This window comes from Methylophilus sp. (assembly GCF_035460085.1).
GTDB lineage: Bacteria > Pseudomonadota > Gammaproteobacteria > Burkholderiales > Methylophilaceae > Methylophilus.
The window spans coordinates 1-57,671 of the sequence record NZ_DATHWZ010000048.1; the positions used below are offsets into that span (position 1 = coordinate 1).

General features: G+C 48.4%; 54 protein-coding genes and 2 tRNA genes (1 of these 56 running past the window's edge). 34 read left to right on the forward strand and 22 right to left on the reverse strand.

Translation table 11 applies throughout. The features are described 5' to 3' along the window. A partial coding sequence (locus VK958_RS07235; RefSeq protein WP_325240237.1) for a type IV pilus twitching motility protein PilT occupies positions 1 to 414 on the forward strand: 414 nt, incomplete at its 5' end. Positions 415 to 422: 8 nt separating this feature from the next. Next, positions 423 to 1,583 carry a PilT/PilU family type 4a pilus ATPase gene (locus VK958_RS07240; RefSeq protein WP_325240239.1) on the forward strand — a complete coding sequence of 387 codons (1,161 nt, stop codon included), beginning with the start codon at positions 423 to 425 and terminating at the stop codon, positions 1,581 to 1,583. 99 nt (positions 1,584 to 1,682) lie between these two features. Here VK958_RS07240 and VK958_RS07245 read toward each other — a convergent pair whose 3' ends face one another. Genes VK958_RS07245 through VK958_RS07275 form a run of 7 tightly spaced genes read right to left on the reverse strand, consistent with a single transcriptional unit; the run spans position 1,683 to position 7,300 of the window. Next, positions 1,683 to 2,978 carry a dihydroorotase gene (locus VK958_RS07245; RefSeq protein WP_325240241.1) on the reverse strand — a complete coding sequence of 432 codons (1,296 nt, stop codon included), beginning with the start codon at positions 2,976 to 2,978 and terminating at the stop codon, positions 1,683 to 1,685. After that, the gene (locus VK958_RS07250; protein WP_325240243.1) at positions 2,975 to 3,931 is read right to left on the reverse strand and encodes an aspartate carbamoyltransferase catalytic subunit; all 957 of its coding nucleotides are present in this window, start codon (positions 3,929 to 3,931) and stop codon (positions 2,975 to 2,977) included. Before VK958_RS07250 ends, VK958_RS07245 begins: the two co-directional genes overlap by 4 nt. After that, positions 3,924 to 4,469: a bifunctional pyr operon transcriptional regulator/uracil phosphoribosyltransferase PyrR gene (pyrR, locus tag VK958_RS07255; protein WP_325240245.1), complete on the reverse strand. Its 546-nt coding sequence runs from the start codon at positions 4,467 to 4,469 to the stop codon at positions 3,924 to 3,926. Before pyrR ends, VK958_RS07250 begins: the two co-directional genes overlap by 8 nt. Before the next feature lie 12 nt (positions 4,470 to 4,481). After that, complete coding sequence (gene ruvX, locus VK958_RS07260) at positions 4,482 to 4,985, reverse strand: Holliday junction resolvase RuvX (protein ID WP_325240247.1); 504 nt, start codon at positions 4,983 to 4,985, stop codon at positions 4,482 to 4,484. Beyond that, positions 4,978 to 5,601, reverse strand: a complete 624-nt coding sequence (locus VK958_RS07265) for a YqgE/AlgH family protein (protein WP_325240249.1) — start codon at positions 5,599 to 5,601, stop codon at positions 4,978 to 4,980. The genes ruvX and VK958_RS07265 overlap by 8 nt, the downstream gene beginning before the upstream one ends. After that, the gene (gene ribBA / locus VK958_RS07270) at positions 5,598 to 6,707 is read right to left on the reverse strand and encodes a bifunctional 3,4-dihydroxy-2-butanone-4-phosphate synthase/GTP cyclohydrolase II (protein WP_325240251.1); all 1,110 of its coding nucleotides are present in this window, start codon (positions 6,705 to 6,707) and stop codon (positions 5,598 to 5,600) included. The genes VK958_RS07265 and ribBA overlap by 4 nt, the downstream gene beginning before the upstream one ends. Further along, complete coding sequence (locus VK958_RS07275) at positions 6,707 to 7,300, reverse strand: riboflavin synthase (RefSeq protein ID WP_325240252.1); 594 nt, start codon at positions 7,298 to 7,300, stop codon at positions 6,707 to 6,709. Before VK958_RS07275 ends, ribBA begins: the two co-directional genes overlap by 1 nt. 91 nt (positions 7,301 to 7,391) lie before the next feature. On the opposite strand from VK958_RS07275, the gene ypfJ reads away from it, so the two are divergent. The 16 genes from ypfJ to VK958_RS07355 all read left to right on the forward strand — a co-directional run bounded on the left by ypfJ (position 7,392) and on the right by VK958_RS07355 (position 20,291). Next, the gene (gene ypfJ, locus VK958_RS07280) at positions 7,392 to 8,237 is read left to right on the forward strand and encodes a KPN_02809 family neutral zinc metallopeptidase (RefSeq protein WP_325240254.1); all 846 of its coding nucleotides are present in this window, start codon (positions 7,392 to 7,394) and stop codon (positions 8,235 to 8,237) included. Positions 8,238 to 8,275: 38 nt separating this feature from the next. After that, on the forward strand, positions 8,276 to 8,893 hold the full coding sequence (locus tag VK958_RS07285; protein WP_325240256.1) for an NUDIX hydrolase: 618 nt from the start codon (positions 8,276 to 8,278) through the stop codon (positions 8,891 to 8,893). 11 nt (positions 8,894 to 8,904) lie between these two features. Next, positions 8,905 to 9,741: an NAD-dependent epimerase/dehydratase family protein gene (locus tag VK958_RS07290; RefSeq protein ID WP_325240259.1), complete on the forward strand. Its 837-nt coding sequence runs from the start codon at positions 8,905 to 8,907 to the stop codon at positions 9,739 to 9,741. Further along, positions 9,734 to 10,960, forward strand: coding sequence for a lytic murein transglycosylase (locus tag VK958_RS07295; RefSeq protein ID WP_325240261.1), 1,227 nt, complete (start codon positions 9,734 to 9,736; stop codon positions 10,958 to 10,960). The genes VK958_RS07290 and VK958_RS07295 overlap by 8 nt, the downstream gene beginning before the upstream one ends. A gap of 260 nt (positions 10,961 to 11,220) precedes the next feature. Then, a tRNA-Val gene (locus VK958_RS07300) sits at positions 11,221 to 11,297 on the forward strand. A gap of 227 nt (positions 11,298 to 11,524) precedes the next feature. Continuing rightward, positions 11,525 to 13,447, forward strand: coding sequence for a threonine--tRNA ligase (gene thrS, locus VK958_RS07305; protein WP_325240263.1), 1,923 nt, complete (start codon positions 11,525 to 11,527; stop codon positions 13,445 to 13,447). Between the two features lie 46 nt (positions 13,448 to 13,493). Then, positions 13,494 to 14,072: a translation initiation factor IF-3 gene (gene infC, locus VK958_RS07310; protein WP_325240399.1), complete on the forward strand. Its 579-nt coding sequence runs from the start codon at positions 13,494 to 13,496 to the stop codon at positions 14,070 to 14,072. Positions 14,073 to 14,173: 101 nt separating this feature from the next. Then, positions 14,174 to 14,371: a 50S ribosomal protein L35 gene (gene rpmI, locus VK958_RS07315; RefSeq protein ID WP_019881750.1), complete on the forward strand. Its 198-nt coding sequence runs from the start codon at positions 14,174 to 14,176 to the stop codon at positions 14,369 to 14,371. Positions 14,372 to 14,381: 10 nt separating this feature from the next. Beyond that, complete coding sequence (gene rplT / locus VK958_RS07320; protein ID WP_055826068.1) at positions 14,382 to 14,741, forward strand: 50S ribosomal protein L20; 360 nt, start codon at positions 14,382 to 14,384, stop codon at positions 14,739 to 14,741. Positions 14,742 to 14,825: 84 nt separating this feature from the next. Further along, positions 14,826 to 15,827, forward strand: coding sequence for a phenylalanine--tRNA ligase subunit alpha (gene pheS, locus VK958_RS07325; protein WP_325240268.1), 1,002 nt, complete (start codon positions 14,826 to 14,828; stop codon positions 15,825 to 15,827). A 207-nt stretch (positions 15,828 to 16,034) separates the two neighbouring features. Beyond that, the gene (gene pheT / locus VK958_RS07330; protein WP_325240270.1) at positions 16,035 to 18,383 is read left to right on the forward strand and encodes a phenylalanine--tRNA ligase subunit beta; all 2,349 of its coding nucleotides are present in this window, start codon (positions 16,035 to 16,037) and stop codon (positions 18,381 to 18,383) included. 103 nt (positions 18,384 to 18,486) lie between these two features. Beyond that, positions 18,487 to 18,801 (forward strand): integration host factor subunit alpha, encoded by a 315-nt coding sequence (locus VK958_RS07335; protein ID WP_325240271.1) that lies wholly within the window; start codon positions 18,487 to 18,489, stop codon positions 18,799 to 18,801. A 13-nt stretch (positions 18,802 to 18,814) separates the two neighbouring features. After that, the gene (locus tag VK958_RS07340) at positions 18,815 to 19,243 is read left to right on the forward strand and encodes a MerR family transcriptional regulator (protein ID WP_325240273.1); all 429 of its coding nucleotides are present in this window, start codon (positions 18,815 to 18,817) and stop codon (positions 19,241 to 19,243) included. 106 nt (positions 19,244 to 19,349) lie between these two features. Continuing rightward, positions 19,350 to 19,426: transfer RNA gene (locus VK958_RS07345), tRNA-Pro, on the forward strand. A 365-nt stretch (positions 19,427 to 19,791) separates the two neighbouring features. Next, entirely contained in the window at positions 19,792 to 19,917 is a 126-nt protein-coding gene (locus tag VK958_RS07350; RefSeq protein ID WP_325240275.1) for a YHYH domain-containing protein, read from the forward strand. A 65-nt stretch (positions 19,918 to 19,982) separates the two neighbouring features. Continuing rightward, positions 19,983 to 20,291, forward strand: a complete 309-nt coding sequence (locus tag VK958_RS07355; RefSeq protein ID WP_325240277.1) for a hypothetical protein — start codon at positions 19,983 to 19,985, stop codon at positions 20,289 to 20,291. 140 nt (positions 20,292 to 20,431) lie between these two features. Here VK958_RS07355 and VK958_RS07360 read toward each other — a convergent pair whose 3' ends face one another. After that, positions 20,432 to 21,184: a PEP-CTERM sorting domain-containing protein gene (locus VK958_RS07360; RefSeq protein ID WP_325240279.1), complete on the reverse strand. Its 753-nt coding sequence runs from the start codon at positions 21,182 to 21,184 to the stop codon at positions 20,432 to 20,434. Between the two features lie 446 nt (positions 21,185 to 21,630). Beyond that, a complete protein-coding gene (locus VK958_RS07365; RefSeq protein ID WP_325240281.1) occupies positions 21,631 to 22,035 on the reverse strand; it encodes a hypothetical protein in 405 nt (134 codons plus the stop codon). A gap of 329 nt (positions 22,036 to 22,364) precedes the next feature. Here VK958_RS07365 and VK958_RS07370 point away from each other — a divergent pair, with 329 nt between their 5' ends. Both VK958_RS07370 and VK958_RS07375 read left to right on the forward strand, forming a co-directional pair. Next, a complete protein-coding gene (locus VK958_RS07370) occupies positions 22,365 to 23,525 on the forward strand; it encodes a mechanosensitive ion channel protein MscS (RefSeq protein WP_325240283.1) in 1,161 nt (386 codons plus the stop codon). A 263-nt stretch (positions 23,526 to 23,788) separates the two neighbouring features. After that, entirely contained in the window at positions 23,789 to 24,406 is a 618-nt protein-coding gene (locus VK958_RS07375) for a DUF4230 domain-containing protein (protein WP_325240285.1), read from the forward strand. 2 nt (positions 24,407 to 24,408) lie between these two features. Here VK958_RS07375 and VK958_RS07380 read toward each other — a convergent pair whose 3' ends face one another. Further along, a complete protein-coding gene (locus VK958_RS07380) occupies positions 24,409 to 24,588 on the reverse strand; it encodes a hypothetical protein (RefSeq protein ID WP_325240287.1) in 180 nt (59 codons plus the stop codon). Between the two features lie 175 nt (positions 24,589 to 24,763). Here VK958_RS07380 and VK958_RS07385 point away from each other — a divergent pair, with 175 nt between their 5' ends. Beyond that, a complete protein-coding gene (locus tag VK958_RS07385; protein WP_325240289.1) occupies positions 24,764 to 25,234 on the forward strand; it encodes a hypothetical protein in 471 nt (156 codons plus the stop codon). Positions 25,235 to 25,409: 175 nt separating this feature from the next. Next, entirely contained in the window at positions 25,410 to 27,818 is a 2,409-nt protein-coding gene (locus VK958_RS07390; RefSeq protein WP_325240291.1) for a catalase, read from the forward strand. A 214-nt stretch (positions 27,819 to 28,032) separates the two neighbouring features. Here the strand turns inward: VK958_RS07390 and VK958_RS07395 are convergent, their stop codons facing one another. Continuing rightward, positions 28,033 to 29,232: an EAL domain-containing response regulator gene (locus tag VK958_RS07395; protein ID WP_325240293.1), complete on the reverse strand. Its 1,200-nt coding sequence runs from the start codon at positions 29,230 to 29,232 to the stop codon at positions 28,033 to 28,035. Positions 29,233 to 30,159: 927 nt separating this feature from the next. Here VK958_RS07395 and VK958_RS07400 point away from each other — a divergent pair. The 5 genes from VK958_RS07400 (at position 30,160) to VK958_RS07420 (ending at position 34,245) form a co-directional block, all read left to right on the forward strand. Further along, positions 30,160 to 30,813, forward strand: coding sequence for a PEP-CTERM sorting domain-containing protein (locus VK958_RS07400; protein ID WP_325240295.1), 654 nt, complete (start codon positions 30,160 to 30,162; stop codon positions 30,811 to 30,813). A 369-nt stretch (positions 30,814 to 31,182) separates the two neighbouring features. Further along, the gene (locus VK958_RS07405) at positions 31,183 to 31,917 is read left to right on the forward strand and encodes a Crp/Fnr family transcriptional regulator (protein WP_325240297.1); all 735 of its coding nucleotides are present in this window, start codon (positions 31,183 to 31,185) and stop codon (positions 31,915 to 31,917) included. A gap of 590 nt (positions 31,918 to 32,507) precedes the next feature. Beyond that, positions 32,508 to 33,212: a Crp/Fnr family transcriptional regulator gene (locus VK958_RS07410; RefSeq protein WP_325240299.1), complete on the forward strand. Its 705-nt coding sequence runs from the start codon at positions 32,508 to 32,510 to the stop codon at positions 33,210 to 33,212. Between the two features lie 346 nt (positions 33,213 to 33,558). After that, positions 33,559 to 33,747, forward strand: coding sequence for a hypothetical protein (locus VK958_RS07415; RefSeq protein ID WP_325240301.1), 189 nt, complete (start codon positions 33,559 to 33,561; stop codon positions 33,745 to 33,747). 3 nt (positions 33,748 to 33,750) lie between these two features. After that, on the forward strand, positions 33,751 to 34,245 hold the full coding sequence (locus VK958_RS07420) for a hypothetical protein (RefSeq protein ID WP_325240303.1): 495 nt from the start codon (positions 33,751 to 33,753) through the stop codon (positions 34,243 to 34,245). Positions 34,246 to 34,385: 140 nt separating this feature from the next. On the opposite strand, the gene VK958_RS07425 is transcribed toward VK958_RS07420, so the two are convergent. Beyond that, a complete protein-coding gene (locus VK958_RS07425) occupies positions 34,386 to 36,491 on the reverse strand; it encodes a putative bifunctional diguanylate cyclase/phosphodiesterase (protein ID WP_325240305.1) in 2,106 nt (701 codons plus the stop codon). Positions 36,492 to 36,782: 291 nt separating this feature from the next. Here VK958_RS07425 and VK958_RS07430 point away from each other — a divergent pair, with 291 nt between their 5' ends. From VK958_RS07430 to rluB, 3 genes are all read left to right on the forward strand, one after another. Next, on the forward strand, positions 36,783 to 37,700 hold the full coding sequence (locus VK958_RS07430; RefSeq protein ID WP_325240307.1) for a hypothetical protein: 918 nt from the start codon (positions 36,783 to 36,785) through the stop codon (positions 37,698 to 37,700). A 23-nt stretch (positions 37,701 to 37,723) separates the two neighbouring features. Beyond that, a complete protein-coding gene (recJ, locus tag VK958_RS07435; RefSeq protein WP_325240309.1) occupies positions 37,724 to 39,412 on the forward strand; it encodes a single-stranded-DNA-specific exonuclease RecJ in 1,689 nt (562 codons plus the stop codon). Positions 39,413 to 39,567: 155 nt separating this feature from the next. Then, positions 39,568 to 40,668, forward strand: coding sequence for a 23S rRNA pseudouridine(2605) synthase RluB (rluB, locus tag VK958_RS07440; protein WP_325240311.1), 1,101 nt, complete (start codon positions 39,568 to 39,570; stop codon positions 40,666 to 40,668). Between the two features lie 133 nt (positions 40,669 to 40,801). On the opposite strand, the gene prmB is transcribed toward rluB, so the two are convergent. The 8 genes from prmB to xseA all read right to left on the reverse strand — a co-directional run bounded on the left by prmB (position 40,802) and on the right by xseA (position 50,715). Continuing rightward, positions 40,802 to 41,704, reverse strand: coding sequence for a 50S ribosomal protein L3 N(5)-glutamine methyltransferase (gene prmB, locus VK958_RS07445; RefSeq protein WP_325240313.1), 903 nt, complete (start codon positions 41,702 to 41,704; stop codon positions 40,802 to 40,804). Between the two features lie 12 nt (positions 41,705 to 41,716). Further along, complete coding sequence (gene dapE / locus VK958_RS07450) at positions 41,717 to 42,856, reverse strand: succinyl-diaminopimelate desuccinylase (protein WP_325240315.1); 1,140 nt, start codon at positions 42,854 to 42,856, stop codon at positions 41,717 to 41,719. A gap of 5 nt (positions 42,857 to 42,861) precedes the next feature. Beyond that, positions 42,862 to 43,215, reverse strand: coding sequence for an ArsC family reductase (locus VK958_RS07455; RefSeq protein ID WP_325240317.1), 354 nt, complete (start codon positions 43,213 to 43,215; stop codon positions 42,862 to 42,864). Positions 43,216 to 43,306: 91 nt separating this feature from the next. Beyond that, the gene (locus VK958_RS07460; RefSeq protein WP_325240319.1) at positions 43,307 to 45,379 is read right to left on the reverse strand and encodes a bifunctional diguanylate cyclase/phosphodiesterase; all 2,073 of its coding nucleotides are present in this window, start codon (positions 45,377 to 45,379) and stop codon (positions 43,307 to 43,309) included. Between the two features lie 246 nt (positions 45,380 to 45,625). Further along, on the reverse strand, positions 45,626 to 46,453 hold the full coding sequence (gene dapD / locus VK958_RS07465) for a 2,3,4,5-tetrahydropyridine-2,6-dicarboxylate N-succinyltransferase (protein ID WP_325240321.1): 828 nt from the start codon (positions 46,451 to 46,453) through the stop codon (positions 45,626 to 45,628). A 104-nt stretch (positions 46,454 to 46,557) separates the two neighbouring features. After that, positions 46,558 to 47,385 (reverse strand): M48 family metallopeptidase, encoded by an 828-nt coding sequence (locus VK958_RS07470; protein WP_325240323.1) that lies wholly within the window; start codon positions 47,383 to 47,385, stop codon positions 46,558 to 46,560. 117 nt (positions 47,386 to 47,502) lie between these two features. Further along, positions 47,503 to 49,386: a potassium transporter Kup gene (locus tag VK958_RS07475; protein WP_325240324.1), complete on the reverse strand. Its 1,884-nt coding sequence runs from the start codon at positions 49,384 to 49,386 to the stop codon at positions 47,503 to 47,505. 108 nt (positions 49,387 to 49,494) lie between these two features. Beyond that, entirely contained in the window at positions 49,495 to 50,715 is a 1,221-nt protein-coding gene (xseA, locus tag VK958_RS07480) for an exodeoxyribonuclease VII large subunit (RefSeq protein WP_325240326.1), read from the reverse strand. Between the two features lie 205 nt (positions 50,716 to 50,920). On the opposite strand from xseA, the gene VK958_RS07485 reads away from it, so the two are divergent. Beyond that, positions 50,921 to 51,964 carry a lytic transglycosylase domain-containing protein gene (locus VK958_RS07485; RefSeq protein ID WP_325240328.1) on the forward strand — a complete coding sequence of 348 codons (1,044 nt, stop codon included), beginning with the start codon at positions 50,921 to 50,923 and terminating at the stop codon, positions 51,962 to 51,964. A gap of 107 nt (positions 51,965 to 52,071) precedes the next feature. Further along, positions 52,072 to 52,575, forward strand: a complete 504-nt coding sequence (locus VK958_RS07490; protein WP_325240330.1) for a disulfide bond formation protein B — start codon at positions 52,072 to 52,074, stop codon at positions 52,573 to 52,575. A 50-nt stretch (positions 52,576 to 52,625) separates the two neighbouring features. Here VK958_RS07490 and VK958_RS07495 read toward each other — a convergent pair whose 3' ends face one another. Together VK958_RS07495 and VK958_RS07500 are read right to left on the reverse strand one after the other, a co-directional pair. Continuing rightward, on the reverse strand, positions 52,626 to 53,594 hold the full coding sequence (locus tag VK958_RS07495) for a hypothetical protein (RefSeq protein WP_325240332.1): 969 nt from the start codon (positions 53,592 to 53,594) through the stop codon (positions 52,626 to 52,628). 82 nt (positions 53,595 to 53,676) lie between these two features. Continuing rightward, positions 53,677 to 54,837 (reverse strand): GGDEF domain-containing protein, encoded by a 1,161-nt coding sequence (locus VK958_RS07500; RefSeq protein WP_325240334.1) that lies wholly within the window; start codon positions 54,835 to 54,837, stop codon positions 53,677 to 53,679. A gap of 194 nt (positions 54,838 to 55,031) precedes the next feature. Between VK958_RS07500 and cysM the strand changes: the two genes are divergently transcribed. After that, complete coding sequence (cysM, locus tag VK958_RS07505; RefSeq protein ID WP_325240336.1) at positions 55,032 to 55,925, forward strand: cysteine synthase CysM; 894 nt, start codon at positions 55,032 to 55,034, stop codon at positions 55,923 to 55,925. Further along, on the forward strand, positions 55,925 to 57,671 hold the 5' portion of the coding sequence (locus VK958_RS07510; RefSeq protein WP_325240338.1) for a translocation/assembly module TamB domain-containing protein. Its footprint extends 242 nt past the window's final position; the window shows 1,747 of its 1,989 coding nt (coding positions 1–1,747); it begins with the start codon at positions 55,925 to 55,927; its stop codon lies beyond the right edge, outside the window. Before cysM ends, VK958_RS07510 begins: the two co-directional genes overlap by 1 nt.

Here is a 57,671-nt window from a genome sequence, read left to right on the forward strand (position 1 = left end):
ATACGCCTGGCATTGACTGCCGCTGAAACCGGCCACCTGGTATTCGGTACGCTACATACCAGTTCTGCTGCTAAAACCATAGACCGGGTGGTCGATGTATTCCCTGCGGCTGAAAAAGAAATGGTGCGCTCCATGCTGTCAGAATCTTTGCGCGCGGTGATTTCACAAACCCTCTGTAAAACCAAGGATGAACAGGGCCGCGTGGCCGCCCATGAAATCATGATAGGCACACCGGCGATCCGAAATCTGATCCGTGAAAACAAGATTGCACAGATGTATTCCGCAATCCAGACCGGGCAAAACGTCGGTATGCAGACCCTGGACCAGAACTTACAAGATCTGGTGAAGCGCAATATCATTAGTGCCGGTGAAGCGCGTACTAAAGCCGCTAACCGCGATTCGATTATTGGGTAACACACACGATGGATAGCATACAAACTGGTGCCGACCTGGCCCAGACAGAGAAGTTTGTAAATGACTTGCTGAAGCTGATGGTGACCAAAAAAGCGTCAGACCTGTTTATCACCGCCGGTTTCCCGCCCGCGATGAAGATAGACGGCAAACTGACGCCAGTGTCATCGCAAACGCTCAACCCCCAGCAAACGGCCGAAATTGCACGTGCCGTGATGAATGAAAAACAGGCGCATGAGTTTCAAGCCACGCGTGAATGCAATTTTGCTATCAGCATGTCTACGGTGGGCCGCTTCCGCGTCAACGCCTTTATTCAACGCAGCGCGACTGGGCTGGTGTTCCGGGTCATCAACACGAATATCCCCAACTTTGACGATTTAAAACTGCCGCAAGCCCTCAAAGAGGTCGTGATGGCCAAACGCGGACTGGTGATTTTTGTAGGCGGTACCGGCTCAGGCAAGTCCACTTCGATGGCGGCAATGCTCGGTCATCGCAATGAAAACAGCTACGGCCATATTATTACCATTGAAGATCCGGTCGAGTTTATCCACGGCCACAAGAATTGTATTGTCACTCAGCGCGAAGTCGGGGTAGATACCGAAAACTGGCATACGGCATTGAAAAACACCCTGCGTCAGGCGCCGGACGTGATCATGATAGGTGAGATCCGTGATCGTGAAACCATGGATTACGCGATTGCCTTCTCGGAAACCGGGCACCTGTGCCTGGCGACTTTGCATGCAAACAGTACCAACCAGGCGCTCGACCGGATCATTAACTTTTTTCCTGAAGAGCGCCGTCAGCAATTGTTGATGGATTTATCACTCAACTTACGCTGTGTTGCTTCACAACGCTTAATTCCGAAAGTGGATGGCACCGGTCGTGTGGCAGCGGTTGAAGTCTTGCTACATTCGCCCTTGATCTCAGACCTGATTTATAAAGGCGATGTACACGCGATTAAAGAGATCATGGCTAAATCGCGCGAACTGGGCATGCAGACGTTTGACCAGGCTTTGTTTGAGCTTTATGAATCCGGCAAAATCACTTACGACGATGCCTTGCGAAATGCCGATTCGGTGAATGATTTAAGGCTGAAGATTAAACTGAATAGCAAGCTGGCAAATCCGGAAAACCAGGATCAAAGCAAGATTTCTAACCTGGATATTTTATAAATTGATTCTTTGCTACTATTGAAAGCGTAACAGTTAACAACAAAAGGCCCCACCCGCGTTAGTGAGTGGGGCCTGTTTATTGACGCCAGCTGAAAGCGCTCAAGAGGTTAGCTGCAATGTTTCCTGCTGGAACACCAGTGCACCACTGGTGAATGTTGCTGATACTTTACCTGCCAGTGACTGGTTCAAAAACGGCGTATTTTTGCCCTGGCTGATCAAAATGCGGCTATCCACACGCCACTCTATTTCAGGGTCGTAAATTACCACGTCGGCGATTGCCCCGACTTTCAGGTTGCCAGCCGGTACGCCTAGAATACTGGAGGGGGTTTGCGTGATCTTCAACAGTGCTTGTGCGGGTGCAAGTTTGGCTTGCGCAGCCCATTTCAAGGTCAAGGGCAGTAATAATTCCAATGCTGAGGCGCCGGGACGGGATTCGGCGAACGGTAAGGCTTTATCGTCATCATCAACCGGTGTGTGATCCGAGCAGATCGCATCCAGCGTGCCATCGAGCAATCCCGCGCGTAAGGCATCGCGGTCACGCTGGGTGCGCACGGGCGGTCTCAAGTGCACCATGCTGTCAAAGAACCCGATATCCATTTCCGTCAGGTGCAGGTGCTGGATGCTGACATCAGCGGTCAGGCGTACACCAGACTGTTTTGCCTGGCGGATCAGTTCCACAGATTCGGCAGTGGAGACACGGGCAATATGCAAGGAGGCGCCAGTATCCTGGGCAATGCGTAACATGGTTTGCAAAGCGATACTCTCTGCCGCTACCGAAATGCCTTTCAGACCAAGTCTGGATGCCACTTCACCATCATGGGCAACCCCATTTTTCGCCAGGTAAGGGTCTTCGGCACGCATAAATAATGTGTAACCGAAAGTCGCTGCATATTCAAAAGCACGCCACAGCACTTGCGTATCGACAATGGCAATATCAGCCTGTGAAAAGCCGACGCAACCTGCCGAAGTCAATGCAAACATTTCTGTGAGGAAGTGGCCTTCCAGCTTACGGGTGACTGCGCCTAGTGGATATACATGCGCCAGTGCATGAGACTTGGCACGATGCTTTAACATTTCAACCAGCCCGGGTTCATCCAGGACCGGGTCTGTATCCGGCGGGCATGCCAGGCTGGTGACGCCACCCGCCATGGCCGCACGTAATTCGCTCAACAGGGTAGCTTTATATTCGCTGCCGGGTTCACGCAAGCGTGCGCACAAATCCACCAGGCCGGGTAGCACCCATTTGCCATCGGCATCCACGGTTTGGTCTGTCTTGAAGTTTGCAGGTGCATCGCCAATGGCGACAATTTTGTCGTCGCTGATATAGACATCGCTGACTTGATCCAGCTGCTGGCTGGCATCGATCACGCGACCTTGCCTGATTACGATATTCATGCGGCGTTGCCTCCCCCGAGAATCGCCATTACCGCCATGCGCACCGCGATGCCATAAGTGACTTGCGGCAGGATCACCGATTGTTTTCCGTCTGCCACGCTGGAATCGATTTCGACACCACGGTTCATCGGTCCGGGGTGCATGACGATGGCATCAGGCCTCGCCAGGGTGAGTCGTTCCGGCGTCAGGCCAAAGGTCTGGAAGAATTCCTGGGTACTTGGCAACAAGGCGCCAGACATACGCTCGTTTTGCAGGCGCAGCATCATGATCACATCGACATCTTTCAGACCTGCTTCCATATTGTGGAACACCTGAACACCCAGTTTTTCTACTTCGGCTGGCAATAAGGTACGTGGCGCAATCACGCGGATTTCAGGGACCCCCAGTGTGGCAAGCGCGTGAATTTCACTACGTGCTACCCGGGAATGCAACACATCGCCTACTATCGCGACGCGCAGGTTATGCATCTCAGGTTTGTATTTGCGGATGGTGAATACATCCAGCAGGCCCTGGGTGGGATGCGCGTGGCGACCATCGCCGGCGTTGATTACACTGATATGCGGTGGCACATGCTGTGCAATGAAGTGCGCGGCGCCGCTTTGCTGGTGACGCACCACAAACATATCAGCATGCATCGCAATCAGGTTGTTGACGGTGTCCAGTATGCTTTCACCTTTGGATTGCGATGAGGTGCTGACATTGAGGTTTAACACGTCGGCAGACAGCCGTTTGGCTGCAATTTCAAAGGTAGTACGTGTGCGCGTACTGTTTTCAAAAAACAGGTTACAAACGGTTTTGCCACGCAACAGCGGCACTTTCTTGATCTCGCGTTCGGCCACGCCGACAAAGTTTTCAGCAGCATCCAGAATATCGGTCAGGATGCGTTTGGGCAGGCCCTCGATACTGAGCAGGTGTTGTAGTTGCCCCTGCGCGTTCAGTTGCGGGTTATACATGTGAATTGGCTCCACTCTCAGGTGTCGGCTTGTTGGATTCGGTCACGCTAAGATTCAGGCGGCCCTGTGTATTGATGGAAAGCTCAAATGACTGGTGCGGCTGAAGCGGAATATCGGCACCCACGATGTCCGGAGTGATAGGTAATTGTGCGCCGCCGCGGTTGATCAGTGCGGCCAGTTCAATCAAGCCTGGGCGACCATAATCAAATAGTTCGTTGATCACGGCGCGCACTGTACGGCCTGTGTAAAAAATATCGTCGATCAGAATGATATGCCTGTCATTGACGTCGAAAGGGATATGCCCGGGCTGGACGGTAGTTTTCATGCCGCGTCTGGCATAGTCATCGCGGTACATGGAAGCATTCAGTTTGCCGTGTGCAATATCTCTGCCAAGATCGGATTGCAGTCGTTGCAGCAGTTTTTCCATCAGCCACACGCCACCGGTGTAGATGCCGACTAAAGCGGTATTGTCATGAACGCGGGGTTTTAATTGGTCGTAAAGCTGATCCAGCAACTGTTCGGGGTCAGGCAGTATCATGAGAGTCCTGTGCTATGAACGTGAGTGATAGGCGTCAAAGTAAGATTGTAATATAGTTTGTGCGGCAACCTGGTCCAAATGTTGTTTTTGCGCGAGGCCTGTAATGCCTGCCTCGCGCAGCGACTGTGCTGCTTCGGCCGAGGTCAGCCGCTCATCGATCATCATCACCGGCAGGTTAAAGCGGCCTTCCAGCCGCTGGGCAAATTTTTCTGCCAGGGCAGTCATGGCATGCGCGTCGCCATCCATGGTCATGGGCAGGCCTACGATCAGTAATACAGGTTGCCATTCCTGCAACAGCGACGTTATCTGCTCAAATTTTGCGGCATTGTCTTCCGCGTCTATGGTCAGTAAAGGATGTGCCAGGCTAAGCAAGGTTTCGCCGACTGCCACGCCTATGCGCTTTTCACCAAAGTCAAACGCGAGCACGGTGCCGTCAATGTCAGGGTAACGGCGTTCTCTGATCGGCAGGTGGCTTTGATTCAGGGGTTGCTTGCCGTGCTTGAGCGCTTCAGGCATGCCCGGCCACCTCGGACAGGTTGGCATAATCCACCCCGAGTTGCTGCATGGCCCATAGCACCTTGTCATCATTCGGCAGGGTGAAGATAAGTTTATGCAGATGTTCGCGGTCTTCCAGAGGCAATGTGAGCCAGGCATTGGCCTGGATTTCATCTTCCAGCTGGCCGGAAGACCAGCCGGTATAACCTAGGGCAATAAACATATCCTGCGGGGCTTCATCGCGTGCTGCGGCTTCCAGGATATCCTTGGAGGAAGTCATCGCCAAGCCTTCCGATAAACCCAGTGTAGTGTTGAATTCAGTGGCAGGTGTGTGCAACACAAATCCCCGTTCAACTTGTACCGGCCCGCCAAAATGTACTAGCCTGTCCTGCTGATGCGGGGCGTCACACGCCATATCCAGTTGTTCAAACAGGTCGCCGACATTGAGTTGCAACGGGTGGTTGAGAATCATGCCCATGGCGCCGTCATCATCGTGACTGCAAATCAGGATGACACTCTTGCTGAAATAGGGGTCCTGCATGGCTGGCATGGCGATCAGGATCTGGCCAGTCAGGTTCAATCGTTCGCTATGTCCGCTCAAAGTGCCGTCTTCGCTTAAAGGTAATTGTTCACTCATATAGGTGGGGCTTCTTCCTCGCTGAGGTAGCCGGTGATTTCCAGGCCGAAACCATCCATGCTTGGCATTTTGCGCGGGGCTGCCATCAGGCGCATTTTTTTCACGCCCAGGTTCAGCAATATCTGTGAACCTATGCCGTAGTTGCGTAATTCCTGATTGAGTGTGATTTTCTGGTCGGCGCGTAAAATCCTGTCCGTCAGACCCAGGCCATCTTCATCATGGTTAATCAGCACAATCACACCACAAGGCGCATTGCTGATGGTGCGCATGGCCTGTAACAGATTCCAGCTGTGTGATTGATGGCTGCTATCCAGCAAATCAATCATCGATAAAGGCTCATGCACACGCACCAGGGTTTCTTCGGCTGTTTGCGGGTCGCCTTTTATCAGCACCAGGTGGGTTTCCTGCGCGATATTGTCACGGTATGCGATCAACTGCATGGGCCCGAAAGCCGTTTCAATTTTGCGCTCGGCACTGCGTTCGATCAGCGTTTCATGCGCTGCGCGGTAATGGATCAGGTCAGCAATCGTGCCTATGCGGATGTCATGCTCGGCAGCCACTTGCATAAGGTCCGGCAGGCGCGCCATTTCGCCATCGTCTTTCAGAATCTCGCAGATGACGCTGGCAGGTTCACAACCAGCCAGTTGTGCAAGATCGCAACCCGCTTCGGTATGCCCGGCACGTACCAGCACGCCACCATTCATCGCGCCGATCGGGAAAATATGACCCGGGCTGACGATGTCACTGGCTTTGGCATTCTTGGCAATGGCCGCGCGAATTGTGGTGGCGCGGTCTGCCGCCGAAATCCCCGTCGTCACACCTTCTGCCGCTTCAATTGATACCGTGAAGTTTGTGCCAAGACGCGTGCCGTTTTTGCGTGTCATGGGTGGCAGGTTCAGCTGGCGGCAACGTTGCTCGGTCAGGGTCAGGCAGATCAGGCCACGGCCATACTTGGCCATAAAGTTGATATGTTCTGCGGTGATGAATTCGGCTGCAATGACGAAGTCACCCTCGTTTTCCCTGTGTTCGTCATCCACCAGGATGACCATTTTTCCGGCGCGGATATCGGTGATGATCGCTTCGATAGTACTGATATGGGCCGACATTATTCCCGCTCCCAGGCTTGCATGCGCTCTACGTAGCGCGCAATCAAATCAATTTCCAGATTCACTGCATCTCCGGGTTTGGCAAACTGCATAATAGTGTGTTGCATGGTGTGGGGAATCAGGTTGATGCTGACCTCATCCTGCGAGATAGCGTTGACTGTCAGGCTGATGCCATTCACGCACAACGAACCTTTTTGTGCGATGTATTTACTCAAGGCATGCGGCGCACGTACTTTCAGCAGCCAGCATTCGCCAACCTCTTCCAAAACGCTAATGGTGCCCACGCCATCGACGTGACCGGTCACCAGGTGCCCGCCAAGCCGGTCAGCCAGCCTCAAGGCTTTCTCAAGATTCACCGGGCCAGGCTTACCCAGGCCGGTGGTGACATCAAGAGTGGCTTTGGAAACCATGACTTCGAAAGTAGTAGATTCCAGTCGGGTCACGGTGAGGCATACCCCATTGACAGCGATGCTGTCACCCAGCTGTACATCTTGCAGGCCTAAATCGGAGGCTTCGATACGTAATGCGCAGTCGTCGCCGTGTTTGACTACGTCGGCAATGTGGCCGACGGTTTGAATGATCCCAGTGAACATGGTGTGATTTTATCAGTGCTGCATGCTAAAGTAATCACATTCACGCAACATTTTTCATAATCCAACATTTTCAATCATACACGGTGACCATATGCGTTTAGATGATCTGGAAGAAAGCCAGCATGTAGAAGATAGCCGCGGCAGCGGCATGATCGGTGGTCGCAGCATAGGTATAGGTACGATTGCCATTGCACTGGTCGCCATGTATTTCGGCGTCGATCCAAACCTGGTGTTGAACTTGGCGCAACAAGGCCAGCCAGCTACGCAAACTTCGGCGGCGCCTGCTGACAGCAATGACCCGAATGTGAAATTTGTCTCCCGAGTGTTATGGAGTACCGAACAGGTCTGGCAGACATTATTCTCAAACGCCGGACAGCAATACAGTGCACCTAACCTTGAAATATTCGGCGGTGCCACACAAACAGCGTGTGGCCAGGGCCAGGCAGCGATGGGGCCGTTTTATTGCCCTGCAGACCAGAAAGTCTATATAGACCTGAGTTTTTACCAGGAGCTGCAAGAGCGTTTTAAAGCGCCTGGCGATTTTGCCCAGGCTTATGTGATTGCACACGAAGTCGGCCACCATGTGCAGAATTTATTGGGCACTTCAGAAAAAGTGCAACAGGCCAGGCAACAGGCAGGTTCAGAAGCTGATGCGAATGCCTATTCGGTGAAGCTGGAATTGCAGGCAGATTGCTATGCCGGGGTGTGGGCACATCATGCAGATGAGAAATTCCGTATCCTGGAAACTGGCGACATTGAAGAAGCCTTGCGCGCAGCGACTGCGATTGGCGATGACACCTTGCAAAAGCAGACGCGCGGTTATGCAGTGCCCGACAGTTTTACCCATGGCAGTGCCGAGCAGCGTGTACACTGGTTTAAAACGGGTCTGCAATCAGGTAGTGTCAACGACTGTAATACATTCAAAAATGCAGGGTAAGTTGTTTGGAAATATTTAAATCGCAGGAAAGATAAGGCATGACCGAACAAAGTAATTCTTCAACGGCAGCATCTGCAAGCGATCATCCGGTCGACCAGCATTTAATCGAAACCACCGTTTCCAGCGAAATTCTGGCGCAAGGCAAAATGCTGACCGTGCGCTACGATCAGGCACGCCTGCCGAATGGCACAATCAGTGGACGCGAGTATGTGATCCATCCAGGGGCTGTGGTGGTAGTGGCGTTGACGCAAGATGGTGGTGTGGTGCTTGAAAGACAGTTCCGCTATCCGCTCAAGCAGGTATTTGTAGAGTTGCCCGCCGGTAAAATTGACCCGGGCGAGCCGGTATTGCAAACCGGGCAGCGTGAGTTGCTGGAAGAAACCGGCTACAGCGGCAACGAATGGGTGAAGCTGGGTATTCAGCATCCTTGTATTGGCTATTCGAATGAGGTGATTCATATTTACCTGGCGACCGGCCTGACGCTGGGAGCGCATGCCAGGGATATTGATGAAGCGATGGATGTGTTTGTCTGGCCGTTTGCGCGCGTGATACAAGCGATTGAAAGTGGCGAGATCACCGACAGTAAAACGATGGGGGCCATGTTGCTGGCAGAACGTTATTTGCTCAAACATCCGGTGCCAGGATTAAGTCTTTAAGGAAGTAGTTGATGAAAGTATTACAAATAGGCTGTGGCGGCTTAGGGACATTAATCGCGCAGGAAACGCTAGCACACGGGCATGAACTGACCATCGTCAGGCGTTCCAATCAAGCTGTACCTGAATCTGCGCAAGTATTGCATCTGGATGTGGTCAATGGCGAGGCATTAGCGGCGCTTGCTGAGTTACAGCCGGAGATTTTGCTGTATTGCCTGGCACCCGTGGAAGGGCAGTCTTACCACCAAACATATGTGCAAGGCTTGAAAAATGTGCTGGCACATGTATCGAAATCGGCATTACGCCATGTCTTTTTTATCTCCAGCACAGGCATTTACGGCGAACATCAAGGTGAATTTATTGATGACAGTACCGCCGTCGTGCCTTTGGACGCTGATGGGCAGGTGATGCTCGATGCTGAACGATTGCTCTATGCGTTGCCTTGCGGGCATTCTGCATTACGTGTTTCAGGTATTTATGGTCCGCAGCGTTTGTATTTATTGCGGGCTGTACAGGATAAAGCCCGCTGGCCAAAGGTTGCCCATTGGACCAACCGTATTCATGAACGGGATGTCGCGAGAGCTGTGGTGCATTTGTATGAACAGGTGGCGAACCAGGCTGTATTGCCTGCGCATTGTATTGTGACTGATGGCGTACCGGCCTTGCAGCACGAAGTATTGCAATGGATGGCGGCCAGGCTGCAAGTACCGTTGCCAGATACGCCTCCTTTGCAACCGCAGACGGGCAAGCGCATCACTAACCAGTTTTTGCCACAAAGTGGTTTTAAATTACTGTTTGCCGACTATAAAGCTGGCTATGAATCCATACTGGCGGCTAAGCATAATGATTAGGTCCTATCCATACTCGCAGGCAAAATCACCGGGCCTGCTGAAAGCATTATTGTTTGCGGCGTTGCTATTGGCGAGTGTGGTCACCAGCGCTGATGATGGAGAAGGCTTCCCGGCCTGGGTCTCTGCAGTGCGGCAGGAAGCACTGGCTTTGCATATTTCTCCGCAAGCAGTTGAAGCCACCTTCAACCAGGTCAGCTATCTGCCAAAACTGATTGAACTGGACCGCAAGCAGCCCGAATTTGTGACCAGCTTTTCCGCCTATGTGAATCGCCGTATCAACCAGCGCGTGGTCAATAAAGGCAAGCAAATGCTTCAAGACTACCAGGGCATTTTGTATGTGGTGGAGGAGTTATATCAGGTACCTAAAGAAGTGCTGGTGGCCTTTTGGGGAATGGAAACCAACTTTGGGGGCTATATGGGAGATATTCCACTAGCCTCTGCGCTGGCTACCTTGTCCTACGAAGGTCGGCGCGCCGAGTTTTTTAAACGTGAGTTGTTTGACCTGATGCGGGTGGTCGAGCGTGAGCACTATTACGAAAGCCCTATCACAGGCTCTTGGGCAGGTGCCACCGGGCATATGCAATTTATGCCGAGCACATTGCTGAAGTACGGGGTCGATGCGGATGCAGATGGCAAAATTGATATCTGGGAGTCGTACCCTGATATTTTCAGCTCTGCTGCCAACTATCTATCCCAGGCAGGCTGGCAGCCAGGTAAGCCTATTAGCATGATGGTGGCTCTCCCGCCAGGATTTGACTACAGCCTGGCGCAATTACAGGCGAATAAACCGGTCAGTGAGTGGGTGGCGCTGGGTGTCGTCGGCATTCCGGACAGTATATTGAGTTTGCCGCGTGCGGCCATTATCCTGCCGCAGGGCTTTGATGGGCCTGCTTATATGGTGTTCCCGAATTTTGATGTGATCATGCAATGGAACCGCTCAGTGAATTATGCACTCAGCGTGAGTCTGTTAAGCCAGCAGTTGCGGCAAGATATGTACACACTGGCGATGCCCCCGGAACCACCAGCACTCAGTTACCAGCAAATGTGGGCATTACAGGAGGCGCTGAACGCGCAGGGGTTTGATAGCGGCACGCCGGATGGCTTTCCTGGTGGCAAAACGCAAGCTGCGATTCGGCGCTATCAGGCAACACAGAAGTTGCCACAGGATGGTTACCCAGGTATTGAGATATTTAACCGGCTGACTGCGCCACTACCTTGAAAAGAGGTTAATGGATTTTAAGTTGACTTGACGCAGAGGGTATTGTCAAATCGGCGGGAATGAAACGGCAATAACGTAATAGCATTGCTCAGTCAGCGTTTTAGGTAATTGATTGATAATTTGTTGAGCCAGTACTGGCTAATCGAACTCGGTATTTATAAACTGATAATAAAGTTTATGCCATTGCCTCGCCGCCTGCTTTCGGATAGAATGCGCAACCTTATTGATTTGCACAATTTAAGCAGTACTGCAAATTATTTAGTCGCGTAGCTCAGCTGGTTAGAGCACCACCTTGACATGGTGGGGGTCGATGGTTCGAGTCCATTCGCGACTACCAGATATTAAAAGCCACCTCAAGCGAGGTGGCTTTTTTGTTTTTCGATAAGTTTCGCAGTTTTTGATACTCAGTTAATTAAGAGTGCTCTGCTCTAAATGCACTGCTTAAACTTTGATGAGTAGTTCCGTTGCAGACTTTTCACGCGCTGTGCGATAATGTTTGTTTGATCGCAGAATGGCGCCATGCGCTTGTTTTATTAGTGATTTTAACCTTTCGAGAGAGAATACATGCCTGTAATACGCTTGCCTGATGGGTCCACCCGAAGCTTTGAGAATTCGGTGACCGTGGCTGATGTTGCGATGAATATTGGTGCCGGGTTGGCGAAAGCCGCGTTGGCAGGCAAAGTCACGCAGCCAGGGCAGGAGGCGAAACTGGTCGATACCAGTTACCTGATTGAGCAGGACGTCGATCTCGCGATTATCACCGACAAAAATGAAGAGGGCCTGGAGGTGATTCGCCATTCCACCGCTCACTTGTTGGCCTATGCCGTCAAAGAGTTATTTCCTGATGCGCAGGTCACTATTGGCCCTGTGATTGATAACGGCTTTTATTATGACTTTAGCTATAAGCGCCCGTTTACACCGGACGATTTGGTAGCCATTGAAAAGAAAATGGTTGAGCTGGCAAAAAAGGATGAAAAAGTCGAGCGCACCGTATTGCCGCGTGACGAAGCGGTCGCTTATTTCAAGAGTATTAACGAACATTACAAAGCAGAAATCATTGCCAGCATTCCTAGTAATGAGGATGTTTCTCTATATGGCGAAGGTAACTTCACTGACCTATGTCGCGGCCCTCATGTGCCGAATACAGGTAAATTAAAAGCATTTAAATTGATGAAGCTTGCTGGTGCTTATTGGCGCGGTGATAGCAATAACGAGATGCTGCAACGTGTTTACGGCACAGCCTGGCGTAATAAGGATGAGCTGGAAGCTTATCTGCATATGCTGGAAGAAGCTGAAAAGCGTGATCACCGCAAGCTGGGTAAGCAACTGGACTTTTACCATATGCAGGAAGATGCGCCGGGCATGGTGTTCTGGCATCCGCGTGGCTGGGTCATTTGGCAAGAAGTCGAGCAATATATGCGTGCCAAATTCAAAGAGTACGATTACCAGGAAGTGCGTACGCCAACTGTGCTGGATAAAACGCTGTGGGAAAAATCCGGCCATTGGCAAAATTATCGGGACAATATGTTTATCACCCAGTCGGAAAGCCGCGATTACGCAGTAAAACCGATGAACTGTCCCGGCCATATCCAGATTTTCAATAGCAGCCTGCACAGCTACCGCGACCTGCCATTGCGACTGGCTGAATTCGGCTCGTGTCACCGTAACGAACCTTCGGGTTCCTTGCATGGTTTGATGCGCGTGCGTGGGTTTACCCAGGATGATGCGCACATCTTTTGTATGGAATCGCAAGTCGAAGCGGAAGTGGCTGACTTTATCAAGATGCTGTACGAAGTCTATAAAGACTTCGGGTTTGATGACGTGATCGTCAAATTGTCTACCCGTCCTGAAAAGCGAGTAGGTACTGAAGAAGCCTGGGATATGGCGGAAACCGCATTGGCTAATGCGATTAAAGCCAATGGGCTGGAGTTTGAATATCAACCAGGCGAAGGCGCATTTTATGGCCCTAAAATCGAATTTACACTTAAAGACTCACTGGGGCGTATGTGGCAATGTGGCACCATACAGCTGGACCCTAACTTGCCGGAACGCCTGGGTGCGGAGTATGTGGCAGAAGATAATTCCCGCCAGCGCCCGATTATGCTGCACCGCGCCATTGTCGGCTCCATGGAGCGTTTCCTCGGTATTTTGATTGAAAACTTTGCTGGTGCCATGCCAACCTGGTTGGCACCAGTGCAGGTAATGGTGTTGAATATTTCTGATGGCCAGGCTGATTATGTGCGCCAAGTAATTGAAAGTTTGAAGAAAAATGGCATTCGATGCGATTTTGACTTGAGAAATGAGAAGATTACCTATAAAATACGCGAACATAGTTTGCAGAAGTTGCCATACCTGATTGTGGTAGGCGACAAGGAAATGCAAAATGGTCAAGTGGCCGTACGTACCAGAAAAGGTGAAGATCTGGGTGTAATGACGGTAGACGCGTTTGTAGCGCGTGTACAGCAAGACATTCAAACCAGAGTCTGATTTTCCACGGTGCTGTGCGGCTTTGTTTATTGTTTAGGGGATTGATATAGCTCAAGATAAAGATACGCGTATTAATGGCGATATTACTGCGCCACAAGTACGTCTGGTAGGTGTAGATGGTGAACCGTTAGGTGTAATGACTCTGAAAGAGGCCTTTGCCAAAGCGGAAGAAGCCGATATTGATATTGTTGAAATTGCGCCAAATGCAGCACCGCCAGTGTGCCGTTTGATGGATTACGGCAAATTCAAATACGCTGAGAGCAAGCGTATGCATGAGCAGAAACTCAAGCAAAAACAGGTGCAAATTAAAGAGGTCAAATTCAGGCCCGGTACCGATGATGGCGATTACAACATCAAGTTACGTAATATCATCCGCTTTTTGGGCGATGGTGATAAAGCAAAGATTACTTTGCGCTTCCGTGGTCGTGAGATTACGCACCAGGAGTTTGGTTTGGCGTTGTTAAAACGCCTCGAAGCAGATTTAACAGAACATGCCCTGGTTGAGCAATATCCTAAAATGGAAGGCCGCCAAATGGTAATGGTGCTGGCACCGGCTAAAAAAGTTATTCCGGTAGCAAAAAAAGCAGATAAACCAGCTGATAAAGAAACACCAGCCGCTGAATAATTTCTGCGCGAAAAGTTAAAGTAATAGATAAAGTTTTTTTGGAGTAATACGGCTAAATTGGCTGCCTAGTTACTCTCTATTCAACCTCTAAGGAGACCAAAATGCCAAAGATGAAAACAAAGAGCAGCGCCAAAAAGCGCTTTAAGTTCTTGGGTAATGGTAAAGTGAAACGTACGCACTCTCACTTGCGCCATATCCTGACCAAGAAAACCACCAAGCAAAAACGTAAGCTGCGCGGCACTTCCATTATTTCTGCTACTGATGTCAAACGCGTTCGCGCAATGATGCCAACACAATAAGGAGACCGATATGCCTAGAGTAAAACGTGGCGTCATAGCACGCGCAAGACATAAAAAAGTTTTAAAAGCCGCTAAAGGGTACCGTGGTCGTCGTAAGAACGTTTACCGCGTTGCCAAACAGGCAGTGATGAAAGCCGGTCAATATGCATACCGTGACCGTCGCCAGAAAAAACGTCAATTCCGTACATTATGGATTGCGCGTATTAACGCTGCAGCCCGTGAAGCTGGTTTGACATACAGCCGTTTCATGAATGGCTTGAAAAAAGCTGCGGTTGAAGTAGACCGTAAAGTATTGGCTGACCTGGCTGTGTTTGATAAAGCTGCTTTCGCTAAATTCGTAGAATTGGCAAAAACAGGTTTAAGCGCCTAGTCTGACCTAACGAAAAAAGAGGCTGCGGCCTCTTTTTTTATTTCAATTGCTGCAATAAAAAAATAATCGCAAGAAAATATAATTATGGCCGATCTCACCCCCCTAATCGCAGATGCAGCGCAAGATTTTGCTCACTGTCATGATGTGCCTGCCCTGGAAAATGCCAAAGCCAAATATCTGGGTAAATCTGGCGTATTGACTGAAGCCCTCAAAGGCCTGGGTAAACTCTCTGCGGAAGAGCGTCCGGCTGCAGGTGCCGCGATTAATGTGGTTAAACAAGCGGTTGAGCAGGCACTCAATGCACGCCGCGACAGCATTCTGGCGGCAGAGCAAGCCAAACAATTGGCCAATGAGAGCATTGATGTGACATTGCCTGCCAGAGCACAGTCTGCCGGCGGTTTGCATCCTGTTACGCTGACATTGCGCCGGGTAGAAGAACTGTTCCATTCCATCGGTTTCAGCGTCGCCAATGGACCTGAAATCGAGACAGATTTCTACAATTTTACCGCGCTGAATATTCCGGATAATCATCCGGCACGAGCCATGCACGATACGTTTTACGTAGATAACGGCACAGACACCATGGAGCATGTATTGCGTACGCATACATCGCCAGTGCAAGTGCACTACATGGAAAACAATACGCCGCCACTTAAGATTATCGCCCCTGGCCGCGTGTATCGTGTCGATTCAGATGCCACTCATTCCCCGATGTTCCACCAGGTAGAAGGTTTATGGGTAGATGAGCAGATCAGTTTTGCCAACCTGAAAGGCGTGGTGCAGGATTTCCTGCAGAAGTTCTTTGAACGCGATGACCTGACAGTGCGCTTTCGTCCGTCATTCTTCCCCTTTACCGAGCCCTCCGCTGAAATGGATATGAGCTGGAATGGTGGCTGGCTTGAAATCGGTGGTTGCGGCATGGTGCATCCTGAAGTACTGAAACATGTGAATATCGATAGCGAAAAATACCGTGGCTTCGCGTTCGGCCTGGGAGTGGAGCGCCTGGCGATGTTGCGTTACGGAGTAAATGATTTGCGTCATTTCTTTAATAATGACCTGCGCTTTTTGCAGCAGTTTATTAAATAAGCGCCCATCACTTTTAAACCTGAGAAAATGTGAAATAAATGAGCGAGCGGGATGAAGTGCAAGGCGCACGGAACGCACGAATCAAGACAGTACATGAAGTACGGCTTGGTTGCGAAGCTGTATTTAGAAAAGTTTGCGCAACGCAGCAATTTAACCGCGTAGCCACTTATTCCATATTTCCTTCATCAGATAGGTAAAGATAAGAATATGCAGTTTTCAGAACAATGGTTACGTTCCATGGTCAACCCGGCGCTGGATACGGCGCAGCTTGGTCATGCGCTAACGATGGCTGGCCTGGAAGTGGAAGAGTTAACCGCAGTTGCGCCAGTTTTTCAGCGCATAGTGGTGGCGGAAATCCTTGAAACAGCTAAGCATCCGGATGCTGACCGCTTGCAGGTCTGTAAAGTCAATGTCGGCTGGGAAGTGCTACAGATCGTGTGCGGCGCATCTAATGCGCGTGCTGGACTGAAAGCGCCTTGTGCATTAGTCGGTGCAGAATTACCTGGTATCAGCATCAAGCAGGCTAAAGTTCGGGGTGTGGAGTCATTCGGCATGATGTGTTCAGCCAAAGAGCTGGGCATTGCTGCCGAAGCCAACGGCCTGCTCGAATTACCAGCTGATGCGCCGGTCGGACAGGATATCCGTGAATATCTCGACCTCAATGATCATACTTACACGCTGAAATTAACACCTAACCGTGCTGATTGCCTGAGCATTATCGGCATCGCGCGAGATGTCGTTGCCATGACAGGCGCACCGATTCAAGCACCTGCAATCCAGGCTGCTGTCGTGAACAGTCATCAAAGCAAGGCTGTCAGTATCACGGCCAGCGAAGCTTGTCCAGCCTATTACGGCAGGGTGGTTGAAGGCGTGAATGCACAGGCTCAAACGCCGGACTGGATGATCCGCAGGCTGGAGCGTAGCGGCATCCGCAGTATCAGCGCCTTGGTGGATATCACCAATTACGTATTACTTGAGCTGGGTCAGCCAATGCATGCGTTTGACCTGAATCTGCTGCAAGGCGATATCCAGGTACGTTTTGCACAAGTAGGCGAGAAGTTATCGCTACTCAACGATACTGAAGTTACTCTCAAAGCAGATGATCTAGTCATCGCCGATAGTACCGGTGCTGTGGCGCTGGCGGGAATTATGGGTGGCAAACCTACTTCAGTGACAGATAAGACACAGTCTATATTTCTTGAGAGCGCATTTTTTACGCCAGATACGATGGCTGGTAAAGCGCGCCGCCTGGGCTTGAGCACAGACTCATCTTACCGTTTTGAGCGTGGTGTGGATTTCGGTAATACTTCGCAAGCGCTAGAGCGCGCGACCAAGTTGGTACTAGACATCTGTGGCGGGAACGCCGGTCCAATTACTTCAACGATTGCTCAATTGCCAGAACGTAAACAAGTCACTTTGCGCTACGATAGATTGATTTCAGTGCTTGGCATTGAGATCAGTGCGGCACAAGTCGGCCAATTGCTCACCCAGCTTGGTTTTGTGTTCAGCGAAAATAATGGTGTATTCAGCGTGAGCGCACCTAGCTTCCGCTTTGATATTGCCCGTGAAGAAGACCTGATTGAAGAAGTCGCCCGCTTGCATGGTTATGAACACATCCCGGCCTTAACACCAGTGGCGTCACAAGGCATGCTGGCAGCGCCTGAAGCAATACGCAGCCATGATCGCTTGCGTGATGTGATGGTGCAGCAAGGCTACCAGGAAGTCATCACTTACAGCTTTGTGGATGCCGCCTGGGAGCGCGATTTATACGCTAACCAGCAACCGATCGCCCTTAAAAACCCCATCGCCAGCAACCTGAGCGTCATGCGCTCTGGCCTGTGGGGTGGCTTGCTCGATACCTTGAGCTATAACCTCAACCGCCAGCAATCACGTGCCATGTTGTTTGAGCTGGGCAGCCGTTACCTGCGTCAAGCACAAAGCTATACCGAAACATTGACTTTGTCCGGCTTATGTTATGGAAATGCCTTGCCAGAGCAATGGGGCAGTGCAGCGCGCCAGTTCGATTTTTACGATGCCAAAGCACATGTTGAATCATTATTCACGCAAATGGTACGGTTCGTTTCCGAGTCACACCCGGCATTGCATCCTGGACAGTCAGCACGTATTTACATTGGTGACAAAGCCGTTGGCTGGTTGGGCAAATTGCATCCGCAATGGCAACAGCAATGTCAACTTAACCAGGCCTGCTTCCTGTTTGAGATAGATGCCGCTGTCATCCAAACAAAGCAAGTTCCAGCATATCAAGAGGTAAGTAAGTTCTTGCCGGTGCGTCGCGATTTAGCCATGGTGGTTGATCAAAATATCTCCGCGCAAGCGATGATAGACGCCATAATTGCAGAGCAAATTCCACAGTTACAAACGGTCAAATTGTTTGATGTTTATCAGGGTAAAGGCGTGCCTGAAAACAAAAAAAGCCTTGCATTTCTTGTACTTATGCAAGATACTGCCAAGACTATGGTCGATGGGGAAGTGGACACAATCGTGGCACAAATCCTCAAAAATTGGTCATCGAAATTTTCTGCAGTACTAAGATGATGATTCGGATAATTGTTCTGATATTTCCTGGTTTAACCAAGAAATATCAGTTAATTCATTACTAGCGTAATCTCACATAATAAGAAGGTTCAGGGGATCGTTAATGACACTCACAAAAGCTGACTTGGCTGATTTGTTGTTTGAACAAGTTGGTCTGAACAAGCGTGAAGCCAAAGATATGGTCGAAGCGTTTTTTGAAGAAGTGCGTAATGCACTCGAAAAAGGACACAGCGTCAAACTCTCCGGTTTCGGTAATTTTGAATTGCGTACTAAATCCGAACGTCCTGGCCGTAACCCGAAAACAGGCGAAGAAATACCAATTTCAGCACGTCGTGTGGTGACCTTTCACGCCAGCCAGAAATTAAAACTGCGCGTTGAAGAGCATTACGCAGAACAACCATTACAAGCACAAGCCTAATTAATATCCATCCATGGTCGAAACGCAAAAAATCACGTTACCGCCTATCCCTGCAAAGCGCTACTTCACCATAGGCGAAGTCAGCGAGTTGTGTGGTGTAAAGCCACATGTATTGCGTTACTGGGAACAAGAATTCACCCAGCTCAAACCTGTCAAACGCCGCGGCAACCGTCGCTACTACCAGCATCACGAAGTCCTGCTCATCCGCAAGATCCGTGAACTACTGTATGAGCAAGGTTTCACCATCAGCGGTGCCAGAAACCGTTTGGAGGGCGTGGATGAAAAAGCAGATAAAAGTGCACGCGCCGCAGAAACGGCTAATGCGACTAACCAGAACATAGCTGCTTCATCCGCAGATGCATCCAAATTAAATTCTGTGGATATCATTGCGCTTAAAGCGCAATTACAGCAGGTAATCAACCTCCTCAAAACCGCGGCCTGACAGTCTTTTACCAATTACAAAACCGCATATTCTGCTTAGCGAATATGCGGTTTTGTTTTATAATTCAGCCTTCTTTTCAGGCGGGTTCCCGCTTGAACTCAAATGTCGGGGCGTAGCGCAGCCTGGTAGCGCACTTGCATGGGGTGCAAGGGGTCGAGTGTTCGAATCACTCCGTCCCGACCAATCAAACATTTCACGTCGTATCAATCAGTATCAAAATTAAACTCAAACCCCCAAAGTTAAATCACTACGGGACAGAGGTTGATAACTCGAAGTAACACCTAACTGAAAATGAATTACACAATATCATTCAGTTAGTAATCGATATACGTCACGGCCAACACAGGTCAATATCACCCAGTCTTGGAAATGCTGGAAAAGTCTGCGCCCACGTTTCGAAAATACACCATTAATGGCAAAATTAACCTAAATCATGCCGCCTGATTCCAATTACAGAGATTGATAAGTTTGCGTTTGCAAAGTAAGCTACATGAAAATCAATATATTTTATTAAAAATATAATTTATTGTGGTTGAAAGGGGAGGCGAATGAAATATCTTTTGCTAGCTGCTGTCATCTTTATTTTTTCAGTCAATTGCTTTGCTCACTCTGGTGGCACCGATAAAAACGGCTGTCACCACAATAAGAAAACCGGCGATTATCACTGCCATTAAATAAGGGCTTAGAGTTGATACAGTCTTATGGCAGGCATTTCAGATTCACTTCTACCAAGCAATTAATGCCTTATAAATTAGTAATTCTTATCTTAGCCTTTATGTTGAACGGATGCGTGAATAGGCACGATGCATATCGCGGAAGCAACAGCAAAGAGGAGCGTATTGCAGAAGAAGACCGGCAACGTGATCAGCACCCAGACGAACAAAAATATCAGCTAGGGTCTAGAGAAGGCTGCAATGCCGGCCGAAATGCTACTGGTGCCTGGGGCACGTCATTCACAAAGAATGATGATTTGTATGTGAATAACCAATCCTATAAAACTGGCTGGAATGACGGCTTTGCGAAGTGCAAGGCTGAAGGCAAGAGCTGAGTCACTGCGTAAGATAAAACCATAACCCGCCACCGAGCGGGTTTTTAACGCCTATTGATGTGTAATCGTAACCAAGTGAATTGGTTGGCAACCATAAATCATAAAGGCCGGTCACCCGGCCTTTATGTCAGAGAGCTTGATTAAGCTTGTTTTTTACGTACAGCAATACCTAATAAGCCTAAACCAGCAAGCAACATTGCCACGCTCTCAGGTTCTGGGACGGGAGTTATTGCAGGTATGGCAAGGGCAGACGCATTAACGTAGGCCTGCAACTGTAAGACACTGTCTTTATCATCGTAGAAGAAGAATTTAATACGTTTTGACACCGAGTACTCTCCTGAGTCAAATAATCCGCTTCCTGAGGTTAAGTCTGAAGAGATGCGAATGCTCGAAAATCCCCCATCAAATGAAAGTGAGGATAATAAAATTTGAACAAAGGCGTCGGAGCTATCAATTCCATTACTTTTATCTGCAGAGCCATAAACACTAGCATCAGCACTAAAGGATAGTAAGGTGAATGCTTTGTAATCTAATTGCATGTTGCCAAAAATATCAGAAGAAGCTCTGCCCCCTGGTGTATAAGCATTTGCTGAAAGTGATTGTGTTTGCGAGGTTCCAACTGCAGCGCTAGTACTTGAGCTTAACCCGTCATTGGTAGTCAAATTTAAAGAAAAGGGCAGCCCTGCTGAGTAAGTGTGTTCATACGCACTAGTCAAAAATTGATTGCTAACATTGTTATTTAAACTAATGGTTAATGTATCAAGATAAGGAACCACAGCATCTCCAGAGATAATCTCGAGCTTAAAGTTACTTAAAGAAGCACCAACTGAACTTGCTGCATTTGCATTTACTGAAACCAAAACGAGAGCGAAGAGTAGTGATATTTTTTTCATTATTTTTCCTATTTGTTTATTTGAAATTATTAGGGGAAATCATATTGAAAAATAATAATTTGGCAATAGGCAGAATGGGTTTAATGATAGTGATTAATTTGTTTACATAATTAATAAATAAAGGGCATGAGACTTTCTCATTGTCTAATTCCGCTAGCTGGTCATTGAGGCGCTTTTTTAATAATGTTTTAGATAGTGACTTTAATTAACGTGGAGTAACTTTGGGAGTGGGTAATTGAATATAAAGACATAGATCATTGTACTTAAAGGCTTGGATGGCTAAGCTCTATTCGCTCTGTCCGACCAATCACAGTTATTAAATTAAGTGTTTCCCTTATTCAAAAAAACTCTAAATCAAAAATGCAGCTAAATATTTGGCGTTCGTCAGAGTGCATAAGGTTGGGAAATCAAAATTGCACGCCTCTATTGGAAGCGAACAATGGCCTCTAGTATTTTCGTGTTCGCTGTTCTAAATATTTATCGCCAGCTATGTGATTTGCCTGATACATTTCATCAAGCTTTTTATTCAAAGCATCACACTTATCTTTCCATTGTTCAGAATCTTCCAAGCCATCATTAAGGTGAGACATTAAATAATCGTATTTTTCGGTTTTCTGCTTTTGCGTTAAGCCTTGTTGATCCATGGATGCGTTAATTTCTTTCATCCGCTTTATTCGAATATTTGATTTGGCAGAATATTTCGCACATGTTGCCTCTTGATTCGCTTCAACTTTCTTTATTTCGGCCTTAGAAAACGGCATGGCCTTTTCATAAGTATTTGTGGTGGTTATTGATTGCTGTGCACATGATGCTGCGAGTAAAGCAACCAGACAAATTATTGCTCTTAACACATTAGACCTCACCTTCTCATAACTTAAATGCCGTGATAGATGGCAATTTATAGCACATGTACTCTCCCTTTTTTTATTTATTGCTAGCATGATAAATTGAAAATCAGCGGTTTTAACCTTGCAAGACTTAAGTGCTAATCACACCGTTTCAATGGATGACGTAAATATAAAACCAGCACGCAGCTGGTTTTATAAAGCAATCGCTATCAGTAGATCAGCCAGGGTAAAAGTGAGCTATTTCTTAAAATGATTTTTATTTATGTGTGTTTTCATTAATAGCTATAAAGGCTCATCATTGAGCTAAATCGTTTGAAAATCAAGGGGGATTTATGTTTGTAACTTCGACACGTTCCGTGTTGGTGATGACTGTTTTGGCGATGTTATTGATTCCGTTAGCAGCGTCCTGGTTTGCCTATCCGTCCACACACCTGCCTCCGGGTTTCGGTATTTTCCCTCCTCAGTTTGTTGAAGACCCGCCTGGATTTAATCTGATTGTTTTTATTGGGGTAGCATTATTAGAAGCAGCATTTGCTGTTTTTTTAATATTCCCGCAATGGTTCGGGTTTAAGCCGGTCACTCCATCCCCACAGCCTGCATTGCACGCATTGCCTTGGTGGTTTTGGGTGGGGGCGGTTGTCACGCTGTTTTTCTGGTGGTTGATGTGGACGCGCACGACACCGTTTGGTGATTTGGTTTATTACGCTTTTACGCCGATGTGGTGGGGATTTATCTTTGTTCTCGATGGCCTGGCATTCCGCTATTCTGGTGGTTATTCACTGTTTGCAAGCCGCCCCAAAACATTTCTGATCAGCGCTGTTGTATCGATTGGTGGCTGGTATTTCTTTGAATATTTCGATTATTTTGCTTTAGGAAACTGGTATTACCCCAATACCGATATCCCAGGGTTAAGCCATGGCACGATCGTATGGATTTTTATTTTTGCCTACTCCACGGTTTGGCCTGCCATTTTTGAGTGGTATACCTTGCTGAATGCATTTCCTAAAATTGCGGGGCGATATTCCCAGGGCCCATCCCTGGCCCTTCCGGCAAAGCTGATGTTGACGCTGAGTTTTGTGTTGTTTGCCGCCGTGCCGTTCTGGCCTTACCCTTTGTTCTGGGCAATGTGGATCGCGCCATTGATAGGCATCACTGGCATATTGATGATGCGTGGTATCTGGACACCATTTAATGATCTCGCCAATGGCAATTGGAGTCCGGTGCTTCTCATGGCGCTGAGTTCATTGGTGAACGGATTTTTCTGGGAGGTTTGGAATTACGGCAGCGCACATCCAGTATTACCTGTCACCAATCCGAATTACTGGGTCTACGATATTCCCTATGTGAATGTGATTCATATTTATGCTGAAATGCCATTACTGGGTTTTGCGGGCTATTTACCCTTTGGCGTGCTGGTATGGGTGGTATTTATCTGGGCGGGTAAGGTGTTTGGTTTTAATACTGATCTTCTCAAGAATAGTCAAAGGCATTAATGCCGTGAAGCCAATGGTTTTATCACCTTCCTAACATTTGCTAATGCTGGAACCTGGTGATGATTCATAAAAACCCGCTTCGGCGGGTTTTTTATTGCCTGCTACAGGCTTCGTTGATTATCAATAAGTGGTTGCAAGGTTAACTATCATGTATCCATGTATGATCAGTTTTCTGAATTCACGGCCGTTTCTTCAGTCCATACAAAAGAGCGATATAGTATTCTTAGCCTATAAAGAGTGATCAATATTTAAGAGGAATCTCCATGTTAAAAACAATTGCCTCGGCAGTGATTGCGGTTTTACTTGTAAGTACATTTTGGACAGTACACGAGGTGAATGAACAAGAAACGCAGGCACCGGCTATTCTGAAGGTCCAGGAAATGGGCAACTTGATCTCACTGAATGTTTCTTACTCAAACATCATTGATATAAAAGATCGCATCACCCAGGATATTCCTTTAACCAATTGGGAGTTGGAATTTGGTGCGACACGCGTATTGTTGCTCGCAAAAGGTAATTGCCTGATTGGGGCTGACCTGAAACAGGCGCACTATGAGCATTCAGACACTGATAAAAGGACAGTTGATTTGATTTTGCCTGAACCGAAAGTGCTCTCTGCACGGCTCGACCACAGCGTCGGAAAGACTGGTTCATATTTCTATGCGGTGAATCACAGTGGTGTTTCTAAGATTATTGCGGATAGTCATCGGCAAACGGAGTTGATGAATAAGGCATTAGCCATCGCACAAAAGGACATTGAAAGGCAGTGTGCAGGTGCAGATTACATCCTGTCTGCCAAGAAATCCGCAGAAACGATGCTCTTGCCACTCATCACACATACATCAGACTGGCAGATCAATATTCTTTGGTCCGGGGAATGATATCAATGTTTGTTAGGTTCAAATTCGCGTTTATCTTTCTGGGCATGCGCATTCACCCGGATGGCTAATAGTGAACCGGCTGTAATGATAACTGCTGAGATGGATTTATAATCAAGATCAACAACTAACCAGATCATCGAACCAATGAAAGCTGCCACCAGGAATAGTTTAAGGAATAACATGATTTCTCCTTTTTCAAAAAATGCATCTTTACTCATCGATCTAAAAAGTGAATCAAAGTTTCTTGCCAAGAATGTTTCGCATGTATGTAGACGAATGAGATCCCTATCCGTTTACATTTGATTCAACGCTCAAATCATTATGTTTTAAACGACAGGGCCAGTTTGAGGTGACTACATGTTAAAGAAGCTATATCTCGCAATCATTATTTTATTGATCACGGTAACAGCCCATGCAGAAAAGAATGCATGGTTTGCCAAGTCGTCAAAACTGCTGTTTTCTAAAGAGTTAAATACTTGCCATGACCACAAAGTCGCAGGCAATCTTCCGCTTTTCAATGACTGTGTGACTTCAAAATTAAATGCTTATGATGTGATCAAGCAAAAGATGGATGACCCTGCAGTGAGCCCGTTTTTTGGTGACTCAGTGTGTGTGGACAAGATCAGGGCTAGTTTTGAACTGGGTGCCCGGTGTATGGCTGCGGCGCTTGATATTTGCAAGCAAGGGAGCGGTATGAGCGTGACGAATCCATTGGGATGTTTGCGCACTTTCTCCGGTTCAACCTGGCAGGCTCACCCGTCAGCCATGAAGCTGGATTTCACTCAGCCAGCCCGGAGTGAAAAAGAAATTAATCATTATGTTCAGTGATCATTGGCAAATCGATTAATAAATCGATTGAAGATTAACCCGCATCATGCGGGTTTTTTTATTTCAACTGCCAGTAAATGATTCTCCTACAGGAAAATAAGACAGCACTTATTACCGCCTTCACGCTATCTCCTGATAATCCATGCTCACTCTCAATTAAATTGGAATAAATATCATGGCTAAAAAAGCGAAGACTCAAGTAGGATTAGGTTCTGTTTTATCAACTGTTTCAGGACCATCCTCCCATGAGCCACCTGATTCAGGCCTGGATAATAGTGTCCCTGCCGATTTGATTGAAAAGTTTACGGGGTCGGATAAGCTTTCAGCCGCTTTTCCTTTTAACGCCACAAAACCCTCCGAATATGGCTCAGCTGCAAAATGTCCCTTTTCGGGAGCCACCACAGATGCGCCTAATGCGGTGGTCAGGGCGAGTACTGTCAGCGAATCAAACGTCAATGAAAAGACCGGTGGAGGGCCGCCGGATGGTGAAAACCTGCAGAAAGGTGATCTGGATCGTTCGCGAGTTGATTCGGAAGGGCGGGTCCTGACTACCAACCAGGGCGTAGCGGTGGGAGATAACCAGCATTCATTAAAAGTCGGGTTGCGTGGCCCTACCGCGATGGAAGATTTTATCCTGCGCGAAAAACTGACCCACTTTGACCATGAGAGAATACCAGAGCGCGTGGTGCATGCGCGTGGCTCGGCGGCACATGGTTATTTTGAAAATTACCAGCCTATCCCTGAACATACCAAAGCTTCGCCTTTTAATGAGGCAGGCAAGCAAACGCCGGTATTTGTCCGATTCTCCACCGTGGCTGGGGAGCGGGGCTCCACCGATACTGCCCGCGATGTTCGCGGGTTTGCAGTGAAATTTTATACGGACACCGGCAACTGGGATCTGGTCGGCAATAATATCCCGGTATTTTTTATCCAGGATGCAATGAAGTTTCCGGATCTGGTCCACGCGGTAAAGCCTGAGCCGCATCATGCGATGCCACAGGCTTCTTCTGCGCATGACACCTTTTGGGACTTTGTGTCATTGATGCCTGAATCTACTCATATGTTGCTGTGGCAAATGTCTGATAGGGCGATTCCACGCAGTTACCGGATGATGCAAGGCTTTGGCGTGCACACCTTCCGGTTGATTAACGAAAGTAATGAATCGACATTCTGTAAATTCCACTGGACACCCGTAGCCGGCACGCATTCGCTAGCCTGGGATGAAGCAGTGAAGATCAGCGGTGCAGACCCTGATTTCCATCGCCGGGATTTGTGGGAAGCGATCGAATCAGGCAATTATCCAGAGTGGGAGTTAGGGCTGCAGCTATTCAGCGAAGCACAGGCAGATGAGTTTGAGTTTGACGTGCTCGACCCGACCAAATTGATACCCGTTGAATTAGTGCCACTGATCCCGGTAGGCAAATTAGTATTAAACCGCAATCCGGATAACTTTTTTGCTGAAACCGAGCAGGTCGCTTTCTGTACGGCCCATATCATCCCCGGCATTGATTTCACCAATGACCCTTTGCTGCAAGGTCGTATCCATTCCTACCTGGATACGCAATTAACACGGTTAGGCGGCCCGAATTTTCATGAAATCCCGATCAATGCACCCTTGCAGGAAATTCACAACAACCAGCGTGATGGTTCTAACAGGCAGAGTATTGCGCGAGGCCGTGTCGCTTATGAGCCAAACTCTTTAGGTGGGGGTTGTCCATTCCAGGCAGGCATGCAAGGATTCACAAGCTTTCCCGAACATATAGCAGAAGATAAGGTGAGGGGTAATCCGCAAAAATTTGCCGATCATTATTCTCAGGCAACCTTGTTCTGGAACAGCCAGTCGAAAGTGGAAAAACAGCACATCATTAGCGCATTCCGCTTTGAGTTGACGCGTGTGCAGGTGCCTGCAATCCGCGAGCGGGTGTTGTCTTTATTAGTCAACGTAGATGCAACGCTGGCACAGTCTGTTGCTCAGGGTTTAGGCATTGATGTGCCATCAGCTGCGCCCTTGGTTGAAGGCGTCAGCTATCCGGTGTTAAACGATTCGCCAGCGCTATCAGAAACTTTTTACCCTGGCGATGGCACCATTAAAACCAAGCGTATTGCCATCCTGGCCGCTGACGGTGTCAATGGCAACAGCGTGAATGCTTTGTATGACGCTATCCTGTCACAAGGCGGTGTGCCACGTGTATTAAGCATTCAGTTAGGCAAAATTGAAACACTGGAAGGCGATATGCTGGATGTTGAAGCCACGCTGGAAACCATGCCTGGCGTACTGTTTGATGCGATGGTCATTGCTGACGGTGAACGTTCGGTTGCCAACCTGGCAATGGATGCCCATACCGTTGAGTTCCTGCGTGACCAGTACCGTCACTGCAAACCCATCATGGTGTCAAATCCCGCAAAAGGCCTGCTGGATAAAGCGGGTATTCAGCCCACTTTACCAGATGGCAGTGCAGATCCGGCGTTGATCATTTCAAATGAATATGCAGAAGACACCACGCTGGCATCGATCGAGCAATTTCTCATGACAGTCGCTAAACCAAGAGATCATTCGCGTGAAACGGATCCGCCATTGGTTTGATGTTCAATGTCGTTTCGGCTTGATTTTATCAAGCATGCGGTTTAGTTAAGACCATTGTTTGCCAGTAGATGAAATCGAAATCGCCAGCCCTTATCAGGCTGGCGATTTTATTTGAGCAAAGTGAATTAAGACCAGCGAGTGCAGAGACCTGGAAGTGGCTATCCGTTTATGGGTGTATAAAATCTTAAAAGCCAGTGATCAGGGATGCAAAATATTAGTACTGACTATGCCAGTTTTGCATCCAGAGGAATGCAGCATCCTGATCCATCGGCCTGGCAAAATAATAGCCCTGGCCAAACTGGCACCCTAACTCCCTTAGACCAATCGCTGCCAGGCTATTTTCTATGCCTTCGGCCACAGTCGTTAGCCCCAGGCTTTGTGCCAATGCAATGGTAGAGCCGATCACCTTCCTGGATTTTGAAGAGGATTCCATGGTGGTCACGAAAGATTTATCGATTTTGAGTTCAGTAAAGGGCAATCTTGCAAGTTGCGCCATAGAAGAATATCCGGTGCCAAAATCATCAATGCTCAGCCTGAAGCCTAGATCCCTTAATCGTGACAGGACATATTCAGCCTCATCCGGATTGTTCATGGTAGCTGTTTCTGTCAGTTCCAGTACCACTCTTTTAGGGTCGATGCCAAACTTCTGGCAAGCCTGGTTGAACACCTCAAGCAGGTGATCGTTTTTAATACTTTTTGCCGAGATATTGATAGACAACGTTAACTCAGGTTTGAGTTTTGCGAGGAAGGCAAACCCCATTAAAATCACCTGGTGGGTGATGGGATCAATCTGCCCGGTTTTTTCAGTGAATGGAATAAAGGTTTCCGGTAATCGGATGCCCAGCTCAGGGTGGCGCCACCTGATCAGTGCTTCAAAGCCAACCAGCTTCCCATTCTGCAAGTTTAAGACAGGCTGGTAATAAAGCAAAAACTGATTGTTTGAAATCGCTTCAAAAATAGCAGCTTCATCCACCACATATGACTGTCTTTCGTTATCAGTAGTGGACGTATACAAATCTAAATCTACAGAGACAAGGTCAGTAAGCATATTTTTTAGGATGACATGATTAAAAGAACGGTTGAAAGGTCTGGGTAACACTCCTCTTACATTCAGGCGGTGTTTGATGGCTGCCAGTTGTGCTGCAATTAATGCAGGTGTGCCAAAGCTGCTGCTCAGGATAATGGACGAAGTGCATTGCAACTGCGCCAAATCCGCTAGCAATGCAGTTCCATCCAACTCAGGCATTTCGATATGAATGGCTAAATGAGAGGGATTTATAGCAGATACCTGATCCACAAAAAGCACCGCAGATTCAATGATGCTTACTTTAAAACCATAACCTTCAGCCTCTTTGGCAATGATATTTGCACTGTCTATATCATCGTCCAGCACTAATAAGGTTTTCGCCTGCATTGCAACCTCTTATCTATTACAGTCTTTATAAATAACTATAGGGTTTATTTGGCGATGAGCAGGTATATAACGCAACTTATGCACATGCGTCTAAAAGACCTACATTTCGCCATATAAAAATACGGATTTATTCAAGTTGAATATTAAAAGTATTTATATAAATATTTAATAGGAGAGAAACTTAAATTTTTGTAGGAATATTCTTACGTATGATACTTGAATTGCCAATGCTTTGAGCCCGCTTGTTAATGGCCGCCACATTAGTTAGAAACAATGACTAACAGTTAGGAGTTAATCAGCGAGTCGCCTTTTAAATCCAGAGTGTAAATTCGCAAGTAAAACAAACTTTGAATGCTTGCTTTACCGCATCCTTCCCAACCTCATTGTTATCATCAACTGGATTCAGCGTATGAATGAAGTGCAAGCAGGCGAATCGCCTTGATGAAGTCACAGGCTTCAGCACATTTAACAATGTCAGCCTGCTCTACGGCGCCTGTGTGCAAAAAAAACCCGCCAGGGCGGGGTTCCCTCTTCATATGGGTGGGGTTAACCATAAGACAAGAGATAAACGTGTTTTGAAACCATCTACTACATGACACGACATGCTCAGGCCTGTTAGCCGCCTCAGTAGAGCGTTTTTCAAGCGTATGTTGCGCTAGCCTCACAGCTCTGTCTGTACGCTATCGCACACGGTTGATCACTACATAAAATCCCAGAAAATCACCCGTTGTACCTCAATCTGTATCGCCGTCTCGAATCCGGTTTTCATCTTGATTGATACAAGCAAAAAACTAATGACAGCGCTTTTTTTGCTACGTGTTCCAGCGTACAGAAATCCCTATTTCAATCAGCAATCATGGATAACAGAGCAATGGCCCACCTGGTATGTTGCTCTGCCTCATTTACCCAATCATTAAGGAGTTCAATATGCATTTAGCAACCAAACTTTCTTTCATGACGCTTGCCCTGACAGGCTTGATGAGTAATGCCCAGGCGACCGTTCTCCCGACAAATGCTTCAGGCGTCAATGTAGATGTTGTCGCCAGTAATTTTGGAGGCACTCTGCTTGATAGTGCGACTACGGCTATCAGTAATTTAAGTTGGAACGGTATTGCCCACACGGCTGTCTATCAGACGGCAACGGGGCTGGATTTTTACTACCAGTTCAACAATGATGAAAGCTCCCAGAATGGGATCCATAGATTTACTGGCTTTGACTTTAGCAGCCTGGGCGCAACAAATGTGGACGTTTACCAGACTGCCACTGGCTTTGGAATATTTTCAAACGGCAACATCACTTCTAACTATGCGGACCGTTCGCTAGCCGGTGTCATTGGATTTGAGTTTGCACCGGTAGGTATGGGAGATATCACACCAGGCACTAACAGTTACATCCAGATTATTCGTACCAATGCCACCAGCTATCAGGCCGGAAACTTTGTGATATCGAATGGCATAGGGGCAAATGCGGTGGCATTTGCTTCTGCAACTGCTGTACCGGAAGCCTCTACTAGTCTGATGGTAATTTCCGGGCTGGGATTAATGGGCTTGATTGGTGCGCGTCGCTCAAGGAAAAGTTAGAAAAGAGTGGTTTTTACTTGTGATGTTGCCCCTAATCGAAAAACGCCATGCAAATGGCGTTTTTCGATTAGGGGGGATGATGACCATGCAGCAGATATGTACGTTATCTCATGATGCTTGCTTTAATTATGTATGACAGTTGGCAGGTTAGCCTGATCGGATTGATTATTACAAATACTTGATACTGCAAAAGGATGTAACTTGATGCTTTCAATCCCGAATATGGATGTTATCAATCATAAACTGGTACAACAATACGGCAACAAACACTATCTGCGACAGTCCCGCTCGAGGTAGCTAATGTACGCTATCGAACATAACATACAGGTAAGGTGTACTATGATGTGAAATTTAGGCTAAGGGCGGAATATGGTTAGTTCACCCACTCCACAACCACAACAAAATCATTTGTTGGAGGCACTGCCAGAGTCCGATTACTTGCGAATTCAGCCCATGCTTGAACATGTCTCTATGTCGCTCGGTCAGACGTTATACGAATCCGGTGGACAGCTACAGCATGTTTATTTTCCTACCACATCTATCGTTTCATTATTATATGTACTGGAGAGTGGGGCTTCCGCTGAGATTGCGATCGTGGGAAATGAGGGTGTATTAGGTATTGCATTGTTTATGGGAGGCGAAACGACGCCTAGTCATGCTGTCGTGCAAAGTGCGGGAGAGGGCTATAGAATGCGCGCCAGTCTGTTAAAACATGAATTTGCGCGGGGAGGGCCAATGATGCATTTGCTATTGCGCTACACGCAGGCCCTCATCACGCAAATGACACAAACTGCCGTATGCAATCGTCATCACTCTATTGAACAACAATTGTGTCGGTGGTTATTACTGAGTCTGGACAGATTGTCTGCTAATGATCTGCACATGACACAAGAGTTGATTGCAAACATGCTTGGAGTGCGACGTGAAGGCGTTACTGAAGCAGCAGGCAAATTACAACGTGCGGGTATGATAGAGTATTCTCGAGGGAACATACGGGTGTTGGATCGGCCCAAGCTGGAAAAGACCGTCTGCGAATGTTATCAGGTTGTGAAAAATGAATTTGATCGATTACTCCCAGATATGCAAAGAAATCATCGCCACTAAAGTTTTACCTTTAGAGTTTTACCTTTAGCCTCCTCGAAATAGTAATTTTCCGCTATCGCATTTACTGTTCAATACATGAGCGCCAACGACAGCAGCGCCACATCCTAATGCCAGCATACTGAGTGTGGTGATGCCCATAATTACATACCATTGCGCATGCGTGTACCAGGCGGGTGATACTGTCACCCACAGCGGGTAGAACAATACATACAAGCCAAGCAGTCATCCGACCCCAGCGCCATACCCCACACCATGCATGGCTTCATTTAACCCATGTGTGCCGGCAGGTTTCAAATCATGTTGTGGCGGCAAGTTATTCAGCCTGACTTTAAATGCTCTTTTTTGTGTGCTGATCGCGGCCTTTACTAGTGGCTTTTTCAGTCGAAATGGAGTGAATGTATAAAATACATTGAAAGCAGGTGACTGTTTTATAAACATATGGACCTTTACGTGGTAGTGCGGACTGATCAGCATCTTCTATTGCGCAAGGCCAGACTGCCTGCTGGCATACATAATGCAAAACATGAAACAGGGGCCAACGTGTGTGCAGGCGTACATACGGCGCATTGGGCATATGCTAGTTTTATTGAATGGAACGTACCCTTATTGCGAACAGGTTAACAAATCAACTGGACCACCACTCTCAACAACAACTGATGAAGCATGGCGTCTGGGTCGATCTAGCGCTCGGACAGCAATTAAACGTGCCAGGAGTTGCCATCGAATACACATATTTTCTAACTAGTGGAGTCATTGCTTTAATCCTGCAGCATGCGCTTGATAAGCCATTAGCCATTGCCTTGATCGGCAATGAGGGGGTATTGGGCGTGGAGACGGCATTTGGTGTTGACTCTATGCCTTATTCGGCCATGGTGCTTGCACAAGGCACAGCACTACGCGTTTCCGCACAGCATATATATACCCTGAAGTTGAGTGACAAAGAGATCGGCATTTGTCTGGATAGATATGTCGCCATGCTAAATGTGCAATATGCCCAGGCGGCTGTCTGTAATGGCATGCATAACGTGCAACAGCGTCTTGCTCGCTTGCTGCTCAGTTACAGCGATCGACTGCATACCTTAACGCTTTCTATGACCCAGGATTTACTCGCAAAATTATTGGGCGTGCGTCGTGCAGGCATCAACCATGCGGCAAATAAATTACAGCAAGCCAAAGTCTTGCATTACCGCCGGGGTCAGATCGAGATTCTAAAGCCTTTGGCGCTGCTGCAAAAAGCCTGTCATTGCTATGAGATCGATAAGCAAATGTATGAACTTGCGTTCAGCAGCCATTGAGTCATTTGCAAACATACATCAACGCCAGTCAGGCGCCATTGCTTTAACCTGTTTCTAGATTTTCTTTGCCTAATCAAGATAAAACAGAGCCGTCTTGATTTCACCTTCATACTTGCAAGAAACGATTGGTTTATTGACTGAGCATCATGACGCCATGATTAAAAGTCCGCTCATTTCAGTTTTTCTATTCAGCAAGCCAAATTTTTGAAATTTTTTTATGATTCCTGCTGGAAGTCAGAGGATGCAGGCATTCCTGGCTTTAAAAATAGGGGAAATTGCGTACGTTATCAGACTGAATTCTTCGATGCGCAGGGGAATACTGCAATATCATTTTGGGAGAATGATCATGGCAAAACTGAATCTATCAAGACAGGAAGAAACGGCGCACATACCTCATCCAATGAGTCACATTGATTCTTTTAAAGCTCAAAAAACAGCTGCTTCCAGGGCAGCACTTTTAGTCGGTGCAGGTGCGGTTGTAGTAGTTGTACCTGTTGCCATCATGTCTCTTATGCTGTTCCTGATCGGGGCCTGATTCATGGAAGCATTTGAGAACTATAGAATCGGTCTCTGCCTGGCGCTGTGCGCTTATCTGTGTCCATTACCTATTTCAACACAAGCGCTGGCGGCCAGTGATAGTGCAAAAGTGATCAGATCGACCTTACAACATGATTTCACTAAAGCAAATGCAAAGCCCGTCATGATGATTGCACTTGTGAATATGGATGAAATATTGCCTGAATGTCAGCAGTATGTAATTAAAACTAATATCCAGGGAGTTCGTTACAGTGAAAGTGGCATTTCCATTGACTCTATTCATTTCAGCTGGTCAGGTGCCAAACTGGATGTCCACACAAATATAGGCGAAGAGGCGATTTTTACAATTGATGATATCCGTAGTGCAAATAAACTTATCCAGGTAGGTAAGTCCTACCTTATTCATTTTCAGCAGTGTGGAGATGCTAGCAGGCGTAGTCTGATTAACTTGTATATCCAGAATGGCAACAGCCCTGATGCTTTTCTTAAAGAGTAGCGGAGTACTCAATCACGGGTCAAGGATGTGGAGGTGATTTGAGGTTGCCTGATTGTGAGAAAGTTTAGGCGTCTTGCAATATGTGAATAGCCTGGCATTAAATTGTGATTCATTAACGCGAGGCTTAAATTCAAATGGATTTAAGCCGTGATGTCAGTAGTCATTGCTTTATTGGTGGATAACTGTGAAGCATTGATGGCGGCCGTATGGCGGGCGATGGCTTCATTTAGTGGTGTTGGCTTGTTGAGATAAAACCCCTGCGCATATGCTACGCCCATTTCGTTCAGGCAATCCAGGGTGGCCTGATCCTCCACATATTCAGCGATGGTCTGAATTTCCATGGACTCTGCCACACTTTGAATGGCTTTGGCCATCGCCAGGTCCACTTTATTGATGGTGATATCTTTCACATACGCGCCATCCATCTTGAGGAAATCTACCGGTAAATGTTTGAGATAACTGAACGAGGACATGCCGCTGCCAAAATCATCCAGCATAAAGCGGGTACCCATTTGCTTCAGTTCGGTAATCAGCTTAATGGTGTTGTCGATATTGATGATCGCTGATGTTTCTGTTACTTCAAAACACACATGGCTGGGTGAGATTTCATAAGTAGCAAAGCAGTTTTTAATATAGGGCAGCAGGGTGGGATCGCCCAAAGACATGCCTGACAGGTTGATACTGACGATAAACGGTTTGCTTATGGATTGCGACCTAAACAAGGGTTGCAATGCCATGAATGCATGCTGAATGACCCAGCGGTCGATTTTGTTCATCAGTTGATAGCGCTCAGCTGACGGTAAAAATTCCGCAGGCGGGATAATGCCGCCATTTTCATCACGCTTGCGGATCAGGATTTCATAGAACGGTGGCAACTCTTTTTTCTGCATGGGGAAGATGCCCTGGCAATAGAGTACAAAATCGTTGTGTTCTATCGCCTCATTAATGCGCAATACCCACTCCATCTCCACATGCCGCTTGAGTAGCACATCATCTTCAGGATGGAATAAATGTATCTGGTTGCGACCGTTATCCTTAGCCACATAACAGGCGGCATCAGCATGGCGGGTAATCTGGCCTACGTCTTTAAGGTCGGCAGTGACTTCAACAATCCCTATGCTAATGCCGGTATGAAACAATCTGCCTTCATGCATAAACCTGAATGCTTCGACCATTTGGCGTAATTGAGCGGCGATTTCAATGGCTTTTTCAACTTGGCAATAGCTGAGTAGTAAGCCGAATTCATCACCGCCAAGCCTCGCAAATGTATCTTCAGCTCGAATGCGTTGACTCAGGATCATGCTGATCTGTCTCAGCATTTCATCGCCTGCAGGATGGCCGCAGGTATCGTTAATGACGCGGAACTGGTCAAGATCCATGTAGCAGAAGACGTGATTGGCGCGGTGCTGCTTGACGTCTTCCAATGCTTGTTGCAGACGCCTTTCCAGTTCCTGGCGATTCACCAGCCCGGTCAATGCATCATGCCTTGCCTGATAACGTAATTGCGCCTGTGCATCCTGGATACGATGACGCATATCCGCTTCGACATGCTGCATCTCCCTCGAGATTTCATTGATTGTTGTTTGCAGCGAGTTAATTTCAGGCAGGGTATTTTTCACCTGGCTGATGTGCTGGTTACCCACCACAAAGCGCTTCAGTGCGGCCGTCATCTCGCGAATTGGCTGGCTAATGGAGCGGCTGACCCAATACACCAGTATTGAACACAGCATCAGTCCGAATGTGATGTAACCTACATTCCTGATAAACGCCTGCCGGTGGTCTTCGATCAAAGCAGCTTTATCGATGGCAACAAACACAAATCCCAGCAAGGCATGCTTAGGTTCACTGGTAAAGACTCTGACCATGGTGACATCATGCGTGGCTTGTTGCATCACGATGGCGTCCTGGCGGGGTAATGAATCACCCACTACAAACGAAGCACCTAGTTGTGCCAGCGGACGATTGTTAGAATCGGCAATCATCAGGGAAAGATAGGGTTCACGATCTAGCTGGCTGGCCTTGAGCAGGCGTTCAATGTAGGGACGGCCATGCAGGTCCGTTTGGTTGTGTACCACCGCTGACAGGAATTTTGCAGTGGTCAGCGCATGCTGGCTCAGCTTTTCTTCATCTTGTTGCAGTTGCTCTTTGAAATCCAGCATCAGCAGAGAGCAGGAGAGGGTAAATATCGGCGCGATTACTAATAACAATAATCTGGACTGGATACTTAATTGCTGGAAAAATTGCATGGTTGCGGGTTGTTTGTCAGTTCAACACGGAGGGGAATTCGCGATGATGATTATCGCATATGGGTAGTGCTAATGTCATGACATCCCCCGTTAATTCGTGTATAAGTCCACAAGATTCCAACAGTAAACTTTTAGCGCCTGATGATGCATGGCTTGCAAATTGTTGGCTTGTTTTTGTAAAAAGAGTGTATTTGTTTTTCCATGATACAGCAAATTTATATCACAGATTATCTCTCCGATGCTGCCACCGAAACGCCCGCTCTAGTACAGTGGCTCATTGGGCAGTGCCCCATGCTGTTAAACGCTGACTGGCAAGTAAGCGCAGCCACTCCGTTGACTGCGCTATTTTCAGTTTTACACATCGAGAATATGCATGCCGGCGTTAAAACCACACCTCGTATATCGGCGGTGTCAGCGATACTGCGTGCCCGCCAGGATGCGTTAAGAGATATGGCTGTTTTGTGCCTGCTGCCTGTGCATCTGGGTTTGCAGCGGGATACATTTTCCTTACAGGGCACCATCAGGCTATCGGCAGAAGTGTACGCCTATCTGACCCAGCGCTTGCAGCAGCATTTTCAAGAGGATTTCATGGTGCACCCGGCACCAGAACAGCGACTCTGGTGGATAGCCCCTTTACGTCAACTTGATGTGCAGTGTCCCTGGCCGCAAGACTGTTTATATCAACAAGCTTTCCAGTGGCAACCACAAGGCGTTCATGCCTCACTCGTGCGCCAGTGGATGAATGAAATACAGATGCTGCTGCATCAACTCTCCAGTGAAAATACTTTGCCAACCTGGCCGGCACAGCTAAACAGCTTATGGTTTGCCAGCGTGCCGGAGTTGCCGCAATGGCAGCATCAATCGCGAATGATTTGTGGCGTGGGTGACGTATTCGATGGCTTATGTGCGTGCCAGCTACCCGCAGCGAAACAGCTATCTATGGCAGAAGTGTTTGCCCAATCGCATACACCTGCAATGATGGTGGTTGACCGGGCCGATCAGGTTGACTGGAACATGCTTTCTCACGCATGGCAAAAAGGTAGACTGACACAGCTTGAAATAGTACTGCCGATTGCCGAGCGCAGTGTGCGGATCAGCTGTAAAAAGAGCTATCGCTGGCAATTCTGGCGTAAAGCCTACACCCTGGAAAGTTTGTTTGCGCATTTGGAAGCCTCATTACCAACCTCCAAATTACCTGAGGCCATCTGATGGTACTAGCCAGCCTTTAATCAATGATGAAAATTCAGCAAAGACCCTACTCTACAGCATCATTTGAGGCCTTGCAGGCGCAGGGACTACCTGATTTATTGGCCAGGTTACTGGCTGCCAGGACGGTTTCCGTAGATGACTGGACCATGCAGGACATGCCACACCTGCTTAAGCCACAAGCGCTCACAGGTTGCGCCGAGATGGCCAGGTTGCTGGCGGATGCCATCCAGGAAAAGAAACATATCCTGGTGATTGGCGATTATGATGCGGATGGTGCCACGGCGACGTGTGTTGCCATGCGTGGATTAGCCATGATGGGTGCACAGGTAGACTTTTTAGTACCCAACCGGTTTGAATATGGTTATGGGTTAACGCCTGAAATCGTGGCTTTGGCCGCCAGGCAACAGCCGGATGTGATTTTAACGGTAGATAATGGCATCGCCAGTATCGATGGTGTACTCGCGGCAAAAACATTAGGGTTGCAAGTGTTGATCACCGATCACCATTTGCCGGCAGAGCAAACACCGGTGGCAGACTGTATCGTCAATCCCAATCAACGCGGCTGTGATTTCCCCAGCAAGCATCTGGCTGGGGTAGGCGTGATGTTTTATGTGTTGATCGGCTTGCGTGCCGAGCTCAAGCAACGCGGGTTGCTGGCGGAAGAAGCAGTCCATCTTGGCAGTTTGCTGGACCTGGTGGCATTGGGCACTGTGGCTGACCTTGTAAAACTGGATGCCAACAACCGCATCCTGGTACGGCAAGGTTTAAAACGTATCCGGCAGGGGCAGGCTTGCCCGGGGATTCTGGCGATCCTTAAGCTCGCCGGGCGTAATCCTGAACAAGTGAGTGCACAAGACTTGGGTTTTTATGTCGGTCCGCGCCTGAATGCCGCCGGCAGGCTGGACGATATGACCATTGGTATCCGTTGCCTGCTGGCAGCAACGCCACAAGAGGCTATGCTATATGCGCAGCAATTGCATGTGCTGAATGCCGAGCGCAAACAGATCGAAGCAGAGATGCAATGGGATGCGATGGCTGACCTGATGCAGGATTTTCAGGATAGCCAGTATACGATCAGCGTTTTCCAGCCGGATTGGCACCAAGGTGTGATAGGTATTCTTGCTTCCCGTATTAAAGAACGGTTTCACCGCCCGGTAATCGCATTTGCGGATGCTGGCGATGGCTTGATCAAAGGCTCCGGTCGTTCGATAGCAGGGTTGCATTTGCGCGATGCACTGGATCTGGTGACCAAATTACAGCCGGATCTCATCATTAAATTTGGCGGCCATGCGATGGCGGCCGGGTTGAGCATACGTGCCGATGATTTTCCCCGTTTCCAACAGGTGTTTGAACAGGTCGTTCAGCAGTTGATAACTGCAGAGATCTTACAGCAAGTGCTGGAAACCGATGGTGCCCTGGAAATACAGGAAATGACCTTGCAAAACGCTGAGATCCTCAGTCAACAAGTGTGGGGGCAGGGGTTTCCACCGCCTTTGTTTTATGATGACTTTGAGGTTGTGCAGCAGCGCATATTAGGCGAAAAACACCTCAAGTTGCGTCTACAAAAACACGGTGCCCAATTTGAGGCGATCTATTTCCAGCAGGCCACTTTGTTGCCCGAAAAAGTGACGTTGGCTTATGCATTACAAATCAACGAATTCAATGGCTCCAGAAACCTGCAATTACAAGTGATACATGCCGACAGTGTTTGATACCACCCCACGCAAAGTAAATTTGCCTGGGGTATGCAGCGCTTTCAATCTTTAGCAGCCAGGTTTTCAGTTCAGGTTTCAAGTCCGCCATGATTTAGCTTTAGGGCGAAGCTCTTAAATACGGTAAAATACAGCCTTCATTCAAGAGGTTAAGCATGGCGCGTCCATTTAAAACACCTAAACCAGGTTCCCCCGCAAAACGTCCAGCCGTCTCCCCGGCGCCCGTTATGGAAGTGGAAGGCGAAGATTCGGCAAGCCCCGCACGTGCAGGGCATCGTTTGCATAAATTGCTGGCGCTGGCAGGCTTTGGTTCGCGGCGCGATATGGAAACGCTGATAGAGAGTGGCCGTATCACCATTAATGGCCAGGTTGCAGTGCTGGGCGCCACTGTTGACGAGCACGATGTTATCCGTCTTGATAGCCGCATCCTGCATTTGCCGTTTGAACTTGAATTGCCGCAGATATTGCTCTACCACAAACCAGAAGGTGAACTTGTCAGCCAGGATGACCCGGAAGGGCGCGCCACTGTATTTGATAAGCTGCCCAAGATCAAACAAGGTAAGTGGATTGCCATTGGCCGCCTCGATATGAACACCAGCGGGTTATTGATATTCACCAATTCAGGTGAGCTGGCCAACCATTTCATGCATCCGCGCTATGAAGTAGAACGCGAATATGCAGTGCGTATCCTGGGTGAACTGACTGAAGACCAGATGGCACAACTCAAGCAAGGTATAGAACTGGAAGACGGCCCGGCCAATTTTGAGAGCATTCACGCCAATGGCGGCGAGGGTGTGAACAAATGGTATCAGGTCGTCATTAAAGAAGGCCGTAACCGAGAAGTGCGCCGCCTGTTCGAAGCTTTCCACTTACCAGTCAGTCGCCTGATGCGCGTAAGGTTCGGCCCGATCAATCTACCGCCACGCCTCAAACGCGGCACCATGCTTAAATTAGAACAAAAACAGGTGGTTGGCGTTCTGGAATGGGCTGGACTGCCGGTGCCAAACAAACCACTGAAGCAACTCAGCCCGCGTGAAAAAGACCGCGCGACTAGTGTGTTTGTGCCTAAAGTACGCAAGCAGCGTCGCAGTTTGCTTGAAACTGCCAATGGCGCGGCACCAACGGAAAAGCCTGCGCGTCCTGCGCCACCACCTGGTACGCGCCGTATTCGTCAGGATTCAGACTTAAAACAGGCTTCACGCCAGAATGCGCGTGCGAACACTGGCACTAAAAAGCCAGGTGCCAGAAAACGTTAACAGGTATCGTGGTCGCGGCTAAAGCGGATAAAACTAAGGTTTTAGCCTGAAATCACAGCAGATAAGTTCAACGGCCTCGTATCATGAGAAAAACTCGACTTAGCGCAAAGCTTTAGATTTTTTAACTGAAGCTTTACCCTGCAAGCAAACCTGCTTCAAGCAAGTCCTCTTTGGTCAGCATGAACACGAACTGGTCGCCGCCGCTGGTATCCAGCCACGTGAATGGCAGGTCAGGATAAGCCGCATGCAATGCATCACGGTTGTGACCGATCTCGACCACCAGTACACCACCGTCATTTAAGTATTCACTGGCTTGTGTAAGTAGCGTGTGCGTGTGATCCAAGCCCGCATCACCGCTGCCTAGCGCCAGTTGTGGCTCCTGGCGATACTCCGCCGGTAATTCAGCCATACTGTGCGCATCTACATAAGGCGGATTACTAATGATGACGTCATATTTCCTGCCTTTAAGTGCTGTAAACATATCAGACTGCACGGTTTGTACCTGATGCTCCAGGCCATAGCGTGCGATATTGATATTGCTGACCTCAATCGCATCCGGCGAAATATCGATCACATCGATATGCGCATTAGGAAAAGCCTCAGCCAGCAGTACGCCTAAACAGCCAGAGCCGGTACAAATATCGGCGGCTGACTCTACCATTTCCGGAAACTCTACCCATGGCTGCAAACCATTTTCCAGCAATTCGGCAATAAATGAGCGCGGTACGATCACGCGTTCATCGACATAGAATTTATATCCTCGTAACCAGGCTTCATTGACCAGGTAAGCAGTTGGCGTATGTTCAGTGACACGCTTTTCTATCAATGTTGCCAGGTTCTGGCTTTCTTCTGCCGTCAACCGGGCATCCAGGAAATTATCCAGGGTGTCGTGTGGTAAATGCAAAGCACTCATCACCAGCCAGACCGCTTCATCATAGCTGTTATCGGTGCCGTGACCATAAAAAATATCCGAGTTTTCAAAACGACTAACCGCATAGCGCAGCCAGTCACGTATGGTTTGTAGAGTTTGCGTCATAGGTTATTTGGTTTATTTCAGCAGTAATTGCATGGTCCGCTTGTAGGTCTCTTTTAAGGGTTCGATATCCGCTACACCCACACATTCATTCAGTTTGTGGATAGTGGCATTCAGGGGTCCGAATTCAATCACTTCCTTGCATATATCCGCGATGAAGCGTCCGTCAGATGTGCCGCCAGTAGTAGAAAGTTCAGGCGTTATTCCATAGCTTTGCTGGATGGCCTCACTGATGGCTTCCACCAATTGGCCGCGCGGCGTGATATAGGACTGGTTATGTTCCCATTCCAGTGCATAATCCAGCGCATGTTTATCCAGGATCGCATGTACGCGTGAGCGCAGGCTGGCTTCTGAACTGCCTTTACCATCGACCTCAGGGCAATAACGGAAATTAAACAGGATCTCGACTTCACCCGGTACCACATTGGTCGCGCCGGTGCCGCCATTCATATTGGAAATCTGCCACGAGGTAGGCGGGAAGTATTCATTACCGTTATCCCATTCCGTTTCCACCATGTCCTTGATTGCAGGCGCGACCATATGAATCGGGTTTTTTACTAGGTGCGGGTAAGCAATGTGGCCTTGTATGCCTTTTACCGTTAACTGACCGGACAATGAGCCACGGCGGCCATTTTTTATCATATCGCCCACCCGTTTGTTACTGGTCGGTTCACCGACGATGCAATAGTCAAAACTCTCGCCGCGTGCCTGTAGTGCTTCTACGACTTTTACCGTGCCCTCAATGGCAATACCTTCTTCATCAGAGGTCACGAGCAAACCAATCGAACCGGGATGCTCCGGATTTTCTGCCACAAACTCTTCGATACTGGTGATAAAGGCTGCCAGTGAGGTTTTCATATCGGCCGCACCGCGTGCATACAGCATGCCATCTTTAATGGTTGGTTCAAAGGGCGGTGTGTGCCATTTATCCAGCGGGCCGGTGGGTACCACATCGGTATGGCCGGCAAACACCAGCAATGGGCCGGTATTGCCGCGGCGGGCATAAAAGTTATCTACCTCGCCGAAACGCATACGCTCAATCTTGAAGCCCAGCGGCTCCAGGCGGGCGATCATGGTTTCCTGGCAATCGGCGTCTTCCGGTGTCAGGGAGCGGCGTTTAAGCAAGTCAATGGCGAGTTCCAGTGTTTTTGACATGAGGATTATTCTTTGGCAAAAAGTTTAGCGTAATCGGTTTCATTGAAACCGAGCGCGAGAATCTGATCGTTATCGACCAGCAGCGGACGTTTGATTACCGAGGTTTTGTCTTGCATCAGGGCCAGTGCGCTAGGATCATCAACGATTGCATTCTTTTCAGCATCACTGAGGTTGCGCCAGGTCATGCCACTGCGATTCACCAGTTTTTCCCAAGGCTGCTGTTTCAACCATTGTTGTCCTGTGGAAGTGTCTAAACCTAACTTTTTAAAGTCGTGAAATTCATAAGCGATTGCCTGTTGATCTAACCAGGCGCGCGCTTTCTTGACGGTGCTGCAATTGGGGATGCCGTAAAGTTTCATGGCGATAGATCTTGGTCAAAGAAACCATTTTACCAGCCAGCGCAACGGTGTTGGAATTTATTAGGCGCAAGCGATAGGCTGCGCGTGAGCGTCAGAATAGGCTTTTGGTGGTCGACTTGAGCTGCAATTCACTGAATACATCAAACAGGAATTTTTGCTCAACCGGTTTCGAAAACAGGTAACCCTGCATCTGGTCGCAGTTGATGCTGACCAGTGCCTGGCGCTGATCTTCATCTTCCACGCCTTCAGCTACCACGTTCAGATTCAGCGCATGTGCCAGTTTGACAATCGCTTCAACAATCGACAATGCTGTTTTTGAAACAGCTACGTTTTTCGTCAGCGAACGGTCCAGTTTGACTTCGCTGATCTCCAGATCTTGCAGGTGCGTCAAGCTAAAAGGATGCAAGCCGAAATCATCCAGTGAGATTTTTAAGCCTTGTTTCTTGAAGTGCCGCAAGGTTTCCTTGAACTGTGCCTGATGATGAATAGCCGTGGTTTCAGATACCTCCAGGATCAGGTTGCGCGCTTCTACCTTATGTTCCTCGAGAATAGCTTGTATATGCGTATCGAGATGCTTATTCCTGAATTGCTGGTTAGACAGGTTAACTGAAATGCTGAGGTCTATGCCGCGGTCCCTTGCCTGGCTAATGGTGCTGCAGGTTTGCGAAATCACCCAGGCGTTGATCTCTTCAATCATGCCAAAACGCTCGGCTGCCTCGATAAAATGCGTAGGGGAAAGCAGACCGCGGGTAGGGTGTTGCCAACGTAACAGGGCTTCTGCACCATGTACCAGCCGGGTAACAGCATCCACCTTGGGCTGGAATAACAACCTGAATTCCAGTTCGGTAATCGCTTTTTTCAACTCGATACGCGTTTGCTGCATTTCGTCAGAAGCCTGCTCAATTTCGGCATCGAAGAAACGGTACTGGTTTTTGCCATTTTCCTTGGCTTTGTACATCGCTGCATCCGCATTCAATTTGAGTTTTTGCAGATTGCCATCCTGCGGATACATGGAGATACCGATAGAGCACGAAATTTCTATCACATGATTTTCAATGATGAAGGTCTCGCGTAGCGAATCAATAATCCGCTGGATCACGGTCACTGCGCTCTGATGGTTTTCAATTTCACTGAGCACGGCAATAAACTCGTCACCGCCGGCGCGTGCCACATAATCACAGTTACGGATAGCGTTGCTTATACGCTTGGAAACTTCAATCAACAGCAGGTCGCCAATATGGTGGCCAAACTGGTCATTGACCGGTTTGAAATGATCAAGGTCGATGTAGGCCAGCGCCAGTGACTCGCCATTACGGTCACAGCGTTTGGCATTGATAGCCAGGTGCTGATTGAGCGCATCGCGATTTGGCAGGTGCGTCAGCGGGTCATAAGCCAGGAACTTCTTGCTGGCGCTCTGCGTATTGCGAAACGTCAGTTTGCTCTGCGCAAGGTCGACATTACGCTCGTAAAAGATCACCAGGATGAATGAAGTGATAAATAGCAGCACCGGGGCCAGGGTTAACAGCAGCACCAGGTAATTGCCAGCCTGGTCAGTTGGCTGGCCGATGAACATATTGTTATGCAATATGCTCAGGTTAATCGCCGCATGCGAGGCCAGGAAGCCGAGCGCGATTTCAACTGAGAACATGAGTTTGAGGCGTTGCAAGGCTTTGCCTTCGTAGCCTTTGATCCACAGCATGGTCACAATAGCGAGTGCTGATGTGAGGCAAGCCAGGAAGAATGCAAATAAGGCAGTCCAGGTATCGATACGTGTATTAATCGCGCCGGCGCTGATCTGGTAAAAATACGAAAGCAGGTAACCACTCATGGCCGCAGCCAGCGAGCCGTATAAAAGCTCTCGCAACGGCAGTTTTTTCTTGTTGACCGTGCTGAGTAACGAAAGCGAAAGCATGTAGGCACATAGCAGGCTGCCCACGAAATCGACCGGGTGTTCGGCAATTTTGGGGAAGTTATCGGCAGACATTTGATAGCCGCAGTGCAAGAGGAATACGCCCAGCGCAACAATCACTGAATTTTTTCTGAGCAGACTGTCATGGTCTTTGGCGGTCACCGTACGCAAGCGATCTACCAGTTCAAACGCAAAATAGCACCCGGCCACACTGAGTGTGAACAGAATCGGGACAAAGAAATGCGTTGTAGTCATAAGTGAGTAATTACACGATTATTCTGATTGTTGGTGTTGTGACACTACTACGGTTGTTGCAAGATCATTGTGCTGCCGGTTATCTATCTCTCCATACTAAAATTCTCGTTTAAGCCTGAGCCTTAACGAGAATCACTTCTATATCGACCAAGGCTACTGATAACTTGAGCCAAGCCTGCAATAAAGCTCAGCCCAATGTCCTTCAGTGTTGTTGATTTAAAGCGATTCCCGTTGAATGCGATGCGTTTAAATGCCGCGTAATAATTCGTTAATGCCGACTTTGCTGAGTGTTTTGGCATCCACTTTTTTCACAATCACGGCGCAATACAGGCTGTATTTGCCATCGCTGGAAGGCAGGTTGCCTGAGACAACCACAGAGCCAGCGGGTACGCGGCCGAAATGCACTTCACCGGTTTCTCGGTCATAAATCTTGGTAGATTGGCCGATATAAACACCCATGGAAATCACGCAGTTGTCTTCAACGACTACGCCTTCAACCACTTCAGAGCGTGCACCAACGAAACAGTTGTCGCCAATAATGGTGGGGCCGGCTTGAACAGGTTCCAGCACGCCGCCAATACCTACGCCACCTGACAGGTGTACGTTTTTACCGATTTGTGCACATGAACCCACTGTTGCCCACGTATCCACCATGGAGCCTTCGCCTACATAGGCGCCGATGTTGACGTAAGAAGGCATCAGCACGGTATTTTTGGCAATGAATGAGCCTTTACGTACGATGGCATTTGGCACCACGCGGAAGCCACCCGCCTTGAAATCTTCTTCAGTGTAATCTGCGAATTTCGGGTCTACTTTATCGAAGTAACGGGTAACGCCATCATCCATCAGATAATTGTCTTTCAGGCGGAAAGACAGTAGCACGGCTTTTTTCAGCCATTGATGTGTTTCCCACTGTTGTGTGTCGCCGATACGGCTGGCTACGCGTAGTTTTCCTGCATCCAGGTCATCAAGAATGGAAGCAACGGTTTGCTTGATTTCTGCAGAAGCATTCGCTGGGTTGATGTTGGCGCGGTCTTCAAAAGCCGCCTCAATAATAGTTAGACGTGGATCCATGATGTTCTCTAAATGATAGGAATGAGTAAAACCCGAAATTTTAACCTAATTCCGGGTTTTTAGTGCTGATTGTATGTGGCTAGCATGTGCAAAGCCGAAGGCCGTTATTTTGATTTCGCCGCCTGGTAAAGCGGCATGACTTTAGGTGTCAGCGCCTGCAGATCTTTAATGCGGTTTTCACTGGAAGGATGGGTGCTTAAAAATTCAGGCGGGGCTTCTTTGTTAGCCGCCATCATTTTTTTCCATAGGCTCACAGCAGCTTCAGGGTTGTAGCCTGCGCGCGCTGCCAGCTCCAGTCCCATGCGATCAGCCTCACGCTCCTGCTCCCTGCCGTTAGGCATGGAGAACAGCAACTGGCTGCCCAGACCTGCACCCTGAGCCGCCATGCTGCCTGCATTGCCGCCAACCACCGTTGCCAGGGCCTGCAAACCAAATTGCTGTATATAAGCCTGCGACATGCGCTCGCGACCATGTTCTCGCAGTGCATGGGCAATTTCATGGCCAATGACTGCGGCTAATTCATCATCAGTCGCTTTGAGTTTTTCAGCCAGGCCGGAGAACACCATGATTTTGCCCCCAGGCATGCAATAGGCATTCAACTGATCATTTTTTTCGACATTGACTTCCCATTTCCACTGCGCAGCATCCGGGCGGAACACACCTACCTGCGCAATCAGGCGGTTTGAAATAGTGGTCACCCGGGTCAACAGAGCCTTATCAGCATTGAGTGTGTTGTTTTTCTTTGCTACCTGCAATGTTTCGGTATATGACTGTGAGGACATCTGGTTTACCGTGCTGGTTGGCAATAAAAGTAGCTGGCTACGCTGAACACCGGACACGCTGTTATTGGTAGTGCTGGCACAAGCAGAAAGCAGGGCACACAGGAGGGTGATGGAGGTGGTTTTAATCGACGTTGTTGTAACTATGGACATTCGTTTTTTCCTTTCTCGGTACTGGAATAATCCAGCCTGGATACGGGTTGTTTTTATAGCATTCTAGTGTGACAAAGGCATGTAGACCAATTTAAATTTTGCTTTTGCATCCCGATCTTAGATTTTGACCTGTGACCCTAGTTCCACCACCCGGTTGGGCGGTAATTTGAACTGGTTGGTGATGGTTTCCGCGGTCCTGAACAAGCCAATAAATATCTTTTTACGCCAGAAAGCCATGCCTGGCTTGTCTGAAGCAATCAGACTTTCCTTGCCGACAAAGAAAGAAGTATCCATGGTGTCCAGTGTCAACCCTTTGGCTTCAGTCAGCGCAAGATCGCGTGGCAGATCCGGTTCATCCATATAGCCATAGCGGATAGTCACGCGGTAGAAACCATAGTCCAGGTTTTCCACCGAAATACGTTCTTCCTCGCTGGTGTATGGGTAATCTTCAAAACGCACTGTCAGGATCACAACCCGGTCATGCAACACCTTGTTATGTTTGAGGTTATGTAGCAGGGCATGCGGGACGCCGTCCGGGTTAGGTGTCATAAACACGCCGGCACCATTGACGCGGGCCGGCGGATGCGCACCTATCGCTTTAATAAATGGCACCAGCTCCATCGATTCTGATTTGAGGATGCTGTAGAGCAAAGCGCGACCGGTTTTCCAGGTGCGCATCAGCGTAAAAATAATCAGGCCCATCAATAGTGGTACCCAGCCACCATCAGGAATTTTCAGGATATTGGCGGTAAAGAAAGATAAATCAATCACCAGGAATAGTGAAATCAGGCAGGCAGTTTTGAGTTTGCTCCATCCCCACAAATGATGGAAAACCACGGCTGCCAGCAGAGTAGTGATCACCATGTCGCCAGTCACCGCAATTCCGTAAGCAGCAGCCAGATCGCCAGAGCTGCCAAAAATTACCACCAGTCCCATGGTAGCCACCATCAGGCCCCAGTTCACCCTTGGCATATAGACCTGGCCTTCGGTTTGTTCAGAAGTGTGGGCAACGTGCATGCGAGGGATAAATCCTAACTGCAAGGCTTGGCGGGATACAGAGAATGCACCTGTGATCACCGCTTGCGAAGCGATCACTGTGGCAAGTGTCGCCAGGATAATCAACGGGAAAAGCGCCCAGTCGGGTGCCAGGTGATAGAACGGATTCTGGATAGAATCAGGGTCGGCAAGAATCAATGCACCTTGCCCAAAGTAGTTGCAGATCAATGCCGGTAATACAAACAGGAACCAGGCCAGGCGGATCGGTTTGCGGCCGAAATGACCCATGTCAGCATAGAGCGCTTCGGCACCAGTAACGGCCAGTACGACTGCGCCTAATGCGATAAAGGCGATTTTTGGTTGAGTGCTGAAAAACAGGTAAGCGTAATAAGGACTGAGGGCTTTGAGGATTTCAGGATGATGGCTGATATTGATCACGCCAAGAATACCCAGCACAGCAAACCAGGTGAGCATGATAGGGCCAAAAAACGCCCCCATCACCGCGGTCCCCTTACTTTGCGCCCAAAATAGCAGGAACAGGACGAGTAATGTAATCGGTACTATCCAGTCATCCAGCTGCGGGGCAGCGACTTCCAGCCCTTCGACAGCGGATAATACTGAAATCGCCGGCGTAATCATGCCGTCGGCATAAAACATGCAGGCACCGATGATACCCAGCATCATGATGCGTTTTCTTTGCTCCGGCTCGCCACCTGCGTAACGGCTGGCAAGAGACAGCAAGGCCATGATGCCGCCTTCACCACGGTTATCCGCCCGCATGATAAAAGCCACATATTTGAAGGAGACAATGAGCAGGAGTGCCCAGGTAATCAGCGATAAGATACCGTAAACGTTATCTAGCGTGAGTAGTAGCGGATGATGACCTACCGCAAATACTTCTTTCATCGTGTAGAGGGGGCTGGTTCCGATATCACCAAATACGACCCCGAGTGCGGCAAGTGCCATGGTATGCAATGCCGCAGGCTGACTTTTTGTATTGTCCATTGTGTGAACGACGTAAAGCAAACGTTCATTATCTGTCAATTTGACAGCTTAACCAAAGATTTTTGCAGCCGCGCCTGTATGCCTTATGTTAAGAATATGTAAAAAACCTTAATCATCAGGTTTGATGACCTGGGTGACCACCACTTCCGCTGATCCTTTGTACAAAGTAACACGCAACGATTCCTGCGAAGTCAGTTGTCGGGAGTCTGTGACTGCAAGACCATCAGTTTTTTGCACGATGGCATAGCCACGCGCCAATACCTGATGTGGATTCAGCTGTTGCAGGCTGGTCGAAAAATGGTCCAGCCGACGTAACTGTGTATCCAAAAGATGTTGCATCGCTAGCTGCAAGCGATGCTGCCACTGCTCCAGGGATTGCTTTTGCTGCTGTAACTGCTGTGTCGGTGAAATCATCCTGCGCGATAAATAATCCAGTGTTTGTGCCTGTTTTTGCAACAGGGATTGCATGGCGCGCATCAGTCTTAGTTGTAACTGGCTAACCTGTAAACGTAATTGCGACTGATCCGGGCAGGCTAGTTCTGCCGCCGCCGTAGGCGTCGCAGCACGCAAATCGGCGACAAAGTCGGCAATGGTGAAATCGGTTTCATGGCCCACGCCACTGATAGTCGGCAGGCGGCAATTGGCAATCGCACGCGCGACGACTTCTTCGTTAAATGACCATAAATCTTCAATACTGCCACCACCACGGCAAATCAATAACGTATCGACTTCTTGCCGCTGATCGGCCAGGCGGATGGCATTCGCAATCAGCTCGGCCGAGCCTTTGCCTTGCACTGGCGTCGGGTAAATGATCACAGCAATGCCGGGGTGGCGTCGGCGTATCGCGGTGATCACATCGCGCAACGCTGCTGCATCCGGAGAAGTAACGACGCCAATGGTATGCGGGTCGCTGGGGATAAATTGTTTGCGCGACTGGTCGAACAAGCCCTCGGCCTGCAAACGCTGTTTTAATTGTTCATAAGCCTCGTACAGGCGACCCAACCCGGCGGGCTGCATAAACTCGATGGTCAGCTGGAAATCACCACGCGCCTCATACAGTGTCACCGTTGCGCGTGCCTCTATCGAGTCACCTTCGCGCGGCATGCTTTCCACCAGGCTGTTGCGTCCTTTAAACATGACGCAACGCACCTGCGCTTTGGCATCCTTGAGGGAGAAATACCAGTGACCGCTGGCCGCACGGGTGAAATTGGATATTTCGCCACTCACCCAGAATAAAGGAAAACTGGTCTCCAGCAATTCTTTGGTCAGCCGTGTCAGGTCGCTGACACTCAAGAGTTGTTTGGAAGACGTCGATAACAAACTAGCCATAGGGCCACATTATCCAACAGCCCGTTGTGATTTTGCTATTTTTTCTATGAATTCCAGCAGATTTTCTGTGGTCCCCAGCCAAGCAATAAATATAAAAATAATTTATGACGATGCTTTCGCACACTTTAAAAATTCTAGCCGGCACTTTCCCAACGCATATGAGTCTTAAATTGGGGCATTGAGATATTTAATATGGTGTTTAATAATGCGATTCAATAAAAACATATATTTCCCTGCTAATACATATTCATTAATTTCACTTTTGTTTGCGCTGGCGTTATTTACGCTATGGCCATTGACGTCTGCTGCTGACGATGAGGCTGTCGCAAGTGATCCTGTCATAAGTGAGCCTATTACTGAAGCTGTCATACCCCGACCAGCGAAACAAGTTGAAGTAGCTGATACTCCGGCAATAAGCGAGCCTATCACCAGCTATACCCGCGAGCAGTCAAAAATGCAGAATGATGCTTACAAGCAATTTATCAAACTGCAAATCAGCCTCGCTTCCGGCACTAAAAATGCCTTGGGCCTTACCAGTTATGAACAAGCCTATACGCATTATTGTGCGCTCGCAGGCGAGGCGCGCGACCCGGATGCACAATTTGCCATGGGTTGGTTATACAGCACCGGCAAAGGTGTGGAAATAAACCATGATATTGCGGCACGCTTTTTTAGTTTGGCGGCGATACAAGGACATAGGGATGCCAGGGAATGGCTCGATAAAGAGCCGGGCAATGCTGAGTTGGCAAAACTGCCGGCATGTATGCATGCGCATGAAAACTCTGCCGCACAAGTGTTGTATCGCAAACGTGGCCCGGTCTATCAGTTAGTGAAAAAGCATGCGCCGAAGTATGGTGTAGATGTTGACCTTGCCATGGCGGTAATCGCAGTGGAGTCTGGCTTTAATCCTAAAGCCACTTCGCGTAAGAAGGCACAAGGCTTGATGCAATTGCTGCCGGATACGCAGGCCAGGTTCCATGTCAAAGATGCTTATGACCCGGAACAGAATATCAAGGGCGGGCTTTCCTATTTACGTTGGCTCATTGGCCATTTTAAAGGTGATGTCGAGTTGGTGACCGCAGCCTATAATGCGGGCGAAAATGCCGTGCAGCGGCATAAAGGTATCCCGCCTTATCCCGAAACGCGTGATTATGTGAAGCGCGTTGCTCAGTACTACAAAAAGAAACATCATGAGGTTAGGCAAAAGTCAGCCATGCGCGAGAGTGATGCAGACTCTGCCGCATCCTGAATTGAGCTTCAGACATTTATCAAAGTCAGAGACGATGACTAAACCAGCAGCCTCATTAGCGTTTAATCCATTACAATTCACTTTTATTCAATGCGCAGGAGCATGCAATGTGTCAATGGTTTAAAGGTAAAGGCGGCTACTTGTCAGGGTTTGTGGCCTGTTTCGGGATAGTTGCACTGGCGCTGGCAATCCAGGTGCATTACAACCTCGAGCCTTGTCCACTCTGTATTTCACAGCGCATTATTTTTATGAGTTTAGGCGTGCTTTTTTTATTACATGCTTTTCTACCGCCTAAATCCTGGTTAAGTGCCGGGCTGACAGTGGTTGAGATATTGACTGCTCTGGGTGGCGTAGGCGTGGCGATCCGTCACTGGTGGTTGCAAGTCCATAAAGATGAAATCATTGCCGACTGCGGCGTGGGGTTTGATTATATGTTTGAAAACTTTCCGCTGAAGAAAGCTTTGACGTTGGTGTTTCGTGGTACCGGTGATTGTGCCGCGATTGACTGGACTTTCCTGGGTCTGACTTTGCCGCAACTGGGGCTGATCAGCTTTTTAGTATTCGGCACCTATGCAGTCTTCCTGTTTCGTGCGAGACATTGCAGTCGTTGATGATTATTCTGATTGAATAGGAAAAGGCGCTTTAAACAGCGCCTTTTTCTTTAATGCTGGGATGCTGTTTTTTCCAGCATGGCAGATTGCCTGGATATCGTCTCATGCCATTCCTGAAACTGGCTTTCGCATGATTGTTCAGCCAATTGTGGCACCATGTCATTGGGGATGCTGGCTGCACGTAATTTGGCTGTCTCGCGCTTCACGCAGCCCAGGTATTTGGCTTTGGCATAAATCTCTTCAGTTTGCATGCTGGCAATCGCCTGGTCTGCCTGGTTCAGTGATTTGCATAATGGCCCTTGCTGGCTGCTCCGGCTGTAGCTGGCATTTTTCGGCATATGAATAACGCTGGCAATATCTTCACCGCGTTTATGTATCCAGTTTTCCAGAATCTCATTGCCGCAACTTTCATTCTGGCAACGCATGACATTTTTCAACAGCCATGCCGCCTGTTTGGTCATGCGGTCTTCCGCGATACCGCAGTTGTGGATCACATCATGCGAGCGCGACATATATAGCTTGTAATTGGCACGCCAGCTGCCATGACTGGCACATGCAACTTTGCGTAACGGGTTGGTCATTGCACACTGGTCGCTGGTAGCAGGCATGCTTAACAAACGCTCTGGCGCCCGGTTGCCGACCCTGCGGCATGCCAGTGAAATAGCTTGCCCGTAAGCCTGGGTGTATCCCCAGAACGACAATCTTGCCTGGGAAGATTCGGCGCTGCTCTTCAACGCGGTATCACTTTTCCAGTCCACTGTTTCTGAAGTCATAGTGGATTTACGAAACACCACTTCACGTTCTGCTTCTATCGAAAACTCGCTGCATGATGCCTGCACATACTTGGTGATAATAGTGTCGTCATGATCATCGGCCCTTAATTTGAAGCGGATCATGTCATCGAGCTGGCCGACTTGCAGCGAGTCCAGGTCAACGGAAACAGTCAGGAATTTTTCGCGGCCCTGAACGGTTTGCCATTGCTCGGCATGTAAATCAGGGCTTGGTAGGATGAACTGCAAGCAAGCGAATACAACAAGGGCAGTGTCTCTAAACATCATAAATAAAACTAAATCCGGAGTTTGTACTTTTTTAAGGGAGTATTTAGCCTGGCGCAGCCGAGTATACATAATTACGCCCGGCCTGCTTGGCTTCATACAACGCGTTGTCAGCGCGGTGCAGCAAGTGTGAGAGTGTATCACCCGCTTGCATCACGGCAACACCGGCACTAATGGTGATTGACTCTATCTCGGTAATTTCAAGTGAATGTATCTGTTTGCGCATTTTTTCAGCCAGTTGCGTGGCTTGCTTCAGTGACGTGCGAGGCGCGTACACGATCAACTCATCACCACCCCAACGCACAGTGATATCCGAAATCCGGCTATGTTGTTTAATGCATTCAGCAACGCTTTTGAGCACCTTATCACCCAGCACATGCCCGTAGGTATCGTTGATTTTCTTAAAATTATCGATATCAATTAATATCAGTGCATCTGGGGTTTTGCCACTCGCAGCGGGAGAATACTCGGCAAAAACAGCCTCGAAATGATGGCGATTGCTCAGGCCGGTTAAATGGTCTGTGCTGGACAGCCTGGTCAGGTTTTCTTTTTCTTTCTCCAATGCCGAATTCACTGCAGCCAGCTGTTCTGTGCGTTGCTTGACGACTGCTTCCAGATCAGTATTTAACGCTTTCAAATAGTTGGTCTGTGTCTCGCGCAGGCTTTCATAGTTATGAATGATAAAAAACTGGGCCAGCATGTAAAACCCCAGGCTGAGGATATCCAGATTATTGAATTCAGAAGGGAACATTCCCAATAAATGGTTGCCCACCACCAGAGCCAGTATGATCGCCAGCATTGAATATCCTGCTTTGCGGCCTTTCAGGTAAAAGGCTGAAGCTAGCACTAATAACAGCAAGCCACTGCGGGTTGGATTGCCATTAGCGAGAAAAAACACGATAAGAAACTGGACGAAACATAACCACAGGGCAATACTTGCAATTAATTCAACCATTTTATGATGGCGGTGCAGAATCCATAGCAGGATAAATGCGATACAGGAAAACAGGAGGTCGACTTTGCCGAGAAAGGGATTGGTATTCCAGCGGATCACGCTCATGGCAAGCGAAACCAGGCCGGCAAAGGTGAAAACGTTATTGAGGAAAATAACCTTGTAACGGACGTTAACGGTATCGGTTAATTTAGGAAAAAGCTGGATCGGAAGTAACATGACCACCAGCACTCGGCTAAGCCACTTTTTCAACATCCGTTTTCCTTGGAAATTATTGTTTTTGTGATGCAGTCAGTTTATGTAAAATGCGTACTTCACCAGCTAACTCAGTAACAACATGGGAATTTTACATATATTAAGCTGGCGAGTGTATTAAATTATTACCTCAATTTTGAAAATTTGGATGTCGGATGATTCGGGGTCCGGAACACAATGTCTGTCAGTCTGTGATGAAACCATATAAAACTTTAGATAACTTTGTCGGTAACACCCCGTTGGTCGCGTTGCAACGCATGAATCCGAATGAGAGCAATACCATTTTGCTCAAGCTCGAAGGCAATAATCCGGCAGGTTCCGTCAAGGACAGGCCTGCCTACAGCATGATTCTGCGCGCCGAACAACGTGGCGATATCAAGCCCGGCGACACCCTGATTGAAGCAACCAGTGGTAATACCGGTATCGCGCTGGCGATGGTAGCGGCCATGCGTGGCTATAAAATGGTACTGGTGATGCCGGAAAACCAGTCTGTAGAACGCCGGCAAAGCATGAAAGCCTATGGCGCCGAACTGGTGCTGACACCTAAAGAAGGCAGCATGGAACTGGCGCGTGATGTAGCGATGAAGTTGCAGGCAGAAGGTGAAGGCATTGTGCTGGACCAGTTTGGTAACTCGGACAATCCGCTGGCGCATTATGAAGGTACGGGGCCGGAAATCTGGCGCGATACTGAAGGCAAGGTGACGCATTTCGTATCCAGTATGGGCACGACCGGTACCATTATGGGCACCTCGCAATATCTGAAAGAGCAAAATCCTGCCATCCAGATTATCGGCATACAGCCAGAAGAGGGCGCGCAGATACCGGGCATCCGTAAATGGCCTGAAGCCTATATGCCAACCATTTTCGATGCCAAACGCATAGATGAGTTACGGTACGTTAGCCAGAAGCATGCTGAAGACACTACCCGCAAACTGGCACAAAAAGAGGGTATTTTTGCCGGTATTTCTAGTGGTGGGGCATTGTATTCCGCGCTACAGCTATCCAAAGAGGTCAATCATGCAGTGATTGTCGCGATTGTGTGCGACCGCGGTGATCGTTACCTGTCTACCGGAGTCTTTCCAGACTGATGCGCATCTGGTGCCTGAGCCTGGTGTTTTGGTCAGCTCAGGCCTGCGCGATCACGCAAATCAGCGTCAGTGCAGACAGTATTGTGAGCGACCTGTTTCAGCTCAGCAAACCCAATGCCGTATTGAATTTACAAAGTAAACAGCAAGTGAAAATCCATGCAGAGCAACTGCAATTGGGTGATGCCAGGCTGGATAACCCCAATATTTCACTGGATATCAGCCACCGGCCTACATTGCTGATCACTTCTGACCAATTGCATATGCAGCCGTACCAGGTCAGGCATCCGCGAATTTTCCTCGATTACAGAAAAAAAACGCCACAGCCGACCTTGTCTCTGGATGCCGAAGTCAAAACGCTGAATGATGAAGCGTGGGGTAAATTTCACCTGGATTGTATGGTGCCTGAGCAGGCTGCCACCGAAACCTGGCGCTGCGAAGATGGCTTGTATCACGATACTCGTTCCAACATCCCATTTGATTTGCTGGTGACCCCAACATGGAAAGCCGTGGATAAAGGCGGTCAAATGGCAAAAGGCGTGGACCTTCAATTGTCGTTTGACCAGGCAAAATTCAGTGATGCCGAAGGCCTGCACGCGGCGGATAATCTGACGGGAAAAGTGAATCTTTCGGCGCACCAGCAGGCGGGTGGCTGGCGCTGGCAAGGGGTTTTCGATTGGCAGCAGGGCGAGCTGTTCTGGCAACCTTTTTATTTTGCCGATGGCAACAAGCGTTTTGAAATTAAAGGCTATTACCGCCAGCCTTATCTGGATATCGAGCAGGCCACCCTTAGTTTGCCTGGCGTGGGATTGTTGCACAGCCAAAGCCGCGTCAACCTGGACAGCAAAGCATTCGAGTTGCTAAAGGTCGATGCACACGATGTAGACTTTAATGGCGTCTACCAGGCATTTATCCAGCCTTTAATTCCCAATTCTGCATTCGGACATCTGAACGTTTCCGGCAAAGCCGACTGGTCATTCGAAGCCAAAGGATTGCAACCATTAAAATTCCATCTGAAGATTGCGGATGCCAGCCTGGAAGACGAGTTGGGTAAGTTTGGCTTTAGCCATTTGAATGCCAATATCCCGTGGGATTTTGATCAACCCAAGCAAATTTCCATGGGCTATCAGTCTGGACATATTTTAAAAATCCCCCTGGGCCAGACCAAATGGCAGGCAGAAGTGAACCGTTATTCCATCACGTCGCCCAGCCTGAAGTTGCCTATTCTGGATGGTGCGCTGGAATTCCAGGATATTTCTGCTGCATGGATCAATCAAAGCATGGTCTGGCATGTAAAAATGGATATGCAGCCTATCAGCATGTCTCAGTTCAGCCAGGCACTGGATTGGCCGACCATGCGTGGCCAGATCACGGGCGCGGTGCCGTTAATCACTTATGCCAACCATGAGTTGAGAATGACAGGTGATATGCAATTCAAACTGTTCAATGGCATGGTCGGCATGTCTGACCTGGATATTGATGACCCTTTAGGCGCGGTGCCAAAATTGCACGCCAACTTCACCATGCGCGATATTGACCTCGGTGAAATTACGCGTACCTTTAATTTTGGCTCGATCACCGGCAAACTTGAAGGCGACATCAAGCACCTCAGATTGCAGAACTGGAAGCCGGTCTATATGGATGCTGTCATCCAGACCGCCGATGGCCCGTTTGAGAAGAAGATATCACAACGTGCGGTGGAAAATATCACTGCGCTGGGTGGCGAAGGCACCGCAGCAGCTTTGCAAC

Bases quoted from the DNA above. Each gene is read 5' to 3' on its own strand.
- VK958_RS07405 (WP_325240297.1), top strand. From the start codon at position 31,183: ATGGTTAGTTCACCCACTCCACAACCACAACAAAATCATTTGTTGGAG.
- VK958_RS07265 (WP_325240249.1), bottom strand. From the start codon at position 5,601: ATGAGTGAACAATTACCTTTAAGCGAAGACGGCACTTTGAGCGGACAT.
- VK958_RS07420 (WP_325240303.1), top strand. From the start codon at position 33,751: ATGGAAGCATTTGAGAACTATAGAATCGGTCTCTGCCTGGCGCTGTGC.
- VK958_RS07375 (WP_325240285.1), top strand. From the start codon at position 23,789: ATGTTAAAAACAATTGCCTCGGCAGTGATTGCGGTTTTACTTGTAAGT.
- VK958_RS07250 (WP_325240243.1), bottom strand. From the start codon at position 3,931: ATGTATAACCCGCAACTGAACGCGCAGGGGCAACTACAACACCTGCTC.
- rluB (WP_325240311.1), top strand. From the start codon at position 39,568: ATGGCGCGTCCATTTAAAACACCTAAACCAGGTTCCCCCGCAAAACGT.
- rplT (WP_055826068.1), top strand. From the start codon at position 14,382: ATGCCTAGAGTAAAACGTGGCGTCATAGCACGCGCAAGACATAAAAAA.
- VK958_RS07295 (WP_325240261.1), top strand. From the start codon at position 9,734: ATGATTAGGTCCTATCCATACTCGCAGGCAAAATCACCGGGCCTGCTG.
- VK958_RS07430 (WP_325240307.1), top strand. From the start codon at position 36,783: ATGCTGTTAAACGCTGACTGGCAAGTAAGCGCAGCCACTCCGTTGACT.
- VK958_RS07400 (WP_325240295.1), top strand. From the start codon at position 30,160: ATGCATTTAGCAACCAAACTTTCTTTCATGACGCTTGCCCTGACAGGC.
- VK958_RS07335 (WP_325240271.1), top strand. From the start codon at position 18,487: ATGACACTCACAAAAGCTGACTTGGCTGATTTGTTGTTTGAACAAGTT.
- dapE (WP_325240315.1), bottom strand. From the start codon at position 42,856: ATGTCAAAAACACTGGAACTCGCCATTGACTTGCTTAAACGCCGCTCC.
- pyrR (WP_325240245.1), bottom strand. From the start codon at position 4,469: ATGATACTGCCTGACCCCGAACAGTTGCTGGATCAGCTTTACGACCAA.
- VK958_RS07455 (WP_325240317.1), bottom strand. From the start codon at position 43,215: ATGAAACTTTACGGCATCCCCAATTGCAGCACCGTCAAGAAAGCGCGC.
- VK958_RS07475 (WP_325240324.1), bottom strand. From the start codon at position 49,386: ATGGACAATACAAAAAGTCAGCCTGCGGCATTGCATACCATGGCACTT.
- VK958_RS07390 (WP_325240291.1), top strand. From the start codon at position 25,410: ATGGCTAAAAAAGCGAAGACTCAAGTAGGATTAGGTTCTGTTTTATCA.
- VK958_RS07290 (WP_325240259.1), top strand. From the start codon at position 8,905: ATGAAAGTATTACAAATAGGCTGTGGCGGCTTAGGGACATTAATCGCG.
- pheT (WP_325240270.1), top strand. From the start codon at position 16,035: ATGCAGTTTTCAGAACAATGGTTACGTTCCATGGTCAACCCGGCGCTG.
- pheS (WP_325240268.1), top strand. From the start codon at position 14,826: ATGGCCGATCTCACCCCCCTAATCGCAGATGCAGCGCAAGATTTTGCT.
- ypfJ (WP_325240254.1), top strand. From the start codon at position 7,392: ATGCGTTTAGATGATCTGGAAGAAAGCCAGCATGTAGAAGATAGCCGC.
- VK958_RS07240 (WP_325240239.1), top strand. From the start codon at position 423: ATGGATAGCATACAAACTGGTGCCGACCTGGCCCAGACAGAGAAGTTT.
- VK958_RS07410 (WP_325240299.1), top strand. From the start codon at position 32,508: ATGGAACGTACCCTTATTGCGAACAGGTTAACAAATCAACTGGACCAC.
- xseA (WP_325240326.1), bottom strand. From the start codon at position 50,715: ATGGCTAGTTTGTTATCGACGTCTTCCAAACAACTCTTGAGTGTCAGC.
- VK958_RS07490 (WP_325240330.1), top strand. From the start codon at position 52,072: ATGTGTCAATGGTTTAAAGGTAAAGGCGGCTACTTGTCAGGGTTTGTG.
- VK958_RS07245 (WP_325240241.1), bottom strand. From the start codon at position 2,978: ATGAATATCGTAATCAGGCAAGGTCGCGTGATCGATGCCAGCCAGCAG.
- ribBA (WP_325240251.1), bottom strand. From the start codon at position 6,707: ATGTCGGCCCATATCAGTACTATCGAAGCGATCATCACCGATATCCGC.
- VK958_RS07380 (WP_325240287.1), bottom strand. From the start codon at position 24,588: ATGTTATTCCTTAAACTATTCCTGGTGGCAGCTTTCATTGGTTCGATG.
- VK958_RS07485 (WP_325240328.1), top strand. From the start codon at position 50,921: ATGCGATTCAATAAAAACATATATTTCCCTGCTAATACATATTCATTA.
- dapD (WP_325240321.1), bottom strand. From the start codon at position 46,453: ATGGATCCACGTCTAACTATTATTGAGGCGGCTTTTGAAGACCGCGCC.
- ruvX (WP_325240247.1), bottom strand. From the start codon at position 4,985: ATGCCTGAAGCGCTCAAGCACGGCAAGCAACCCCTGAATCAAAGCCAC.
- cysM (WP_325240336.1), top strand. From the start codon at position 55,032: ATGAAACCATATAAAACTTTAGATAACTTTGTCGGTAACACCCCGTTG.
- rpmI (WP_019881750.1), top strand. From the start codon at position 14,174: ATGCCAAAGATGAAAACAAAGAGCAGCGCCAAAAAGCGCTTTAAGTTC.
- VK958_RS07500 (WP_325240334.1), bottom strand. From the start codon at position 54,837: ATGTTGAAAAAGTGGCTTAGCCGAGTGCTGGTGGTCATGTTACTTCCG.
- recJ (WP_325240309.1), top strand. From the start codon at position 37,724: ATGATGAAAATTCAGCAAAGACCCTACTCTACAGCATCATTTGAGGCC.
- VK958_RS07385 (WP_325240289.1), top strand. From the start codon at position 24,764: ATGTTAAAGAAGCTATATCTCGCAATCATTATTTTATTGATCACGGTA.
- VK958_RS07355 (WP_325240277.1), top strand. From the start codon at position 19,983: ATGCCTTATAAATTAGTAATTCTTATCTTAGCCTTTATGTTGAACGGA.
- prmB (WP_325240313.1), bottom strand. From the start codon at position 41,704: ATGACGCAAACTCTACAAACCATACGTGACTGGCTGCGCTATGCGGTT.
- VK958_RS07395 (WP_325240293.1), bottom strand. From the start codon at position 29,232: ATGCAGGCGAAAACCTTATTAGTGCTGGACGATGATATAGACAGTGCA.
- VK958_RS07360 (WP_325240279.1), bottom strand. From the start codon at position 21,184: ATGAAAAAAATATCACTACTCTTCGCTCTCGTTTTGGTTTCAGTAAAT.
- VK958_RS07460 (WP_325240319.1), bottom strand. From the start codon at position 45,379: ATGACTACAACGCATTTCTTTGTCCCGATTCTGTTCACACTCAGTGTG.
- thrS (WP_325240263.1), top strand. From the start codon at position 11,525: ATGCCTGTAATACGCTTGCCTGATGGGTCCACCCGAAGCTTTGAGAAT.
- VK958_RS07340 (WP_325240273.1), top strand. From the start codon at position 18,815: ATGGTCGAAACGCAAAAAATCACGTTACCGCCTATCCCTGCAAAGCGC.
- VK958_RS07470 (WP_325240323.1), bottom strand. From the start codon at position 47,385: ATGTCCATAGTTACAACAACGTCGATTAAAACCACCTCCATCACCCTC.
- VK958_RS07350 (WP_325240275.1), top strand. From the start codon at position 19,792: ATGAAATATCTTTTGCTAGCTGCTGTCATCTTTATTTTTTCAGTCAAT.
- VK958_RS07415 (WP_325240301.1), top strand. From the start codon at position 33,559: ATGGCAAAACTGAATCTATCAAGACAGGAAGAAACGGCGCACATACCT.
- VK958_RS07370 (WP_325240283.1), top strand. From the start codon at position 22,365: ATGTTTGTAACTTCGACACGTTCCGTGTTGGTGATGACTGTTTTGGCG.
- VK958_RS07275 (WP_325240252.1), bottom strand. From the start codon at position 7,300: ATGTTCACTGGGATCATTCAAACCGTCGGCCACATTGCCGACGTAGTC.
- VK958_RS07425 (WP_325240305.1), bottom strand. From the start codon at position 36,491: ATGCAATTTTTCCAGCAATTAAGTATCCAGTCCAGATTATTGTTATTA.
- VK958_RS07285 (WP_325240256.1), top strand. From the start codon at position 8,276: ATGACCGAACAAAGTAATTCTTCAACGGCAGCATCTGCAAGCGATCAT.